The sequence below is a fragment of the Streptomyces sp. NPDC028419 genome, assembly GCF_055565515.1.
Genome location: NZ_JBVHUE010000037.1, coordinates 1 through 56,416, shown reverse-complemented (window position 1 = coordinate 56,416; position 56,416 = coordinate 1). Strand labels below are relative to the sequence as shown.

Annotated in this window: 51 protein-coding genes and 2 pseudogenes (1 of these 53 cut by a window edge); 35 read left to right on the top strand and 18 right to left on the bottom strand. The window is 72.1% G+C overall.

The genetic code is table 11. The annotated features are described in order from the left end of the window. From ACZ4UB_RS33020 to ACZ4UB_RS32980, 9 genes are all read left to right on the top strand, one after another. Positions 1-325: the 3' portion of a 3-hydroxyacyl-ACP dehydratase FabZ family protein gene (locus tag ACZ4UB_RS33020; RefSeq protein ID WP_468075951.1), read on the top strand. It extends 80 nt beyond the left edge of the window; the window shows 325 of its 405 coding nt (coding positions 81-405); its start codon lies off the left edge, out of view; its stop codon occupies positions 323-325. Next, positions 322-879: a 3-hydroxyacyl-ACP dehydratase FabZ family protein gene (locus tag ACZ4UB_RS33015; RefSeq protein WP_468075949.1), complete on the top strand. Its 558-nt coding sequence runs from the start codon at positions 322-324 to the stop codon at positions 877-879. The genes ACZ4UB_RS33020 and ACZ4UB_RS33015 overlap by 4 nt, the downstream gene beginning before the upstream one ends. Continuing rightward, a complete protein-coding gene (gene fabG, locus ACZ4UB_RS33010; protein ID WP_468075947.1) occupies positions 876-1,619 on the top strand; it encodes a 3-oxoacyl-ACP reductase FabG in 744 nt (247 codons plus the stop codon). The genes ACZ4UB_RS33015 and fabG overlap by 4 nt, the downstream gene beginning before the upstream one ends. Beyond that, positions 1,616-2,326, top strand: coding sequence for a DsbA family protein (locus tag ACZ4UB_RS33005; RefSeq protein WP_468075945.1), 711 nt, complete (start codon positions 1,616-1,618; stop codon positions 2,324-2,326). Before fabG ends, ACZ4UB_RS33005 begins: the two co-directional genes overlap by 4 nt. Positions 2,327-2,337: 11 nt before the next feature. After that, a complete protein-coding gene (locus tag ACZ4UB_RS33000; protein ID WP_468075943.1) occupies positions 2,338-5,877 on the top strand; it encodes a non-ribosomal peptide synthetase in 3,540 nt (1,179 codons plus the stop codon). 46 nt (positions 5,878-5,923) lie between these two features. After that, entirely contained in the window at positions 5,924-6,964 is a 1,041-nt protein-coding gene (sbnB, locus tag ACZ4UB_RS32995; RefSeq protein ID WP_468075941.1) for a 2,3-diaminopropionate biosynthesis protein SbnB, read from the top strand. Positions 6,965-6,992: 28 nt separating this feature from the next. Further along, positions 6,993-8,009, top strand: a complete 1,017-nt coding sequence (sbnA, locus tag ACZ4UB_RS32990; protein WP_468075939.1) for a 2,3-diaminopropionate biosynthesis protein SbnA — start codon at positions 6,993-6,995, stop codon at positions 8,007-8,009. Positions 8,010-8,063: 54 nt separating this feature from the next. Then, positions 8,064-9,686, top strand: coding sequence for a phosphoglycerate dehydrogenase (serA, locus tag ACZ4UB_RS32985; protein WP_468075937.1), 1,623 nt, complete (start codon positions 8,064-8,066; stop codon positions 9,684-9,686). 139 nt (positions 9,687-9,825) lie between these two features. Next, the gene (locus tag ACZ4UB_RS32980) at positions 9,826-10,608 is read left to right on the top strand and encodes a thioesterase II family protein (protein ID WP_468075935.1); all 783 of its coding nucleotides are present in this window, start codon (positions 9,826-9,828) and stop codon (positions 10,606-10,608) included. Positions 10,609-10,718: 110 nt separating this feature from the next. Here the strand turns inward: ACZ4UB_RS32980 and ACZ4UB_RS32975 are convergent, their stop codons facing one another. Next, positions 10,719-11,966 carry an MFS transporter gene (locus ACZ4UB_RS32975; protein ID WP_468075933.1) on the bottom strand — a complete coding sequence of 416 codons (1,248 nt, stop codon included), beginning with the start codon at positions 11,964-11,966 and terminating at the stop codon, positions 10,719-10,721. A 56-nt stretch (positions 11,967-12,022) separates the two neighbouring features. Here ACZ4UB_RS32975 and ACZ4UB_RS32970 point away from each other — a divergent pair, with 56 nt between their 5' ends. Continuing rightward, positions 12,023-13,000 (top strand): ArsR/SmtB family transcription factor, encoded by a 978-nt coding sequence (locus ACZ4UB_RS32970; protein WP_468075931.1) that lies wholly within the window; start codon positions 12,023-12,025, stop codon positions 12,998-13,000. Between the two features lie 107 nt (positions 13,001-13,107). Further along, the gene (locus ACZ4UB_RS32965; protein ID WP_468075929.1) at positions 13,108-14,235 is read left to right on the top strand and encodes a hypothetical protein; all 1,128 of its coding nucleotides are present in this window, start codon (positions 13,108-13,110) and stop codon (positions 14,233-14,235) included. Between the two features lie 30 nt (positions 14,236-14,265). Here ACZ4UB_RS32965 and ACZ4UB_RS32960 read toward each other — a convergent pair whose 3' ends face one another. Beyond that, positions 14,266-14,928, bottom strand: a complete 663-nt coding sequence (locus ACZ4UB_RS32960) for a deoxynucleoside kinase (RefSeq protein WP_468075927.1) — start codon at positions 14,926-14,928, stop codon at positions 14,266-14,268. 767 nt (positions 14,929-15,695) lie between these two features. On the opposite strand from ACZ4UB_RS32960, the gene gyrB reads away from it, so the two are divergent. The 3 genes from gyrB to ACZ4UB_RS32945 all read left to right on the top strand — a co-directional run bounded on the left by gyrB (position 15,696) and on the right by ACZ4UB_RS32945 (position 19,830). Further along, positions 15,696-17,774 (top strand): DNA topoisomerase (ATP-hydrolyzing) subunit B, encoded by a 2,079-nt coding sequence (gene gyrB / locus ACZ4UB_RS32955; RefSeq protein ID WP_468075925.1) that lies wholly within the window; start codon positions 15,696-15,698, stop codon positions 17,772-17,774. Positions 17,775-17,926: 152 nt separating this feature from the next. Continuing rightward, the gene (locus tag ACZ4UB_RS32950) at positions 17,927-18,814 is read left to right on the top strand and encodes an ABC transporter ATP-binding protein (RefSeq protein WP_468075923.1); all 888 of its coding nucleotides are present in this window, start codon (positions 17,927-17,929) and stop codon (positions 18,812-18,814) included. Then, positions 18,811-19,830, top strand: coding sequence for an ABC-2 transporter permease (locus ACZ4UB_RS32945; protein ID WP_468075921.1), 1,020 nt, complete (start codon positions 18,811-18,813; stop codon positions 19,828-19,830). The genes ACZ4UB_RS32950 and ACZ4UB_RS32945 overlap by 4 nt, the downstream gene beginning before the upstream one ends. Before the next feature lie 59 nt (positions 19,831-19,889). Here ACZ4UB_RS32945 and ACZ4UB_RS32940 read toward each other — a convergent pair whose 3' ends face one another. After that, entirely contained in the window at positions 19,890-23,813 is a 3,924-nt protein-coding gene (locus ACZ4UB_RS32940; protein WP_468075919.1) for an alpha/beta hydrolase, read from the bottom strand. Between the two features lie 162 nt (positions 23,814-23,975). Next, positions 23,976-24,980 (bottom strand): L,D-transpeptidase, encoded by a 1,005-nt coding sequence (locus tag ACZ4UB_RS32935; RefSeq protein WP_468075917.1) that lies wholly within the window; start codon positions 24,978-24,980, stop codon positions 23,976-23,978. 262 nt (positions 24,981-25,242) lie between these two features. Between ACZ4UB_RS32935 and ACZ4UB_RS32930 the strand changes: the two genes are divergently transcribed. Continuing rightward, entirely contained in the window at positions 25,243-25,635 is a 393-nt protein-coding gene (locus tag ACZ4UB_RS32930; RefSeq protein ID WP_468075915.1) for a hypothetical protein, read from the top strand. Positions 25,636-25,653: 18 nt separating this feature from the next. On the opposite strand, the gene ACZ4UB_RS32925 is transcribed toward ACZ4UB_RS32930, so the two are convergent. From ACZ4UB_RS32925 to ACZ4UB_RS32915, 3 genes are all read right to left on the bottom strand, one after another. Beyond that, complete coding sequence (locus ACZ4UB_RS32925; protein WP_468075913.1) at positions 25,654-25,881, bottom strand: hypothetical protein; 228 nt, start codon at positions 25,879-25,881, stop codon at positions 25,654-25,656. 141 nt (positions 25,882-26,022) lie between these two features. Continuing rightward, entirely contained in the window at positions 26,023-26,529 is a 507-nt protein-coding gene (locus ACZ4UB_RS32920; RefSeq protein WP_468075911.1) for a hypothetical protein, read from the bottom strand. Between the two features lie 189 nt (positions 26,530-26,718). Next, positions 26,719-26,913, bottom strand: a complete 195-nt coding sequence (locus ACZ4UB_RS32915) for a hypothetical protein (RefSeq protein WP_468075909.1) — start codon at positions 26,911-26,913, stop codon at positions 26,719-26,721. A 245-nt stretch (positions 26,914-27,158) separates the two neighbouring features. On the opposite strand from ACZ4UB_RS32915, the gene ACZ4UB_RS32910 reads away from it, so the two are divergent. From ACZ4UB_RS32910 to ACZ4UB_RS32900, 3 genes are all read left to right on the top strand, one after another. Then, positions 27,159-28,121: a LuxR C-terminal-related transcriptional regulator gene (locus ACZ4UB_RS32910; protein ID WP_468075907.1), complete on the top strand. Its 963-nt coding sequence runs from the start codon at positions 27,159-27,161 to the stop codon at positions 28,119-28,121. Between the two features lie 184 nt (positions 28,122-28,305). Continuing rightward, entirely contained in the window at positions 28,306-28,800 is a 495-nt protein-coding gene (locus ACZ4UB_RS32905) for an RICIN domain-containing protein (RefSeq protein ID WP_468075905.1), read from the top strand. A 56-nt stretch (positions 28,801-28,856) separates the two neighbouring features. After that, entirely contained in the window at positions 28,857-29,339 is a 483-nt protein-coding gene (locus tag ACZ4UB_RS32900; protein WP_468075903.1) for an RICIN domain-containing protein, read from the top strand. Positions 29,340-29,402: 63 nt separating this feature from the next. Here ACZ4UB_RS32900 and ACZ4UB_RS32895 read toward each other — a convergent pair whose 3' ends face one another. From ACZ4UB_RS32895 to ACZ4UB_RS32880, 4 genes are all read right to left on the bottom strand, one after another. Next, positions 29,403-30,263 carry a DMT family transporter gene (locus tag ACZ4UB_RS32895; protein WP_468075901.1) on the bottom strand — a complete coding sequence of 287 codons (861 nt, stop codon included), beginning with the start codon at positions 30,261-30,263 and terminating at the stop codon, positions 29,403-29,405. A 93-nt stretch (positions 30,264-30,356) separates the two neighbouring features. Next, positions 30,357-33,002 (bottom strand): caspase, EACC1-associated type, encoded by a 2,646-nt coding sequence (locus ACZ4UB_RS32890; protein WP_468075899.1) that lies wholly within the window; start codon positions 33,000-33,002, stop codon positions 30,357-30,359. A gap of 2 nt (positions 33,003-33,004) precedes the next feature. Next, entirely contained in the window at positions 33,005-33,442 is a 438-nt protein-coding gene (locus ACZ4UB_RS32885) for an effector-associated constant component EACC1 (protein ID WP_468075897.1), read from the bottom strand. Positions 33,443-33,541: 99 nt separating this feature from the next. Beyond that, on the bottom strand, positions 33,542-35,197 hold the full coding sequence (locus ACZ4UB_RS32880) for a serine/threonine-protein kinase (RefSeq protein WP_468075895.1): 1,656 nt from the start codon (positions 35,195-35,197) through the stop codon (positions 33,542-33,544). A gap of 172 nt (positions 35,198-35,369) precedes the next feature. On the opposite strand from ACZ4UB_RS32880, the gene ACZ4UB_RS32875 reads away from it, so the two are divergent. From ACZ4UB_RS32875 to ACZ4UB_RS32855, 5 genes are all read left to right on the top strand, one after another. Then, positions 35,370-36,215 carry a hypothetical protein gene (locus ACZ4UB_RS32875; protein ID WP_468075893.1) on the top strand — a complete coding sequence of 282 codons (846 nt, stop codon included), beginning with the start codon at positions 35,370-35,372 and terminating at the stop codon, positions 36,213-36,215. Between the two features lie 62 nt (positions 36,216-36,277). Further along, positions 36,278-36,871 carry a hypothetical protein gene (locus tag ACZ4UB_RS32870; protein ID WP_468075891.1) on the top strand — a complete coding sequence of 198 codons (594 nt, stop codon included), beginning with the start codon at positions 36,278-36,280 and terminating at the stop codon, positions 36,869-36,871. A 104-nt stretch (positions 36,872-36,975) separates the two neighbouring features. Then, positions 36,976-37,791, top strand: coding sequence for a DUF6042 family protein (locus ACZ4UB_RS32865; protein ID WP_468075889.1), 816 nt, complete (start codon positions 36,976-36,978; stop codon positions 37,789-37,791). Between the two features lie 207 nt (positions 37,792-37,998). Further along, the gene (locus tag ACZ4UB_RS32860) at positions 37,999-38,958 is read left to right on the top strand and encodes a hypothetical protein (RefSeq protein WP_468075887.1); all 960 of its coding nucleotides are present in this window, start codon (positions 37,999-38,001) and stop codon (positions 38,956-38,958) included. 459 nt (positions 38,959-39,417) lie between these two features. Then, entirely contained in the window at positions 39,418-40,146 is a 729-nt protein-coding gene (locus tag ACZ4UB_RS32855; protein ID WP_468075885.1) for a peptidylprolyl isomerase, read from the top strand. Positions 40,147-40,381: 235 nt separating this feature from the next. On the opposite strand, the gene ACZ4UB_RS32850 is transcribed toward ACZ4UB_RS32855, so the two are convergent. Then, complete coding sequence (locus ACZ4UB_RS32850; protein WP_468075883.1) at positions 40,382-43,165, bottom strand: tetratricopeptide repeat protein; 2,784 nt, start codon at positions 43,163-43,165, stop codon at positions 40,382-40,384. Between the two features lie 137 nt (positions 43,166-43,302). Here ACZ4UB_RS32850 and ACZ4UB_RS32845 point away from each other — a divergent pair, with 137 nt between their 5' ends. Beyond that, positions 43,303-43,509, top strand: coding sequence for a hypothetical protein (locus ACZ4UB_RS32845; RefSeq protein ID WP_468075881.1), 207 nt, complete (start codon positions 43,303-43,305; stop codon positions 43,507-43,509). A 110-nt stretch (positions 43,510-43,619) separates the two neighbouring features. Further along, a complete protein-coding gene (locus ACZ4UB_RS32840; protein WP_468075879.1) occupies positions 43,620-43,919 on the top strand; it encodes a hypothetical protein in 300 nt (99 codons plus the stop codon). A gap of 141 nt (positions 43,920-44,060) precedes the next feature. Here the strand turns inward: ACZ4UB_RS32840 and ACZ4UB_RS32835 are convergent, their stop codons facing one another. From ACZ4UB_RS32835 to ACZ4UB_RS32825, 3 genes and pseudogenes are all read right to left on the bottom strand, one after another. Continuing rightward, entirely contained in the window at positions 44,061-44,456 is a 396-nt protein-coding gene (locus tag ACZ4UB_RS32835; protein ID WP_468075989.1) for a PhzF family phenazine biosynthesis protein, read from the bottom strand. Between the two features lie 259 nt (positions 44,457-44,715). After that, positions 44,716-44,931: pseudogene (locus ACZ4UB_RS32830) on the bottom strand (phenazine biosynthesis protein PhzF); the annotation flags it as partial. Between the two features lie 19 nt (positions 44,932-44,950). Continuing rightward, positions 44,951-45,247: a DUF1330 domain-containing protein gene (locus tag ACZ4UB_RS32825; protein ID WP_468075877.1), complete on the bottom strand. Its 297-nt coding sequence runs from the start codon at positions 45,245-45,247 to the stop codon at positions 44,951-44,953. Between the two features lie 108 nt (positions 45,248-45,355). On the opposite strand from ACZ4UB_RS32825, the gene ACZ4UB_RS32820 reads away from it, so the two are divergent. The 3 genes from ACZ4UB_RS32820 (at position 45,356) to ACZ4UB_RS32810 (ending at position 48,113) form a co-directional block, all read left to right on the top strand. Then, positions 45,356-45,874, top strand: a complete 519-nt coding sequence (locus ACZ4UB_RS32820) for a MarR family winged helix-turn-helix transcriptional regulator (RefSeq protein WP_468075874.1) — start codon at positions 45,356-45,358, stop codon at positions 45,872-45,874. Continuing rightward, on the top strand, positions 45,871-47,313 hold the full coding sequence (locus ACZ4UB_RS32815) for an MFS transporter (RefSeq protein ID WP_468075872.1): 1,443 nt from the start codon (positions 45,871-45,873) through the stop codon (positions 47,311-47,313). The genes ACZ4UB_RS32820 and ACZ4UB_RS32815 overlap by 4 nt, the downstream gene beginning before the upstream one ends. A gap of 101 nt (positions 47,314-47,414) precedes the next feature. Next, positions 47,415-48,113, top strand: coding sequence for an alpha/beta fold hydrolase (locus ACZ4UB_RS32810; protein ID WP_468075870.1), 699 nt, complete (start codon positions 47,415-47,417; stop codon positions 48,111-48,113). Here the strand turns inward: ACZ4UB_RS32810 and ACZ4UB_RS32805 are convergent. Next, positions 48,097-48,864: an IS5 family transposase gene (locus tag ACZ4UB_RS32805; protein ID WP_468075987.1), complete on the bottom strand. Its 768-nt coding sequence runs from the start codon at positions 48,862-48,864 to the stop codon at positions 48,097-48,099. The genes ACZ4UB_RS32810 and ACZ4UB_RS32805 overlap by 17 nt on opposite strands. Before the next feature lie 15 nt (positions 48,865-48,879). Beyond that, complete coding sequence (locus tag ACZ4UB_RS32800) at positions 48,880-48,969, bottom strand: transposase (protein ID WP_468075868.1); 90 nt, start codon at positions 48,967-48,969, stop codon at positions 48,880-48,882. A gap of 293 nt (positions 48,970-49,262) precedes the next feature. Between ACZ4UB_RS32800 and ACZ4UB_RS32795 the strand changes: the two genes are divergently transcribed. The 3 genes from ACZ4UB_RS32795 (at position 49,263) to ACZ4UB_RS32785 (ending at position 50,845) form a co-directional block, all read left to right on the top strand. Then, entirely contained in the window at positions 49,263-49,622 is a 360-nt protein-coding gene (locus ACZ4UB_RS32795; RefSeq protein ID WP_468075866.1) for a hypothetical protein, read from the top strand. A 44-nt stretch (positions 49,623-49,666) separates the two neighbouring features. After that, a complete protein-coding gene (locus ACZ4UB_RS32790; protein ID WP_468075864.1) occupies positions 49,667-50,035 on the top strand; it encodes a peptidoglycan-binding domain-containing protein in 369 nt (122 codons plus the stop codon). Positions 50,036-50,344: 309 nt separating this feature from the next. Beyond that, complete coding sequence (locus ACZ4UB_RS32785; protein ID WP_468075862.1) at positions 50,345-50,845, top strand: RICIN domain-containing protein; 501 nt, start codon at positions 50,345-50,347, stop codon at positions 50,843-50,845. A 151-nt stretch (positions 50,846-50,996) separates the two neighbouring features. On the opposite strand, the pseudogene ACZ4UB_RS32780 reads toward ACZ4UB_RS32785, so the two are convergent. Next, positions 50,997-51,914, bottom strand: a pseudogene (locus tag ACZ4UB_RS32780) (helicase associated domain-containing protein); the annotation flags it as partial. A gap of 671 nt (positions 51,915-52,585) precedes the next feature. Here ACZ4UB_RS32780 and ACZ4UB_RS32775 point away from each other — a divergent pair. The 4 genes from ACZ4UB_RS32775 to ACZ4UB_RS32760 all read left to right on the top strand — a co-directional run bounded on the left by ACZ4UB_RS32775 (position 52,586) and on the right by ACZ4UB_RS32760 (position 55,907). Continuing rightward, entirely contained in the window at positions 52,586-53,437 is an 852-nt protein-coding gene (locus tag ACZ4UB_RS32775) for a hypothetical protein (protein ID WP_468075860.1), read from the top strand. Between the two features lie 188 nt (positions 53,438-53,625). Continuing rightward, a complete protein-coding gene (locus tag ACZ4UB_RS32770) occupies positions 53,626-53,985 on the top strand; it encodes a hypothetical protein (protein WP_468075858.1) in 360 nt (119 codons plus the stop codon). A 682-nt stretch (positions 53,986-54,667) separates the two neighbouring features. Then, positions 54,668-55,099, top strand: a complete 432-nt coding sequence (locus ACZ4UB_RS32765; RefSeq protein WP_468075856.1) for a hypothetical protein — start codon at positions 54,668-54,670, stop codon at positions 55,097-55,099. Between the two features lie 448 nt (positions 55,100-55,547). After that, complete coding sequence (locus tag ACZ4UB_RS32760; RefSeq protein WP_468075854.1) at positions 55,548-55,907, top strand: hypothetical protein; 360 nt, start codon at positions 55,548-55,550, stop codon at positions 55,905-55,907. The last annotated feature ends 509 nt before the right edge of the window (positions 55,908-56,416 follow it).

Below are 56,416 nucleotides of genomic sequence, written 5' to 3'. Positions count from 1 at the left end.
CGCCACCGCCCGCGTCGAGATCCGCGCGGACGAGCCGGTCTTCGCCGGCCACTACCCCGACTTCCCGATCTTCCCCGGGGTCTGCGTGCTGGAGTGCGTGCAGCGCGCCGCCACCGACGGGGACGCCGCTCCGGACCCCACCGAACTCGCCGCCGTCGAATCGGCGCGGTTCGCCGGAGCCGTCTACCCCGGGGACACCCTCTCCCTCACCCTCAAGTGGCGCCGCACCGAAGCCGGACTGCGCTGCGACGCCGTCGCCACGACGGAGCGCGGCAAGGCGGCCTCCGTACGGCTGCGCTACGAGAGCACCGGAGGCGGGCGATGACCACCGCACCCGAGCGCGCCCTGCCCGAGGTCACCGCCCTGCTCCCGCACCGCTACCCGATGCTGCTCGTCGACCGGGTGCTGGAGCTCGTACCCGGCGAGTACGTCCGCGCGGTCAAGGCCGTCACCCACAACGAGCCCTGGTACCGGGGGATCTCCCCCGGCACCCCGCTGGACTACCCGCCCGCGCTGCTCGTCGAGTCCTGGGGCCAGGCGGCCGGGCTGCTGGCCTCGGCGATCGCCGACGCACCCGTCGGCCAGGTCATGCTCTTCGGCTCCGTCGCCGACGCGCGGTTCCACCGGCCGGTGCGGCCCGGCGAGTTGATCGAACACCGGGTCCGGATCACCCGGTCCCTCACCGACTCGGTGATCTTCGAGGGGACCAGCCACAGCGGCGACGCCACCGTCATGACCGTGACCCGCATGGTCATGGCCTTCCGCCCCGCCGACCAACTGCGCCCCGCGGAGCCGTCCGCCGCACCGATCGCAGTGCCGTCCCCAGAGCCGTCCGCCGAACCGTCCGCCGGACCCGACCGAGAGGCCACCTCCCGATGACCGACAACAGGCCCGTGGCGCTGATCAGCGGAGGCTCCCGAGGCATCGGCCGCGCCACCGTGCTGCGGCTCGCCGCCGACGGCTACGACGTGAGCTTCTGCTACCACTCCCGCGAGGAGTCGGCGCAGACCCTGGCCAAGGAGGCCGACGAACTGGGCGCCCGCGTCCTGTACCGGCGCGTCGACGTCAGCGACGCGGCCGCGGTGCGCGCCTGGGTGAACGCCACCGAGGACGAGCTGGGGCCGGTCGCGACCGCGATCACCTCGGCCGGCATCACCCGGGACAAGGGCCTCGTGATGATGTCCGACGACGACTGGAAGTCGGTCGTCTCCACCAACCTCGACGGGGTCTTCCACGTGTGCCGCGCGGTGGCCTTCCCCATGATGAAGCGCCGCAAGGGCAGCATCGTCAACATCTCCTCCGTCGCCGGCATCTACGGCAACGCCAGCCAGACCAACTACGCCGCCTCCAAGGCCGGCATCATCGGCTTCTCCCGGTCGCTGGCCAAGGAGGTCGGCCGCTACGGCATCCGGGTCAATGTGGCCGCCCCCGGCTTCGTGGACACCGACATGACCGCCGCCGTGTCCGAGCGCGCCGTCGAAGGAGCCCTCGCGGGCGTGGCCCTGGGCCGCATGGGTTCGGCCGACGAGGTCGCCGACCTGGTCGCCTTCCTCGCCGGCGAGCGCGCGAGCTACATCACCGGATCCGTCTTCCAGATCGACGGGGGGATATCCCTGTGACCACCCGCCGGAAGAAGAACCCCAGGTGGTACTTCTCGCTGCGCAGCCCGTACTCGTGGTTCGCCTACCGCGACCTCACCGAGAAGTACCCCGACGTCCTCGACCAGATCGAGTGGATCCCCTACTGGGAGCCCGACGAGGTGTCCACGCAGCTCCTCGACCAGGCCGGGGTCACCCTGCCCGTGATGCCGATGCACCGCTCCAAGAACTTCTACATCCTGCGCGACGCCCGCCGCTGGGCGCACGCCCGCGGCTGGAGCGTGACCTGGCCCGTCGACCGGGCCCCGCACTGGGAGGTCTCCCACCTGGCCTACCTCGCGGCGGAGGAGCAGGGCATGGGACGGCGGTTCGTCGACCTCGCCTACCGCGCGCGCTGGAACGAGGGCCGGGACCTGGCCGACCGGGACACGATCGTCTCCATCGCCACCGAACTGGGCCTGGACCCCTCGATCGCCGACGCCGTCGAGAACCTGGACCTGCGGATCAAGGGCGTCGAGTGCCTGGTCGCCGCCTACCACGACGACGCCTTCGGGGTGCCGTTCTTCATGCACGGGCGCGAGGCGTTCTGGGGCGCCGAGCGCGTGGGCGCCTTCGTCGCCGCCGTACGCGGCTACGACTGGGACGGCCTCAGCGACGCGCCGTTCGCCGAATTCCCCCTTGCCGAAGTCCCCCTCGCCGTCGCGCCCGACAGCGGCCCGCGGGCCTGACAGGAGAGACGATGACGACCACCGCAGCCCCCCAACGGCTGATCCCGCGCTCGGTGCCCCCGGCCCGGACCCCGCAGGGGGCGCCCGCGCCCACCACCTGGGCGGAGCTGACCGTGCCGGTCCCCGTCCGGCTCGCCGCGCGGGTGCGGTCGCTGGCCCGGCGCGCGGGCACCGACTGGGCCGCCGCGCTCCTCGCCGCGCACACCGTCGTGCTGGCCGCCCTGAGCGGTGAGCGGACCGTCGTCAGCGGCTACGTCCCCCCGCCCGACGCGGGCCGCGCCCCGGCCGCCCCGCACGCCCTGACCCTGACGCCGGGCCACGGGACCCGCCACGAGCTGCTGACCGCCGCGGCGCGGGCGGCCGCGGCACCCGCCGGGGACGCCTTCGAGACCGTACTGGACCTCGGACACACGGCCGGTGACACGGACGGGGACCCCACCGGGCACCCGGCCGGGCACACGCACGGGCACACCGTCCTGGTCGTCGCCGCGCGCCTCGGCCGCGGCGGCCCCGCCCTGCTGCTGCGCCACCGCACCGACGTCCTGGACGCCGCCGCCGCGGACCGGATCGCCGGGTACTACCTCACCGCGCTGGAACAGCTGGTGGCCGCGCCCGACGCCCTCGGCAGCGACCGGGGACTGCTCGGCGAGGCCGAGTACCACCTCCAGATCCACGGACTCTCCGGCCCGGCGCGGGAGCTGCCCGACCGGCGCTTCCACGAGCTGTTCGAGGAGCGGGCCGCCGCCCGACCCGAGCGGACCGCCGCCGTCCACGACGGCCGGAGCTGGACGTACGCGGAGCTCAACACCCGCGCCAACCGGATCGCCCACGCCATCCTCGCCCGGGACCTGGGCGCGGAAGCGGTCGTCGCCGTGGTCACCGAACGCACCCTGGACTGGCTCGCCTGCGTCATCGGCGTCTTCAAGGCCGGCGCCGCCTACCTGCCCGTCGAGCCGCACGCCCCGGCCGACCGGATGGCCCGGACCCTGGCCCGCAGCGGCTGCCGCCTCGCCCTGACCGAGGCGGGCGGCCCCGGGCACCTGGAGCAGGCCGCCCCCGCCGGGCTCGAAGTGCTCGACGTCGCCGCCGCGTACGCCCAGGCCCGCGCCGAGCACGACCCGCGCGTCCCCGTGGCGCCGGACCAGCTCGCCTACCTGTACTTCACCTCGGGCTCCACCGGCGAGCCCAAGGGCGCGATGTGCGAGCACGCCGGATTCGTCAACCACCTCTACGCCAAGATCGACGACCAGGGCATCGACGAGGACACGGTGGTGGCGCAGACCGCCCCGCAGTCCTTCGACATCTCCCTGTGGCAGCTGGTCGCGGCGCTCGTCGTCGGCGGCCGGACGCTGATCGTCGGACAGGACGCGATCCTCGACGTCGACCGCTACCTCGACACCGTCGAGCAGGGCGAGGTCGCCGTCCTGCAGGCCGTCCCCTCCTACCTGGAGGTGGTGCTCACCCGCCTGGACGAGGCCCCCCGCGCCCTGCCCGCCCTGCGCTGCGTGTCGGTCACCGGCGAGGCGCTGAAGAGGGAACTCACCGTCCGCTGGTTCGACCGCTTCCCGCACGTCGCCCTGATGAACGCCTACGGGCTCACCGAGACCTCGGACGACACCAACCACGAGGTCATGACCGAGCCCCCGGCCTGGGACTCCGTACCGCTGGGGCGGGCCGTGGGCAACGTCACCGCCTACGTCGTCGACGAGCACCTGCGGCCCGTCCCCCTCGGCGCACCCGGCGAGATCGTCTTCTCCGGCGTCTGCGTGGGCCGCGGTTACGTCAACGACCCCGAGCGGACCGCGCGGGTCTTCGGCGAGGACCCGCACCGGCCGGGGCAACGCCTCTACCGCTCCGGCGACTTCGGCCGCTGGCTGCCCGGCGGCACCCTGGAGTTCCTCGGCCGCCGCGACGCCCAGGTCAAGATCCGGGGCTTCCGGATCGAGATCGGCGAGATCGAGAACCAGCTGCTGAAGCTGCCGGGGGTCCGCGACGGCGCGGTCGTGGTCGTCGACGCCCCCGACGGCAGCCGCCACCTCGTCGGCTTCCAGACCGGCTCGGACGAGGACGCGGACACCCTGCGCCGGCGCCTGGGAGAGACCCTGCCCGGCTACATGGTGCCCGGCCGGCTGGAGCGCCTGGAGGCCCTGCCGCTCACCCCCAACGGCAAGACCGACAAGCGCGCCCTGGGCGTCCTGGCCGCCGAGCTGGGGGCCGTCGAGGAGGCCGAGCGGGTCCACGAGGAGCCCGTCACCGACACCGAGCGCGCGCTCGCCCTGGCCTGGTCCCAGGTGCTGCGGGTGCCCGTCGAGACGATCGGGCGCGGCGACGCCTTCTTCGAGCGGGGCGGCACCTCGCTCTCGGGCGTGCGCCTCGTCGTCCGCATGGAGCGCGCCTTCACGCTCAAGGACCTGATGCTGCACCCGACCCTCGGCGCGCTCGCCGCACTGATCGACTCCGGCGCCGCCGCAGCCGACGCTCCCCCCGCCGAGGCCCGGACCGCCGAGGCCCGGACCGCCGAGGCCCCCGGCCACGATGCCGCCCCCACGCGTACGGCGCCCACCGCGGCCGCCGACGCGCCGGCGCGCCCCTTCGAGGTGACCCGCACCGACGGCCGGCCCGCCGTGCTCACCCTCGACGGCCCGGCCCCCGCCGACCCGGTCGCCTGGGCCGCCGCGCACCGCGCCCGGCTGCGGGCCACCGTCGCCGAACACGGGGCACTGCTGGTGCGCGGCCTCGGCCTGGCCGACGCCGACACCGTGGGCGCGGTGGGCCGCGAGGTCCTGCACGAGGTCATGACCGAGCGCGAGGGCTTCGCCGCCCGCCGCCGGCTCGCCGACGGCGTCCTGTCCTCCTCGGAGTGGCCCGCCGACCAGCCCATGTGCATGCACCACGAGCTGAGTTACGCGCGGGAGGTCCCCGGCACGCTGCTCTTCGCCTGCCTCACCGCGCCCGACTCCGGCGGCGTCACCGGCGTCGCCGACTCCGCCGACGTCCTGGCGGCCCTCCCCGCCGACCTGGTCGCCCGCTTCGAGGCGGAGGGGTGGCGGCTGGAGCGCAACTACACCGAGACCGTCGGCGTCGGCCTCGCGGACGCCTTCGGCACCGCCGACCGCGCCGCCGTGACGGCGTACTGCGCCCAGCGCGGCATCACGCCCACCTGGCGGCCGGGCGGCGACCTGCGCACCAGCCAGCGGGCCGCGGCCGTGCTGACCCACCCGCTCACCGGGCGCCGCGGCTGGTTCAACCAGATCGCCTTCCTCAACGAGTGGACCCTGGACCCGCTGATCCGGGAGTACCTCCTCTTCGAGTTCGGCGACGACGGACTGCCCTTCAACAGCACCTACGGCTCGGGAGCCCGCCTCGACGAGGACACGGTGCTCGCGATCAACGCCGTCTACGAGAAGCACACCCTGCGCGAGCCGTGGCGCGCCGGCGACCTGCTGATCGTGGACAACCTCCGCATGGCGCACAGCCGCGAGCCCTACGAGGGCGCCCGGGAGATCGCGGTCGTCCTCGGCGACCCGGTCACCCTCCCGCACCACCCGTAGCCCCCTCCCCAGACACGCCCTGCCCCCAACCACCTGGATGGAAGCCATGTCCCGTCAGTCGCTCGTGCCGCCCTTCGCCGTCATCACCGGCACGCAGGTGGCCGAGGTGCTCACCGGCAGCGAGAAGCAGGTCGTGGAGCTGACCGAAGAGGTCTACCGGCTCCACGGCAAGGGCGAGTCGGTCAACCCGCCCTCGTACTTCCTGCGGTTCCCCGACCGGCCCAGCTCCCGCATCATCGCGCTGCCCGCGTCCGTCGGGGGCGACCGGCCGACCGACGGCCTGAAGTGGATCTCCAGCTTCCCGGAGAACGTCGCCGCCGGCATTCCGCGCGCCTCCGCCGTGCTGATCCTCAACGACCACGCCACCGGCTACCCGTTCGCCTGCCTGGAGAGCTCGATCATCAGCGCGTCCAGGACCGCGGCCTCGGCGGCCCTCGCCGCCGACCGGCTCAGCCGGGGCGGGCAGCGCCCCCGGCGCATCGGCTTCGTCGGGACCGGTCTGATCGCCCGCTACATCCACCACTTCCTGGAGGCGACCGGCTGGACCTTCGACGAACTCGGCGTCCACGACCTGTCGGACCAGCACGCCGAGGCCTTCGCCGACTACCTCGGCCGCCGCCCCGGCACCGCGCCCGTCGTCGTGCACCCCACCGCGCAGGAGCTGATCGAGGAGAGCGACCTGGTGGTCTTCGCCACCGTCGCCGCCAGCCCGCACGTCCACGACCCGTCCTGGTTCGCGCACAACCCGCTCGTCCTCAACGTCTCCCTGCGCGACCTGGCCCCGGAGATCCTGCTCTGCGCCACGAACATCGTCGACGACGTCGAGCACTGCCTCAAGGCGGACACCTCGCCCCACCTGGCCGAGCAGCTGACCAACAGCCGCGACTTCCTCGACGGCACCCTCTTCGACGTCCTGGAAGGCCGCGTCGAACTGCCCGCCGACCGCCCGGTGATCTTCTCCCCCTTCGGCCTCGGCGTGCTCGACATCGCCCTCGGCCGCTACGTGCACGACCAGCTGCGGGACGCGGGCCGGCTCGGCGTCGTCGACGGCTTCTTCCACGAGCTCGACCGCTACGGCCGCAACTAGGGCCTGTCCAAAGGAACCCGGTGATGAAGTGACGGTCATATCAGCCCCGTACGAGATCAACGTCGACGACGTCTTCGTGGATCTGCAGTCCGTCTTCGACGTACCCCTCTTCCTCAAGTACGAGGGACTCAACCTCGCCGGCTCGGTCAAGCTGAAGGCCGCCCTGGAGATGGTCCTCGCCGCCGAACGCGACGGGACCCTGACCCCCGGGGACGTGCTCGTCGAATCCTCGTCGGGCAACCTCGGCATCGCCCTGAGCATGATCGCCGCCCATCGCGGCTACGGCTTCGTGTGCGTCACCGACTCCCGATGCAACCCGGCGAGCCGCCGCCTGATGGAGTCCTTCGGCGCCCGCGTCCTGGTCATCTCGCGCCCCGACAAGGAACGCGGCCTGCTGGGCGCCCGGATCGACTACGTGCAGCGGCTGGTCGACTTCGACCCCAACTACGTCTGGCTCAACCAGTACGTGAACCCGAACAACTGGCTCGCCCACTACCGCACCACCGCCCCCACCGTCGCCGCCCAGTTCCCCGAGCTGGACGTGCTCTTCGTCGGAGCCGGCACCACCGGCACCCTGATGGGCTGCGCCCGCTGGTTCCGCGAACAGCGGCGCCGCGTACGGATCGTGGCCGTCGACAGCATCGGCTCGGTGACCTTCGGCGGCCCCGCGCTCCCGCGGCACATCCCGGGACTGGGGGCCGGCGTACGACCGATGCTGCTGAACGAAGACCTCGTCGACGAGGTCGTGATGGTGCCCGAACGGGACACCCTGGAGAGCTGCCACGCCATGGCCCGGCAGGGCTTCCTCTTCGGCGGCTCCACCGGGACCGTCGTCAGCGGCGCCCTGCGCTGGCTCGCCGGCCGGCCGCGCGGCGAACGGCTCACCGCGGTCGCGCTCTCCCCCGACCAGGGGGACCGCTACCTGGACACGCTCTACGACCCCGCCTGGGTGGAGCAGCACTTCGGAGACCCCCGGACGTGGGACGCGGTGGCCCCGGCCGCCCCGGCCGCCGAGCCGCCGCAGCTGGTCACCAGCGCCGGCTGAACCCGGCATCCGCCGCCGCCCATCCCGCGAGAACAGGAAGCGAGCCATGCAGCCATGCACAAGCCAGTCGTACTGATAGCCGAGGAACTCTCTCCCGCCACCGTCGAGGCCCTCGGCCCGGACTTCGAGATCCGGCACTGCGCGGGCGCCGACCGGGCGGAGCTGCTGGCCGCACTGCCCGCGGCCGACGCGGTGCTCGTGCGCAGTGCCACCCGCATGGACGCGCAGGCCATCGCGGCGGGCACCCGGCTCAAGGTGATCGGCCGGGCCGGCGTCGGCCTGGACAACGTGGACGTCGCCGCCGCCTCCCGCGCGGGCGTCATGGTCGTCAACGCGCCCACCTCCAACATCGTCAGCGCCGCCGAGCTGACCGTGGGCCTGCTGCTCGCCGTGGCCAGGAACATCCCGCAGGCCGACGCGGCCCTCAAGGACGGCCACTGGCAGCGCAGCCGGTTCACCGGCGTCGAGCTCTCGGGCAAGACCCTCGGCATCGTCGGCCTCGGCCGGATCGGCACCCTGGTGGCCCGCAGGATGGCGGCCTTCGGGATGCGGCTGCTCGCCCACGACCCCTACGTCCAGCCGGGATACGCCGAAGCGGCCGGGGTGCGCGTCGTCGAACTTGACGAACTCCTCGCCGAATCCGACTTCCTCACGGTCCACCTGCCCAAGACGCCCGAGACCACCGGCCTCATCGGCTTCGAGGCGCTGCACCGGGTCAAGCCGGGGGTCCGGATCGTCAACGCGGCCCGCGGCGGGATCGTCGACGAGGCCGAGCTGTACGCCGCGCTCAAGGAGGGCCGGGTCGCCGGCGCCGCCGTCGACGTCTTCTCGGCCGAACCCTGCACCGACTCCCCGCTGTTCGAACTCGACACCGTGGTCGTCACCCCGCACCTGGGCGCCGGCACCGCCGAGGCCCAGGAACGCGCCGGGGTCGGCGTCGCCGGATCCGTGCGCCAAGCCCTCTCGGGGCGCTTCGTCCCGGAGGCCGTCAACGTCCCGCTCGGCGTGGTCGACGACGACCTCGACCCCTGGCTCACCCTCACCGAACGCCTCAGCCGGCTCTTCACCGCCACCGCCGGCTCGCTGCCCGGCCGGCTCCAGGTCCGGGCGAGCGGGGAGATCTGCCGCCACGACACCACCGCGCTGTCGCTGGCCGCGCTCAAGGGCGCGCTCGGCGCCGTGGTCGAGGGGGGAGTCTCCTACGTCAACGCCCCGCTGATCGCACGGGAGCGGGGCCTGGACGTCGAGTTGAGCACGGACCCCGACGCCCCGCGCCACCGCGGCCTCGTCACCATCGGCGGGACCCTGCCCTCCGGGGAGCGGGTGTCCGTGCGCGGCACCCTCAGCGGCCCGCGCTCCGGCGAACGCCTCGTCGAGGTCAACGGCTTCGCCGTCGACCTCGCGCTGACCGGGGACCTCGCCTTCTTCCGCGCGCCCGACCGGCCCGGCGCCATCGCCGGCGTCGCCGAGGTCCTCGGCCGTGCGGGGATCCCCGTCGAGACCCTCCAACTCGCCCGGGACCCGGCCGGTTCCGGCGAGGTGCTGGTCGCGGTCGGCCAGGGCGCCCCCACCGCGCCCGCCCACCGCCTGGGCGGCCCGGCCGCCCAGCACGTCCTGGCGGACGCCGCCGCCCGGATCGACGCCACCCGCACCTGGTCGACGGAGCACACGCCATGAACCCGGACGGCGAGAAGATAATCTTCAACGCGGCCCGGCTCGACCGGTCGGTCGCCCTGGCCAGGGCCGATGACCCGGTACTGGCCCGACCCCGGGTGGAGACGATCGCGCGACACCCCTTAGCACAGAGGACGACGGGATGACCCTCCGTACCCACCCCACCGCAACCCCCACCCCGGTGGACGGCGACCGGTGGTTCCGGCGGTACGCCGTCCGCACCGCCCCGCGCCGCCGGCTCCTGGTCCTGCCGCACGCGGGCGGCTCCGCGAGCTTCTACCACGCCTGGGGCACCTCCTTCGACGACGCCACGGAGGTCATGGTCGCCCGCTACCCGGGCCGCCACGACCGGCTCATGGAGCCGTGCGTCGAGACCATGGACGAGCTGGCCGACCAGGTCACCGCCGCCCTGCTGCCCCACCTGGACGTCCCCTTGACCCTCTTCGGGCACAGCATGGGCGCCTCCCTGGCCCACGAGGTCGCCCTGCGCCTGGAGCGCGCCCACGGCGTGCGTCCCGCGGCCCTCCACGTCTCCAGCCGCAAGCCCCCGCACCGGCTGGTCCCGCGCACCCTGCACACCGAGGACGACGACGCGCTGATCGCCGAGGTCCGCCGGCTCGGCGGCACCGAGGACGCCCTGTTGGACGACCCGGACCTGCGGGAGATCGTACTGCCGGCCATCCGGGGCGACTTCACGATCGTCGGCACCTACGGCCCCCGCCCCGCGACCCCGGTGGGCTGCCCCGTCCACGCCCACATCGGCGAGGAGGACCCCTCCACCACCGTGGCCGACATGAGCGCCTGGGCCGACGTGGCCCCCGCCGGCTTCGACCTCCAGGTCCTGCCCGGCGCCCACTTCTACCTGACCCAGCAACACGCGACCCTCACCGCCGCCATCGCCCGCCAACTGGCCACCACGGGCTGACCGACTCGACGCCGGCCACACCCCGGCCCGGCGCCCGTCCGCCGACCGCTCCCAGCACGGGGCGACGGCGGGGCGGGCGCCGCGCCGAGCACGCCGAGCCCCGGGGGGTCCTACCCATCCGCACCCCGTATCCCCGCTCCCCTCCCGCGCCGCCGCGCGAGCGACCTCGGCTTCGCACCCGCCAGGTGACGGGCCAGGGCCAGCGCGGCCAGCACCGCGACGAGCCCGCACACGCCGGGCCACCCGGCCCGCCCGTAGAGGCGCACGCCGAACCAGGAACCGGCGCTGCCGCCCAGATAGGCACAGGTCATGTAGGCGGTGCCCAACCGGCTCCGGGCATCGGGGCGCAGGGCGTAGACCCGCGCCTGGTTCGCCACCGCACCGCACTGCATCGCCACATCCAGCAGCAACGTGCCCAGCACCAGCGCGCCCAGCCCCGGTACGCCGCCCAGCGCGCCGGCGGCCAGCACCGCGGCCGAGGCGAGGACCGCCAGCAGGCAGCCGAGGTTCACCGGGTCCGGACCGCGGCGGTCCACCAGCCGCCCGGCCAGCGGGGTGGCGCACATGGTCGCGCCCCCGACCAGCGCGAGCAGCCCCACCACCTGGGCGCCCGCCCCGTAGCGCGGACCGCTCAGCAGCAGCGCCAGGCACGTCCACACCGCCGAGAAGCCGGCGAAGACCATCGCCTGGTAGAAGCAGGAGCGGCGCAGCTCCGGCTCGGTGCGCAGCAGGCGCAGGGCCCCGGCCAGCAGCGTCGGGTACGACCGGCGCGGGGGCGGGGCGACGACGGGCACGGCGCGGGCCGCGACCGCCGCGAGCAGCAGGGTCAGTGCCGCGGCCGCCCCGTAGGGGACGCGCCACCCCAGCCACTCGCCCAGCGCTCCGGCGAAGGCCCGCGCCAGCAGCATGCCGCCGATCGACCCGCTCAGCAGGGTGCCGATCACCGCTCCGCGGCGCTCCGCGCCCACCAGCGCGACCGCCAAGGGGCCGACGACCTGCGCGGCCACGGTGGTGAGACCGACCAGCCCGCTCGCGACGACCAGCACCGGCAGGTTCGGTGCGCAGCCGGCGAGGAGCAGACCCAGGCCCGTCAGCGCGAGCAGCGCGACCAACAGGCTGCGGTGGCGCAGCCGGTCGCCGAGTGGCACCAGCAGGAACATGCCGGCCGTGTAGCCGACCTGGGTGGCGGTCACCGTCAGGGCGGCCGCCCCGGGCGCGACGTGCAGCCCCGCGGCGATCAACGGCACGATCGCCTGCGGGAAGTACACGTTGCCCACGGCCACCGCACAGGTCAGGGCCAGGACCAGCGTGGTGCGGGGGCGAAGGGCGCTGTCCCGCCGCGCCGTCAGGTGCGTCATGCGCCGAAGTCCACGGCAGCGACGGCCCGTTGCCAATCGATGTAGCGTGGGGCTTAATGATCAGCTTCGTGCTCGGCGTCGAGGACCTCGCGGACACCCGTTTCGCCCTGTCGCCCCTGCACGAGAGCGTGGTCAGCCTGCGGGTGCTCCAGGACCCGGGGCTGTCCGCACTGCACCTGCCGTGGCGCCGATCGGTCCTCGGCCGACTGGGCGCCCTGGACACCGACCTGTTGATGTCCCTGGTCTCGCCCCGGCGCACCCTCCCCGACTTCCTGACCCCGCGGCCCACCTCCTTCGCCCCGACCTTCGCGCAGGAGCTGGCCGTCGTCGCCCGGACCTCCCCCGAGACGGTGCGCCGCGATCTGCTCGCCGCGCACGCGCCGGACCCCCTCCCCGCGCCCCTGCGCGCCGCCGCCGCCCCCGACGACGCGTCCGTCACCGCGCTGCGCGACGACCTCTGCGCGCTGTTGCGGCAGTACTGGGAGGTCGCCCTCGAGCCGATCTGGCCGCAGCTGCGGCTGCTCCTGGAAGCCGACATGACCTACCGCGCCCGGCAACTGGCCGTCGGGGGAGCCCGCGCGCTGTTCGCGGACATGCACCCGAACCTGCGGTGGCACGGCGGCGCCCTGCACATCGACCAGATGATCGGCGCGCACCGCGTCACGGCGTCCGGCCAGGGCCTGATGCTCCTGCCGTCCGTCTTCGCCCACAAACCGGCACCCCCGGTCAGCCCGGACGAACCGCCCGTACTGTCCTACCCGAGCCGAGGACTGGCCACCTTGTGGACCGCGGCGCCCGCCCCGGCCCCCGCCGCCCTGGCCGAGCTGCTCGGCGCCCCCAAGGCGCGGCTGCTCGCGCTCCTGGACGAGCCACTGGCGACGGTCGAGATCGCGCGTCGCCTGCGCGTCACCCCGAGCGCCGTGTCCCAGCACCTGCGGGTGCTGCACGCCACGGGCCTCCTCGGCCGGGCCCGCGACGGACGCCGGGTCCTCTACCGCCGGAGCCCACTGGGCGACCGCCTCATCGGCGGGTAGCGGGATCCGGCAGGTCGAAGCCGTTCCCGCGGGCCGGCCGTGGGCAGGATGAAGGCCTCACGGTCCGGCGGCGGCCGGTGGCTCGGGACGACGGAAGGGCGGGCGACGTGGCCGACGGACAGGACTGGGAACGGCGCAACGAGGCGGCGTACGGGACGGTGGCGTGGCGCAGGGCCGTGCTGAACTGCGGCGCGCTCGTGGTGTGGCACACCGGCTTCGACAACCGGACCCCGCCCGGCCCGAGGGGCCCGCGGCCGGGCCGCCCGGACGCGCCGGGCGCCGCCGAGTTCACCTCGCGGTGGATGCCCGTCGTCGCGCTGCTCGCGCTCGCGGCGTGCCGCGCCGCCCGTGAGGCGGACGTCCTGGTCGACGACGTCGAGCTGCTCGCCCTCTTCGGCTGGGTCGACGGCCCGCGCACCGGGAGCCTGTACCAGGGGCCGCTGGAGACCGGTGAGCCGCGCGGGCGCACCGAGGCCGGCTGGCGCGCGCTCGTCGGCGGCGGCGAGCGCGGGCGCCTGGCCCGCGAGGTCCTCGGCGCCCACGTCACGGCGCACCTGGCCGAGGAGCACGCCCAGCAGGACGAGCAGGGCGAACAGGCCCCGCACGACGAGCACGCGCGGCAGGACGAGCGGACCCGGGACCGCCCCGAACCCTTCCCCCTGTTCCTCGGTGACCGGGCCCGCGCGGTGCGCGCGGCGGGGGTCGCGGACCTGGCGCCGCAGTGGGCGGGCGACGTGGCCGGGGCCCGCGCCCGGATCGAGCGGCTCGACGCGGCCCTGCGCGCCGGCCTGTGGACCCCGACCCCCGAGCACCGTGCGTACGCGCTGATCCTGCACCGCACGCTGGTCGCGCCCCCCGACTACCCGGCCCTGCCCGACGGGAGCGCGGGCCCGGCCTGGGTACAGCGCGTGCTGCGGATGCCCCACGTCCACGCGACGGTGGTCACCCTCACCGACCTGCCCGCCTTCGCCCGGTTCGGCCCGGCGGGCCCGGCCGAGGACCCGCTGGCCGAAGCGGTCGGCGCCGTCGCGCACGACGCCGTGCACTCGCTCGTGGGGACGGCCGACGACCTCGAAAGGCTGTGGGCGACCCGCCCGCAGGACCAGCCGGTGGCCCGGTGGGAGCGGGCGCACCTGCCCGCACCGGTCCGCGCGCAGGTCGTGGCCGTCGAACAGGTGACGCACGAGCTGGCCATGATCCTCTTCGACATCGCCCACCCCGACGCCGACCGGTGACGCCGTGGCGCTCACCGGCGGGGGAGGACCTCAGGCGCGCAGCCGCGCCGCCACGAGGGCGTCCTTGACCTCCTGCACCACGCGGGCCGCGTCCGCGGCGTCGTTCACCACGTCGGTGTGGTTCATGTCGACCACGAGGACGTCACTGGCCGAGTAGTGCTCGTGCACCCACGCGTCGTAGCCGGACCACAGGGTCCGGTAGTAGGCGACGAGGCCCTCGTCCTGCTCGAAGTCGCGCCCCCGCAGCCCGATCCGGTGCAGCACCGTCTCGAAGTCCGCCTTCAGGTAGACCATGAGGTCGGGCGCCTTGCGGTAGGGCAGGCCGTCGATCTCGCGCATCATCTCGTGGAGCAGGCCCTCGTACACGCGCATTTCGAGCGAGCTGATCCGGCCGAGGTCGTGGTTGACCTTGGCGAAGTACCAGTCCTCGTAGATCGAGCGGTCGAGGACGTTGTCGCCCTGCTTGTACGCCTCCTTGATCGCGGCGAAGCGCGTCTGCAAGAAGTAGAGCTGGAGCAGGAAGGGGTAGCGCTTGGCCTGGATCTCCTCGGGGCTCGCCGTGTAGAAGAGCGGGAGGATCGGGTTGTCGTCCACGCTCTCGTAGAAGACCTCGCTGCCGAGCTCCTTGGCGAGGAGCTCGGCCACGCTCGTCTTGCCGATCCCGATCATGCCTCCGACGCAGATCACTGCCATACCTCACTTCTCCCTGGGGGGTGTTGCTCGCGGTGGGCGGGCTGGCGGGTTGCCCGGGCCCACGGGGACGCGTGCCGACGGTCGCCGCCCGATCCCCCGTGATCTTCGTGATCAGCCGTCGTGATCAGCGCCGTGCGCCCGCGTCCGGTCGGGCCCCGAAGTGGTCCACCGGAGGGCCACCGCCTCGCGGCCGCCTTGAAGCATAGATGAGGATTCACCCAGGTCGGCCGGGCCCCGACGCCCCCCGTCGACGCCCTCCGCCGGCACCCCGTACGGGCGGCGCGGACCACAAGATCCGTACCGTATGATTGATCTTGAGCTCGTCGCCCTCACCGGCGATCGGCCCGGCGTTGGTGGTCCAAGGAAAGGCACCCCACTTCCTGTGGGGGGATGCAGGTGCAAGGCCTGCCCAGCGCTCGACGAGGTCCCGTTCCCTTCTTGAAAGAAGGGAACGGGACCTTTCTTCGTTCCCCGGCCCTCCGCCCCCACCCGGCCACCGCAGCGCGGGCCACCGCGGCGCGACGGAGCGTGACGAAGAATCCGCGCCTTGATCCCTTTCGCCAAAGAGCCCCAGGAGGCCAGAGAAGGCCCCCCTGGGGCTCTCCGGTGAAATTTGCGTAGGGGGATGAGCCTCTACCCCTGAAATCGCCTCAGGCGAGCATCTGGGGGCCTTCTCGCCCTATCGCCGACGTGCGCGGACGGTACAGTGGAACAGTCCGGTCGCGCGGTACGCGATCGGACTCCACCGGCCCGGAGCGTGCTTCGCCATGCCCCGGAGCGGTCCACCAGCCACCGTCCCCCTTCGCTGCCGAGCGCGTGCGCGGCAGCGGAGTTCGTCGTGTCCGAAAGCGAGCACCGCCTTGACCGAGACCGTCGTTCCGGCCCCCACCACCCCCACCTACGACGCGCAGGCGATCCAGGTCCTCGACGGCCTGGACGCGGTGCGCAAGCGCCCCGGCATGTACATCGGCTCGACGGGGCCGCGGGGCCTGCACCACATGGTTCAGGAGATCGTGGACAACTCCGTGGACGAGGCGTTGGCCGGCGTCGCCGATCGGATCGACGTGGTGCTCCTGGCCGACGGGGGAGTGCGGGTCGTCGACAACGGCCGCGGCATCCCGGTCGGACTGCACCCCGGCACGGGCCGGCCGGCGTTGGAGGTGGTGCTGACGGTCCTGCACGCGGGCGGCAAGTTCGGCGGCGGCGGCTACGCCGTCTCCGGCGGCCTGCACGGGGTGGGCCTGTCCGTGGTCAACGCCCTGTCGGCCCGCCTGACGGCCGAGGTCCGCGCGGACGGGTTCCGTTGGACCCAGTCCTTCGCGCACGGAGAGCCGACCGGGCCGATCGCCCGGCACGAGGAGACGGACCGGACCGGCACCACGATCACCTTCTGGGCCGACGGCGCCGTCTTCGAGACGACGGAGTACTCCTTCGAGACGCTCTCGCGCCGCTTGCAGGAGATGGCCTTCCTCAACAAGGGCCTGACCCTGACCCTCACGGACGAGCGGAGCGCCGCACCTGCGGACGCGGTCGACGCCGAGGGGGCACCGAGGCAGGTGTCCTACCGCTACGAGGGCGGCATCGCGGACTTCGTCCGGCACCTGGGCGCCCGCAAGGGCGAGCCGGTGCACCCGAGCGTGATCGAGGTGGCGGCGCGCGAGCCCGGGCGGCTGCTGTCGGTGGAGATCGCGATGCAGTGGAGCGGCCAGTACAGCGAGAGCGCGTACTCGTACGCGAACGCGATCCACACGCACGAGGGCGGTACGCACGAGGAGGGCTTCCGGACCGCTCTGACCACGGTCGTCAACCGCTACGCGCGCGAGAAGAAGTTCCTGCGGGAGAAGGACGACAACCTGGCGGGCGAGGACATCCGCGAGGGTCTGACGGCGATCATCTCGGTGAAGCTGGGCGAGCCGCAGTTCGAGGGTCAGACGAAGACGAAGCTGGGCAACACGGAGGCGAAGACCTTCGTGCAGAAGGTCGTCCACGAGCACCTGAACGACTGGTTCGACCGGAACCCGAACGAGGCCGCGGACATCATCCGCAAGGCGATCCAGGCCGCCACGGCGCGCGTCGCGGCCCGCAAGGCCCGTGACCTGACCCGCCGCAAGGGCCTGTTGGAGTCGGCGTCGCTGCCGGGCAAGCTGTCGGACTGCCAGTCCAACGACCCGGCGAAGTGCGAGATCTTCATCGTCGAGGGCGACTCGGCCGGTGGCAGCGCGAAGTCGGGCCGCAATCCGATGTACCAGGCGATCCTGCCGATCCGCGGCAAGATCCTGAACGTCGAGAAGGCGCGGATCGACAAGATCCTGCAGAACACCGAGGTCCAGGCGCTGATCAGTGCCTTCGGTACCGGTGTGCACGAGGACTTCGACATCGAGAAGCTCCGCTATCACAAGATCATCTTGATGGCGGACGCCGACGTCGACGGCCAGCACATCAACACCCTGCTGCTGACCTTCCTCTTCCGCTTCATGCGGCCGCTGGTCGAGGCCGGACACGTCTACCTCTCCCGCCCCCCGCTGTACAAGATCAAGTGGGGCCGCGACGACTTCGAGTACGCCTACTCGGACCGCGAGCGCGACGCCCTCGTCCGCCGCGGCACCGGCTCCGGAAAGCGCCTGCGCGACGACACCATCCAGCGCTTCAAGGGCCTGGGCGAGATGAACGCCGAGGAGCTGCGCGTCACCACGATGGACGTGGACCACCGCGTCCTCGGCCAGGTCACGCTGGACGACGCGGCCCTCGCCGACGAGCTGTTCTCGGTGCTCATGGGCGAGGACGTCGAAGCCCGACGCTCCTTCATCCAGCGCAACGCCAAGGACGTCCGCTTCCTCGACATCTGACCCGCCGAGCCGCCCCCCCCGCACGCCGTCTTTGGCCTTTCTTCAGGTGACGCTGCCTACGATCCGCCGGTCGGTGGCCGAGGCCGCGCAGTGGGCCCACCATCCGGTCTCCTCGGTCGCCGCCCACGCCTCGCCGAACGAAGGAGACCGAGATGTCACAGCCCTGGCCCCCGCCGCCCGACCCGGTGTCGGATTCCCCCGCCGCCCGGTCCACCTCCGAGCCCGCCGCCTTGGAGGCCGTCGCCCTGGGACGCCGCTACCGGCGGGCCTGGGCGCTGCGGGAGTGCACGGTCCGCGTCCCCGCGGGCCGGATCTGCGCACTCGTCGGCCCGAACGGCGCCGGCAAGTCCACGTTCCTGTCCCTGGCGGGCGGGTTGCTCCCGCCGACGGCGGGCGAGGTACGCGTCTTCGGCCGCGACGCCGGGTCGCCGGCCGCCCGGGCCACGACCGCCCTGCTCAGCCAGGACAAGCCCCTGTACCGGGGGTTCACCGTCGCCGAGACGTTGCGCACGGGCCGGGAACTGAACCCCACCTGGCGGCAGGAGACCGCCGAACGCATCGTCGGCGAGGGCGACATCCCGCTGCGGGCCAAGATCTCCTCCCTCTCCGGCGGCCAACGCACCCGCGTCGCCCTCGCGGTGGCCTTCGCCAAGCAGCCGGGCCTGTTGATGCTGGACGAGCCGATGGCGGACCTGGACCCGCTGGTCCGGCACGAGGTGAGCGCCCTGCTGCGGGCCGAGGCCGCGGCCCACGGCACCACCGTGATCCTCTCCTCCCACACGATCACCGAACTCGCCGCTCTGTGCGACCACACCGTCGTCATCGCGGCCGGCACCGTCCGACTCGCCGGGGCCGTGGACGAACTCCTCGCCGCCCACCACCTGACGGGCGACGACGGCATCGCCCTGCGCACCGCCGCCACCGCGGCAGCCCCCGCCCCCGCCCTCGACCAACTCCTCCTCGCCTACCTGCGCGGAGACCCGGCCGAGCCCCACCTCGCCGCCGACGCCCGCCCCCACACCCTCCGAGCCGCCGCATGAACAGCGCCACCACCGCCACCCCCCGACCCGCCGGGACCCACCAGGCCCCGGGCACCCCGCCCCGACGCCTCGTCCGCGGCCTGCTCTGGCTCGTACTGCGTCAACAGCGCCTCACCATCGCCCTCACGCTCCTGCTCGCGGCCGGTCTGACCTGGTACGCCGTCCACACCGCCGACGCCGCCCTCGCCTTCCTGGACCGGCGCGACATCGCGCCCTGCCCGCCCGGCGAAGGTTGCCGCCTGCCGACCGAGTTCGCCGATCGGTTCCAAGTACCCCTGCGGGGGCTGACGTTCGGGCTGTCCTTCCTGCCGGTCCTGGCGGGCGTCTTCCTCGGCGCGCCGCTCTTCGCGACCGAGCTGGAGTCGGGCACCCACCGGCTCGTCCTGGCCCAGAGCACCACCCGCACCCGCTGGTTCCTCGCCAAGGCGATCCCCCCGGTCCTGCTCGCCCTCGTCACGACCGTGCCCCTCGCATGGGCCACCGGGCGCTGGCGCGAGGTGGTCCTCGACCACGCGGGCACCCACGCGGTCTGGTACGACTGGGGCTCCTTCAACGCCACCGGCCCGGTTCCGATCGCCCGCACCCTGCTCCTCGTCGCCGTCGGCATCGCCCTCGGGCTGCTGCTGCGCCGCACGATCACCGCCATGGGCGCGAGCCTCCTCGTCGGCGGCGCGGTCTTCGCGGCCTGGGAGCAGGCCCGCCCCTACCTGGGACAGGTCATCACCGTCCAGGGCACCCCCCGGCGCATCGGCGTTCCCGACGACGCCTGGGTCCGCGACAGCTCCTTCCTGACCACCGCCGGCGCGCGCGTCCAGGTCCCCGACGCCTGCTTCCTGCGCGACCAGAGCGCGTACGAGGCGTGCCTGCGCGATCACGACATCACCCGCTACTGGGCCGAGTACCACCCGCCCGGCCACTTCCCGGCCCTGCAACAGGTCGAGTCCGCGACCTGCCTGGCCCTGGCCGCCCTCACCCTCGTCTTCTCCTGGTGGTGGACCCGCACCCGCCTGCACTGACCGCCACCAGGAGGCGCGCCCCCGCGCCCCCGCCCCGCCGCGGCCGACCGGCGCACGGCTCAGGAGCGGCCCGGTATGCGCAGGACCTGTCCGCCCAGAATGAGGTCCGGGTCGTCGCCGATCACCGCGCGGTTCGCCCGGTAGATCTCCGGCCAGCGGCTGCCGTCGCCGAGTTCGGCGGCCGCGATGGACCACAGGCCGTCGCCGGTCTTCACCGTGTACGTGCGCGGCTGCGGGTACACCACGGACACCTTCAGCGGTGCCCCCGCGCGGTGGACGAGGGCCAGGTCCGCCGTGATCGTGTCGGTGCGTCCGTCCGCCTCGACCCGGGCCTCGACCCCGACGGCCGTTCCGTCGGCCCCGCGCGGGAAGGCGAACCGGTACCCGACCTGGCCCCCCGCCTTCACGGGCGCGATGGTCAGGGCCCGTTCCCGGGTGAGCGGGTTGTACAGGCTGAGCGCCCCGGCGTCCCCGCCGCCCTCGGGCAGCACCCCCGTGAGGACGACCGCGTCACCGCTGCGCAGGCCGTGCTTGTGGAGCTTCGGGTGGACGTCCTGGTGCGCGAACCGGCTCGCGGCCCTGCCGTTGACGGACCAGGTGACCTCCTGCGCCGGACCCTCCGCGTTCGGCACCAGCACCTGGGTCTCCTCGATCGCGGTGGTGGACAGCTCGATGGTGACGCGGCGGCCCTCACCCGCCGCTTCCTTCTCGGCGAGGTAGCGCTCGGTGTGTACGGCGTACAGCTCCGCGAACTCGACGAGTCCGTGGTCCACGTACTCCTCCGCGACGACGGCGGGGGTGAGGGACCGCAGGATCTCGTCCACGTCCGCGAGGTCGCTCGCCGAGACGCCCGTCCCGTCCTCGTCCTCCCTGATCTTCCGCGAGAAGTACTGCTTGATCGGCTCCAGGTTCTCGTCGGCCCAGACCCGGGCCGAGGAGTAGCGCAGCGCGTCCTGCACGTTCTTGACGTCGTCCTCACCGATCTCCGCGCCCTCCTGGACGCGGGCGGAGAGGATGTGGCCGTAGAGGTGCGTGTTCCTCGGCACCTTCCAGAGTGACTTCTCCCACTCCGGGCGTTCCTTGGCGTAGCGGCTGTTGGGAATGGCGTCGTACGCCTCGCGCGCCGCGCGGGCGCGGCCCAGGTCGGGCATGAGCGCGTCCTGGACGGTGCGTTGGGCCCGTGACCACTTGTCGTCGATCCAGGAGCTGAGGGGGGCGAACACCTGCCGGAGTTCCGGGAAGATCTCGAAGAGCTTCTCGGCGATGAGGATCGCCCCGCCGGCGGCCTTCGCTCCGGTGCGCACCGATGCCGACGCGGGACGGCGCTGGGCGGCCACGGTGCGCTGCCACACGGCGTACTTGTGCTTGATCCGGCTGGGCAGGCTCTTCGCCATGGACCGCACCCGGGAGGGCTCGACGTCGACGATGGCCTCGGGCGGGACGTAGTACATCGCCGCGACCTCGGCATTGCGCCGCACGGCCCCGTCCGCGGGCCGTCCCGTCAGTCCGCTCGACCCGTAGACGTTGAAGACGACCCCGAGCTTGTTCTTGTCGATCTTGTAGACCCAGCCGGTGGGACCGGCGTAGGTGCGGGCCGTCTCCTTGCTCCAACTCATGGAGATGTAAGCGGAGTTCCGCATGTCACCGCTCAGGTGGGTCCGTTCGGAGACATCGAACCCGCGGGAGGAGAAGCCGTTGACCAGGACTCCGCTCTTCGGCGCCTGCTGGACGCCCCGGTAGAGGAACCGCTGGCCCTGCGGTCCGACGAGGTCGGGCCCGGGGGTGTAGCGCACCAGAGCCCCGGCGGCCGCCTTGGTCCCCGGCGCGGGCTTGCCGTACGGATGGGCGTTCGCCTGCGGGGTGACGCTCGCGTCGAAGCCCCGCAGGGCCGTTCCCGGGACCTTCACGTTCCTCTCCACGGGCCCGGCCACGGGCGCCCCGCGCCCCGTCGCCGGCCGGGACAAGGGGGTCGCGCTCCTGATCCGGTCCGGCGGGATGCGCCCCGTGGACACCCACTCGCCCTGGGCCTGGGCGTGGTCCACGAGACTGGGGTCGACGCCGCCCCTCGCCAACAGGCTGCTGCGCAGGTTGTAGAAGCTCCGGTTGGGCACCATCTCGTACAGGTACACCGTGTGCTGCCCCGCGAGCAGCTGCTCGGCGAACCTGAGCGCGAAGGCACGGTTGGACGTCGTCGAGATGAAGCCGCTGGACCTCGCCTGGCTGGAACGCCCGATGGTCGTGGCGCCGCGCGCGTGCTTCTCCAGGTCCATGTCCTTGCCATAGGCGGAGAAGCCGTCACGGAAGCCCTCGGTCGGGGGCCGGGTGTCCACGCGGTAGAGGACCGTGGGCGGCTTCGGCCCGCCGGCCGCGTCCGCCCGCGGGATCGCGGGAGCCCGCGTGATCGGCCGCTTCACCAGATCGGGCCGGGGCTTCTTCTTGCCCCCCAGCCGCTCCTCGACCACGGGATCCGGGACGCGCGGGTCCTGGTCCCCCAGGTCGCGCTTCTTGCGCCCCTTGCCCTTGCCCTTGCCGGTGTCCGTGCCGTACGTCGCCTCCTCCACGCCCGCCTGCACGGCGTCGTCGTCCCCCGGCCCCACCGGCCCGGATCCGTGGTCCGCCGTGCCGCGGCCGCCGGGCTTCTCCGGCCGGTCGTGGAACGCACGTCCGAGGGGGGTCCGGTAGCCGCCCAGGACCGGCCGGGTGCGCCGTTCCTCCAGGCTGATCTCCTCGGTCCGCCCCACGACGGCCCGGGCTATGTTGGCCAGGGACTCGGATCCGCGGTCGTAATAGCTCAGGTGCGCCTTCTTCAGGTTGCCCACCAGCCCGGCCTGCGCCGTCCAGGCGTAGTCGGCGCGCATCCGGACGACCTTCTCGCCGTGGTTCTCGTGCGACGGGTCGATGCTGAACCAGTCCAGCATGCTGATGAAGTCGGTGTCGGTGGCGGCCACGAAGAGGTCGGCGTCGAGGTACTTGGCCCGCAGCCCGGTCCCCGGGCTGCCGAGCAGGACGAGCTGGTCGATGACGCGCTTGCCCGCGGTGTCCGTCCCGGAACCGATCGCGGCGTGCCCGGCGACGACGCTGCCGTAGCTCAACCCGCTGATGGTCAGCGTGGGGTAGGCGGGCAGGTCGAGCGCCCCGCGGACCGCGCTCTTGCGCCAGTACGAGCGCCAGGTGTCGAGGTCGCTCCGCAGCAGCGCGGCGCCGGCCGCCGCGGGCTCCTCCCGGGCGGCCTCGGCGAAACCGGGCGGGGCCTTGTAGCCGGCCCATGCCACGACGGCGACCTTGGCGCCCGGACGGGTCCGCAGGCACTGCTTGTACAGGTCCCGTGCGTGAGCGGTCAGCTCGCCGAGCGTCTCCAGCGAACTGCCCATGCCGGGCACGAGGACCACGACGTACTCGGCCGTCTCCACCGCGCCCACGGCCACCGCCGCGCGACCGAGCCCGCCCTCGAAGTCCGGTTCGTAGACCAGCAGCGAGGTGTTCCGCGCGCCCGCGAGCGCGGACTCCGTCACCAGGGCGGCGTTGTGCCGCGGCGTGCCGGTGGCCGACTCCAGGTCCTTCATGCAGCGCAGGTAGTTGCGGTCGGAGTCGTTCTTGAAGCGGTCCTCCAAGGAGACCGTGTTCGGGACGGAGGGGTCCAGGGCCAACTTCTCCCGCGCGTCGCTGACGATGCCCTCGTCGATCTCCGCCAACAGCCGGTTCCCGGCGTAGACCAGCGCGGGAACCAGGGGGAGCCGCGCGTCCCTGCGCTCCGACCACTTCTCCAGCGCACGGCGGGACGCGGCCTCGGCCTGCTCGGCGAAGAGCTGGTTCCGCCTCAGCTTCGCCGGATCCAGGGTGACTTCCACGCCCTGGTTCCAGCGGTCCATGTCCGCGAAGTACTTGTCCTTGCCCGCGTCCGCCCGCCGTGGGCCGCCGCCGGATCCCGGCGTCGGACGGCGGGACGGTCCCGCGGGCACGGACACGGGCTGGACGTCGGGCATGCGGATTTCCTCATCGTTCGGTGGGCGGGCGCGCACGTGCGCCTGCCACCGTAGGACCGCGGCGGAGTCGATCATGTACTCGATCGGACAGACCCCGACATCGAAGGTGGACGGATCAGGTTCCGGTTCCGGTTCCGGATCAGGTTCCGCCGCACCGGCGCCCTACTTCACCGCGCTCTTGGTCTTCCACTGGTCGTAGGTGACGCTCCAGTCGGCGTAGCCGTTGCCGACCCCGCCGAGCTCGCCGGTGGCCTCCTCGCCCTTCACCGTGACGAGGTCACCGAGCAGCGAGTTCTCGAAGAGCCACTTGGCGTCCTTGGGCGTCATGCCGACGCAGCCCGCGCTGTGGTTGGTGTTGCCGATGTACTGCTGGCTGTCGTCGGTTCCCTGGTGCAGGTAGCCGCCGGAGTCGCTGAACCGCATGCCCCAGTTCACCCAGACGTCGTACTCCTTGGGGCCGCCGACCGAGGCGGAGGTCATGTGGACCCTCTCCTCCTGCGACTTGATGGCGAAGGTCCCGGCGCGCGAGGCACGGCCGGGCACCGGCTGCCCGCCGGACATGGGGATCGACTTCACCTGCTGGCCGTCGCGCTTGACCACCAGCTTGTGGGTGTCCAGGTCCGCGACGAGCTGCTGGTCACGGCCGATCGTGAAGGTACGGTCCAGGTCCCGCTCGAAATGGGCGCCACCCGGGTCCACGGTGGTGAGGGTTCCCTTGACGGTGACCTGGGTGTTCGCGCGCCAGGGGTCCTTGGGGCGCCAGTCCAAACGGTCCAGTCCGCCCGGGACCGTGGTCACCCACCCCCAGGACCCCTCGGTGGCGTTCGACGCGGTGACCGTCAACGCCTTCTCCACCGCGGCCTTGTTCTTCACCGGCTTGTCGAACTCCAGCGACACGGGCTGCCCCGTGCCCACCGTCTTTCCGGCCCCCGGCGTCAGGTCGAAGTCCAGGAGCGGCCCGTCGGTCACCTTCTTCGGCGCCGGCGGGGCCTCCGCCTGCTTGTTGGCCGCGTCGGCGGACGTCCCCGCTCCGGCGGAGTCGCCTCCGCCGCCGCATGCGGTCAGGAGAAGCAGCCCGGTGAGGACGGCGGCGGATATGCGCGCCGGCTGGAGACGGCGGTGGGCTGCAAGGGCGGTCGATACAGCCGTGGGCTGAACGCGAGACATGGCGCGGCTCTTCTCCGAATGGCGTCGTTACGTTCGATAAGAGGGCCGTGACCTGCGCGGAGGTTCTCGTTCCATCGTGACCGTTCTGCAACAGCCCGCCGGCGGACGCGTTCGGTCGCCGGCGCTGTGAGGCGATCGTTAGGGAAACGTCAGCGGTGTCTGCGAGGGTCACCGGCGTGTCCCGGTCCCTGGCCCGCACGCCGGGCGCGGGGCGGCGCGGAACGTGCCTTGCTCGCGATCTGGTGAAGGTGGGGTCTTGCAGATGAACAAGAGGATTCTCGGAGTCTGTGCCGCGGTGCTGCTGTCGGTCGGCGTGGCCACCCCGGCCAGCGCCGCCTCGGCGGCGGAGCCGCCCTACGACATCCTGACCATGGGTCAGGGGACGAAGCTGCTCGGGATCGTCTACGAGCACGAGAACTTCACCGGGTCGCGGATCGAGTTCCGGGGCGAGTCGTGCACGGGCCGCGCGGACGGACTGCCCGACTACCAGTTCCCCCTGGGGGACAAGTGGCGGTGGCGGATCTCCTCCGTGCAGAACAAGCTCTGCAACCAGATGGGGCTGCGGGACCGCAACGGCGTCAACCTCGCCATCGGCGGTTCGCAGAAGCGACTCGGCGAGTGGAACGACCAGACGGTGACGGTCCAGTTCAGCTGAGCCCGAGCCCGAGCCCGGTCATTCCCCCCGGGTCCACCCGTGGAGCGCCGGCGCGGCCAGCGCCCGGTCGATCGCATGGGTGACGTCGCAGGCCGAGGTGCTCACGCGGAGGCCGAGGACGGCGTACCCGGTTCCGCATTCCAGGATTTCGCTGGTCCAGTGGGACGGGAGCTGGGCGATGATGCGCAGGCACGCCAGCTCGGGGGTGGATTCGGGTGCCCCGGCGAGTCGAATGCGGTGCTCCACGGTGTCGTCTCCTGCGGATCGGGGGCCCGGGGGCGGCCCGGAAGTGGACGCGGCATGGGCCGGTTTCCGAGAGGAGACCGGCCCATTTGCGTGGTTGTCGAGGGTCACGTGAGGAGGAGGCGGTCGATGGGGGAGCCGGGATCAGCCGCGGAAGGTCACGGTGCCGCCGTTGCGGTCGAACCAGCCGCCGAAGCCCCAGTTGAGCCAGCCGCCGTCGCCGCGGTTGACGATCGTGCCCGACTTGAAGGCGAGGACCCGGTAGGTGGCGCTGCCCTGGGTGACGCGGGCATTGGCGACGACGCCCTGGATGTCCAGGGAGTAGTTGAGGTTGTCATTGATGATCATGACGTTGTGGTTCGGGTAGGCCTTCATGGTGTCGTCCAGCTGGCGGTGCACGAAGCCGGGCCGGTCCTTCTCCATCCGGATGTCGTTCAGGACGTTCCCGATGATCCCCGCGATCTGGTTCATCGCGTCGACCACGATCTCCGTCTTCCACCCGGTGCCCATGGTCCCGGCCTGAGCGGCGGCGACCTGACCCGCTGCCGGCGCGGGGGAGGTGGCGGCCTGGGCCGTGGCGGGCAGCAGCAGCCCGGTGGCCGCGACGGCGCCGACGAGCGTGAGGGCGGCGCGCTTGAGGTGCTTCGACATGGTGGTCTCCTTCAAGGGTGGTCCGGGCAAAGGGATGCCCGGGGCATGGTGGTGTGGGCTCGATCGGAAGGTGGTGGGGGACGGGCCGGGGGGACGTTCCTTCGCAGGAACTCGGCGGGCGTCCGGGGGGCGGGGTCCACTCCGGCGGGAGCGGGCGCGCTCACCCGGGTCCGCTCATCCCCGGTCCGCTCATCCCCAGTCGTTGGTGAGCGGGTTGATGGTGACGGGCGTGGTGTCCGCGGTACCCGTGGTCGGGGCGACGGTGACCGCTCCGGTCCGCGAGGACCCCGTGTCGGCGTCGTCGGCCTGGGCGATCCCGGCGCCGCCGAGGACCAGGAGGACGCTGATGACGCCGGACGCGATGCGGGAAGCGGAGCGGTTCACGGGGTACCTCCTGGAGTGCTGACGGGACCGGACCGAGGTGCGTTGCTCGGGCCCTCCCACCGTTTCCGTTCCGGCGGGCCGCCCTCACAAGAAGAATGTTGCCAGCGGGCACCGGCCCCGGACGGGCCGCGACCGTGCAGCAAACGGCCCGGTTCCCGTGCACTTTCCTGCACGCCCGGCGCCGGCGGGAACACCCCGCCGAGGACGCTGTGTTGCCGCTGGGACACCCGTGAGAGGTGGGGCCGATGATGTCCCGCCACGACACGAACGAGCTGGCCTTCCTCGGCGTCCCCCTGGAAGAGGAGCAGTTCTACCGCGCCCTCCTGCGGGACCGCGACGACGCCGGCGAGCACCAACCGGCCGTGGTCTCGCGGACGTTGGAGCTGGGCATCGTGGTGCGCACCCCGGCCGGCGGCCTGCGGCCGCTCTCCCCCAAGCGCGCCGTGGAGCGGTTGATCGAGCACCGGGTGGGCCAGACCCAGGACGACCTCCAGGAGACCGCCCGGCGCATCGGACTGGTCGACTCGCTGAGCACGGAGACGCACGCCCCCCGCGCCACCACGTACGACAATCCGGCGGTCCGGCAGATCGAGGGCCTGGAGGCCGTGCGCGCCGCCATCGACGAGGTGACCTTCTTCGCCCACTCGGAGAACCTGACGACGAACCCCTTCGGCGTGCTCACCGCGGAGTCCATCGAGGTCTCCCGGCCGATCGACCTGAGGATCCTGCGCCGCGGGGTCCGGATGCGGACCCTGATGGCCTCGGCCTGCCTCCAGGACGAGACGACCATGGCCTACCTGAGGGAGCTCGCGGCCCGCGGCGCGCAGATCCGGGTCTCCACCCACCCCCTCGACCGCATGATCATCTGCGACCGGGCCGTGGCCCTCACCCCCATCGACCCCGACAACACCGCCCGCGGCGCGCTGCTGACGCGCGAACCCGGACTGGTGAGCACCGTGGTCTCCCTCTTCGAGCGGATGTGGGCGGCCGCCCAGGAACTCCCCGAGGAGGACCTGCCCTCCCTCACCGAAACCGAGCGGCAGATCCTCAAGACCCTCTACCTCGTCGACAAGGACGAGACGGGAGCCCGCCAGCTGAACATCGCCCTGCGCACCTACCGCAAACACGTCGCCCGGCTCATGGTCCGCCTCGATGCCGACAACCGCTTCCAAGCCGCGCTGCACGCCCGCGAACGCGGCTGGATCTGAATTCCCCGCTCCGGCGCCGCGCGTTAGGAAAGCGTGAGGGAAACGTCAGTCGTATCTGTCAAGGTCACGCGTGCCCCCGGTACGGCGCCCGTTACGCGGGCGCGGCATCCGAGTGGCGGCTCACCAGGAGATACCGCACGGAGTTTTCGTTCCATGGAAATGCGCTGAGAAGGAAGAGGGCCTCATGCACATTCGCAACAAGCTCGCCGGCGCCGCCGCCGTCATGGGGGCGAGCGTCCTACTGGTGGCGGGGACGGCCACCCATGCCAGTGCCGGCACCGCGGAAATCAAGCAGTACCGCAACGCCCAGACCGGCCTCTGCCTCGACTCCGACGCCAAGGGCAACGTCTACACCAAGGGCTGCGGCGCCGACAACCCCTACCAGCAGTGGGAACGCAAGGTCGTCGACGGCCAGATCATGCTCCGCAACGTCGCCACCCGCCGGTGCCTCTCCCAGGAGACGGGCAACCTGACCAACCCCTCGCCCCCCTACACCTCCCGGGTGGCCACCCGCACCTGCGTCGGCTGGGAACTCGACCGCTGGTGGGAATTGACGGTGGACGGCAAGATCCGCCTCATCAACGTGAATGCGGACAACGCGCTGGATTCCAACGCCAAGGGCAACGCCTACCTGAAGAACTACACGGCGGACAACACCTACCAGCAGTGGTACATGTGACCCCCGGCCGCCCCGCGCACAACTGACCCGGTTGACTCGGTAAGGAGCTAGATCCGATGGGCCTTCGCATCAAACTGAGCGGAACCGCAGCCGTCCTCGGGGCGGGCGTCATGCTGGCGACGGGGCTGGCCACGCCCGCGCACGCCGCCGTGGACCTCAGGTGGTACCAGAACGTCCAGACCGGCCGCTGCCTGGACTCCAATCCCAGCGGGAAGGTGTACACCTCCCCCTGCGGGGACCGGTACAACACCTACCAGCAGTGGCAGCGCACGGTCGTGAACGGCAAGATCAGGCTCAAGAACGCGGCGACCAGCCGGTGCCTGACGCTGAACGACTCGTGGGGCGAGATCGTCAAGACCGACCCGTGCGGCATCGACGACAACGAGCTCTGGTGGGAGCTCTACGTCAACGGCACCACCAGGATCGTCAACCCCGACAGCAAGGCCCTGGACTCGGACAAGAAGGGCAACGCGTACGCCAAGAACTACGGCGCGGACAACCCCTACCAGCAGTGGAACGTGCTCGTACCGCGGTCCTGAACCGGCTCCGGCCCGGCCCGCCCGTCCACGGGCGTCCGGGCCGGAGCGGCGTTCCCCGGACGTTCACGGAGCCCCCGCCTCCCCACCGCGCCGGGCCAGGGCGAACACCCCGGCCGCGATCAGGCCGAGTCCCAGGAGCTGGGGCACCAGCCACCACTGGGACCGCAGGTGTTCCTCGTACAGCAGGACGCCCAGCGCGACGCTCACGCCCGCGTCGCCGAGGGTGAGCGCCGGTTGTGAGGCGACCAACGGGCCGCCCTGCATGGCGTGTTCGAGCAGCAGGAGGGCGCAGATGCCGCTCAGCCCGAAGGCGTAGGTCTGCCAGGTGGTGAGGAAGCCGACGACCCCGTCCTCGTCGAGCACCCGCACGGCCGACTTCATCAGGGCGGCCGTGAGCGCGTAACCGACGGCCGTGGCCGCGCCGAGGCAGCCGGCCCGCATCCGGCCGGGAGGCCGGCGCAGCCCGACCGCGGCCGTCGCCGCCATCGCCGCCGCGCACGCCACCAGCGCCAGGACCCAGCGGTCGAAGGGCACCTGCGTACGGTTCCCGGTCGGCGACGCGGCCACCAGGACGACCCCGAGCCCGACCACCACCCCCGCGACGGCGAGCCACAGCGCCCCGGGCAGCCGGCTGCGCCCCACCAGCGAGGCGATCAGCAGCGCGAAGGGCAGCTCCAGCACGAACAAGGGCTGTACGAGGGCCAGCGCCCCCAGGGAGAGCGCCGCGGCCTGCCCCACACCGGCCGCGATCACCGCCAGGATCCCGCCGATCCACAGCGGCCGCCGCAGCAGGTCCAGGACCAGGCCGAAGCGGAAGCCGTCGCTCTGCGGCACGGTGAGCGCCGCCCGCCGCTGGAGCACGGTCGCGAGCGCGTTGCTGAGCGCCGCGAACAGCGCGAAGAGGACCGGCAGTGCGATGCCCATGCCCCGATCCTCACCGCCCCCGCGGCGACGGCGCCCCCACGACATCACCCCGCGCCCACCCACCGCCCCGCGTTCCCCCGTACGGTCCCGCGCTCAGCCCCGGCCGAACCAGTTCCGGCTCTTCGGGCGCTGCGGGGGAGCAGCCGAGGCCGGGACGGGGGCCGGCACGCCCAGGGTCGCCGCCAACTGCCTGCTGAGTGACGGGCCCAGCTTGGCCGCCTTCCCCTCCAGGGCGTACACCGCGTACTCCCGCAGCCCCGCCCTGTGCAACGCGAGCACGAAGTCGCGGTACAGCTCGGGGAACATCCACACCCCGGCGCCCCGTACGACGACGTGGGCCTCCTCGGTCAGCCCGTCGGCGTACAGGGCCCTGAGCAGCGCGACCACCTCGGCGACCGGAAGGTGCCGGGTGAACTGCTCCAACGCCACACCGACCTGGAGGCCCAGCCCGGCCGCGGTGAGGGCGCGGATCGCCACCGCGGGCACGGCCGCGCCCCGCACGAGGGCCAGCACGGCATCGGAGGACAGCTGCGCGACCTCGTCCCGCACCGGGCTGTCGGGCGCGCGCAGCAACCCCCGCAGCACCGCGGCGTCGAGCTTCGAGGTGCCTTCGAGGTGGCGCTGGGCCCCCTGGGGATCGCTGCGCACCAGCTGGGCGAGGACGTGGTGGACCACGTCGTCGGCCCCGGCATCCCGGAGCTTCCCGAGCGCCTCGGCGAAGGACCCGTCCGGCAGGGACGCCAGGGCTCCGCTCACCTCCCCGTGGTCCCGCCCCGCCGCGTCCAGCGCCCGCACCAGCGCGATGGGCCGGGCGCCGAACGCGAAGGCCAGCGGATCACCGGGGTGGACGAAGGGCCCCTCGGGCAGGGCCCCCAGCACCCGGGCCCAGTCCCGGCGGTTCCCGCTGTCCTCCAGCGCGATCAGCAGCTGCGCGATCTGCTCGCCGGGGCGCTGCGCGGCGTCGGCCAGGAGCCGCAGGGCGTCGAGCGGCCGGCCCATCGACCGCAGCGCCTCGACCAGCGTGACGGTCCGGTCCGCCGGGTGCGCCCCGGCCACCTCCCGCACCAGGTGCAGCATCGCCTCGTCGTGACCATCGCCCCGCAGTACGTCGGCCAGCGCGACGGCGGCCTCCACCGACAGGACCGTGGCCGCCTGCCGCAGCACCTCCAGGGCCCACTCCCGCAGCCCGACCTCCCACAACGCGTCGCACAGCCGCGTGACCGCCTCGACCGTCGGGGCATCCTCGACCGCCCGGCGCAGCAGCCGCCGCGCGTCGTCGGGCCGCTGCCGCGCGTCCATCGTCCGTAGCGCGCGCACCAGTTCGGCGGGGCGGCGCACGACGGCGGAGGCGGCCCGGAGGTAGAGGTCGACGGCCTCGTCCTCGCGCCCGATGGCCAACAGCGCCCCGGCCAGCCGGGTGGTCTCCTCCTCCGACGACGAGGTCGCCGACACCTGCAGGACCCGTTCGGCCTCGGCGTCCAGCTCGGCCGACCAGAAGGCCCCGGCCAGCTCCAGGATGGCCTCGGTCGTCCGCGCGCGGCCGATCGCGGCCATCGACAACACCTCCACCGCATGGGGCTGCCCGGCGGCGCGCAGCGCCTTGACGGTCCCCGCGACGTCCTGCGCGGACCGCTCGGCGGCGAGCCGGGCGAGCCGCTGCGGGTCGTCGCCGCTGTCCGCGCTGTCCAGCGCGACGACGCAGGCCGCCAGGTCGTACGGCTCCCGCTCGGCCGCGGCAGCCGCGAGGATGCCCACCGCCTCCTCGTCGCGCCCTGCGACCCGCAACACCCACACCAGTGCGGCCACTTCCTGCGCCGGCCGCAACACCGCCGCCAGGGACAGCAGTTGGCCCGCCCCGTCGGGATCCGTCTCCCGCAACCGGGCCGCGTGCTCGGCGATGGCCCGCGGCTGCGCGCGCAGCACCGGCCGCAGGGCTTCCGGAACGGGATGGACGGGGTCGGGGTGCGGCTGCGCCACCGGTTGCGCGAGGGTCCCGTAGCGGTTGCGGGCGAAGGCGATGCGGGCGGCGTTGCTCACCCGCTGTTGCGGAAGGGGCCGCCCCTTCGAGGTCAGTTCGGCGAACATGTGCTCGTAGATACGCCCGACCTCGATGACCTGACCGCCGCCCGGCAGGCCGTCCTCGAGCAGCCGGACCAGCTCACCGGTGAAGGCCGTGTAGGGCTCGTCCTTCAGCCACAGCGCCTCGCGGGTGGGGGCGGACGCGGTCAGCAGGTACGAACCGGCGATCCGGCTCCGCTCCGCGAGCGTCACGGAGCTGGTGGCGGAGCCGCCCATGCCGCCGACCATGGCCAGGCCGCTGAAGCAGCAGTCCAGGACCACGACCTTGTGGATCTTGTGGCCCGCGTCCAGGACCTCCCGGCGCAGGGCCTCGTAGCCGAGCGAGGAGTAGGGCCGGTCCCGGTCCGAGGTGGGCAGGGTCAGCAGCAGCTCGCCGGAGCCCGGGTCGGTGAGCCCGTGCCCGGAGTAGTACACGAACAGCATGTCGGTGGCCTTGCGGGCGGCCTCCCGGACCGCGTCCAGGACCTCCGTGGCGGAGGCGGGCTGGGGCAGCCGTACGCAATGGCCGGGCGGCAACCCCCAGACGCTCGGATCCTCCAGCAGAGCGCCCAGTCGCTCCAGGTTGTTGGCCACCGGGGGGATGTCTTCGAGCTGCGCGCTGACGTAGGTGGAGGTCCCGACGAGGACGGCGTACGAGCGTTGCGGGTCGGCGAGTTCCACGGTCAGTGTCCGCCCGGTGCCGCCCAGCCCGACGCTCCGCCGCCCGACGCGCCGTCGGGAGCGGGCGTCACGGCCGGCGGCGTCACGGCCGGCGGGGCGGCGGAGGGACCGGCTTCGGACAGCGTCGCGATCAGCCCGCGCACGACCTCGTCCGACCCGTCCTCCACGGTCACCGTCACCCCGTCGGAGGCCCGGGTGATGGTGAACACCGCCCGGCCCCGCCGCGCCCGGCGCCAACCGGCGTAGGCCAGGGCGAGGTTGGCGACGCCCATCGTGTGCGTCAGCACCACGTTGATGACCTCCAGCCCACCCCCCATGGCACCGGGCGCCGGCTGCGCGCAGAGGCGCACCTCGTCCGGCACGTCCTCGTCGGCGCGCAGCCACCGGTACAGGTCCCGCAGCTCCGCCGCCTCGTCGGCGTCCGACACCTCGATCGTCAACCGCACTCCCGCGCCCCCGTTCCGCCGGTTTCAACTCCGGCCGATCGTCCCACAACGCCCCTTCTCCCGAGGGGAGTCGAGCAGGTCGGACACGCCCCGTCAGGAACGTCGGCAGCGGCCGCCGGGGGAGGAGGCCGGCGGGGTGCACTGGTACCCGTGATCACCCGCGTCGTCGCTGAGGTAGCGGCCGATGCACTCGTTGGCGGTGGTCCGGCCCTTGGCCGCGCAGAAGGTGACGGCCGCCCCGCCGTCGGTGAAGGGGCCGGGGGCGTAGACCACCCAATACCCCGGGTTGAGCGAGGCGTAGTCCCGGCTGCGCAGCAACCGGGCCTCGGGGACCGTCACGCGGATCGCCGCCAGCCGCTGGTCGCGTACGGCGATGCCGGTGCTCTCCGGTTCGGAGTAGAGCTGGGCGATCCAACGGCCGGCGCCGGGAGCCGGCCCGTCACCCTCGGGCACGGCGGCCGCCGGGGCGCTCTCGCTCGCCCGCGGCGCGCTCTGCGTCGCACCCGGCGCGCTGGACGTGGCCGCCGCCGAGGTGCCCGGACCCGCGGGCGGGGAGACCGGAGCGGCGGAGCGCCCGGACACCGTCGGCGAGGCCGCGCCCTTGGCGTCCGTACGGTCGCCCGCACCCGGGCCGAACAGGGCGTACCCGCCGAAGCCGAGCAGCGCCAGGGCCACCACGGCGGCCGCCGCGGTGAGCGGGGCGGCCTTGCGCCGGCGGTCCGGTCCGCTCCCGTGCGGCGGGGCACCACCGTCCAGCGGGCCGATGGTCGGCAGCGCACTGTGGGGCGTGGCCGCGTACGGCGGGAAGGGCACGGGCGTGGGCGGCGGGCCGAACCGGTCGACCGACGGGGACCGTCCGGCCACGGGGGAGACGTCGGGAGGGGCGGCGGGCGCCCGATCGAGGCGGGTCGGCTCCGGCACGACGGCACCGCCCGCGCCCCCGGCGACGCCGGCCAACAGCCGGTCCAACCGCTCGGCCGACGGCCGTGCGGCCGGATCGCGGACCAGCAGCTCGGCCAGTACGGGCGCCAGCGGACCGGCCCGGTGCGGCGGGGGTACCGGCTCGTCGAGGACCGCGGCCAGGGTGGCCAAGGTGGTGGCCCGGCGCATCGGACTGACGCCTTCCACGCACACGTACACCATCATGCCCAGCGACCACAGATCGGAGGCGTCCAGGTCGGCGCCGCGGATCCGCTCGGGCGCCAGGTACTCGGGGGTCCCGATGACCTCCCCGGTCACCGTGAGGGAGGCGGCGTCCTGGAGCGCGGCGATGCCGAAGTCGGTGAGCACGGCCGAACCGTCTGCCCGCGCCAGCACGTTGGCGGGCTTCACGTCCCGGTGCCGGATGCCGACCGCGTGCGCGGCCCGCAGCCCGGCGAGCACCTCGCGGCCGGTCCGGGCGGCCTCGGCGGGCGACAACGGCCCCTGCTCCAGCCGCCGATCGAGGGAGTGGCCGGGCAGCAGCTCCATCACCAGCCAGGGGTGCTCGCCCTCGTCGACGATGTGGTGGATGGTGACCACGTTCGGATGGTTGATCCGGGCCTGGGCACGGGCCTCGCGCAGCACCCGCTCCCGCAGCACCCGCCGCAGTTCCGGATCGCCCCGCCCCACCTCCGCCCGCACTTCCTTCACGGCCACCTCGCGATGGAGCGCCCGGTCCAGCGCCCGCCAGACCGTCCCCATCCCCCCGCTGCCCAGCCGATCCACCAGCTCGAACCGACCGCCGATCACGTCCCCTGCCGCGCTCATGGCGCAAGGCTAGGGCAGCGCCGGACGCGGCGCGCCGCTCTTCGCGGCATCCCCGCGCCGGCCGGTCCCACTGCCCGTCCGCGCGCCGACGGGCCCGGCCCGTCCGGGCGGCGCGCACCGCCCAACCGCCCCCGGTGACGACCACAGCGGCGGTGATGTTGCCGAGGACGTCGTGGCGCGCAAGAGGCAGCTGAAGGGGCGCCCGGAAGCGAACAGGCTGGCGGCGTTCGTGTGCCGGATCACGGACCCCCGGACCATCGACCAGGTGCTCGCCCTCGTTCCCGGCACCAGCAAGGGCAACTCCACCTGGGCGAAGTACATGAACGGCACCGAGGTCATCCCCAAGAAGGATCTGGGCGCCCTGCTCCAGGCGCTGTCCACCGGCAAGCCGGCCCAGTTGCGCGCCTACACGGTGGAGGCTAACGAGCTCTGGAAGGCCGCGCACGCGGAGTCCCTGCGCCCGGCCGGACCGGAGCAGGCGACCGCGGAGGGGCGGACGGCGGGGCCGGCGCTCACCCTGGTGCAGGTGCAGGGTGAACTCATCGAGGCCCTGAAGGGACAGCACAAGGCGGTCAAGGCGGCGGACAAGGCCAACGCGATGATCTCCTCGCTGCTGCAGATGGGCGCCCTCCTGGACACCGTCATCGCCGGCCAGGAGATGCGGCTGCGGTCGGTCGCCGTCCGGGAGCGGACCGAGGTGGAACTACAGCTGTCGCAGGCCCGGTTGCGGCTGGAGCGGACCGCCGCGGAGCTGGAGAAGGCGAAGGGACGTCGCTACACCGCCGAACAGGCCCAGCAGGCCCTGGCCCACGAGGTGTGGGAGGCGCGCCAGCAGGCCCACCTGGGGCAGGCCGAGGCCCCGGGTGGGCCGACCCTCATCGAGGGCACCGTCATCACCGGCCCGCGCCCCGCGGAGCACCGGCGCACCGACCGCCCCGGATCGTCCAGGACACCTACGGACAACGCCGTGACCAGCCGAACAACACGACCGGCTTCCAGGCCACCACCTCGTCCCTGACGGCAGGCCTCGCGGAAGTCCAGGACCCGACGGCCTTCGCCCACCACCTGCGCACCCTGCGCTTGCGTTCCGGCGCCCACAATTGGCCGCTGGACAAGATCGCCACGACGGTCCTCGGCGACGCCGGTCCGACGGTCGACATCGCGACCTGGTTCTCCGGCCGGGCCATGACCCCCGACGGACCGGCGACGAGGAGCCTCGTCCTCGCCATGGGCGCCACGGCCGGCGAGGCGGAGGCCTTCGAAGAGGCGCACGGCCGCATCGCCGCGCGCCTGCGCGAGGAGGCGGCGACCGGGCCGGCACCGACCCCCGGCACGCTCCCACCCCACCTCCTCCTGCGGCCCCCGATCCAGCGGCTGGGCGCGATCAACTACGCCTCGATGCTGGTCGCGTCGGCGAGCGCGGCCGTCACGTCATCGGCGATCACCGTCCAGGCCCAGATACAGGGCCCGACGGTGGTGAACTTCTGGCTGGCCCTGCTCCTGGCCGCCGTCCTCGGCACCGTCTGGGTGATCTGGCCCACGACCACGGGCGCCGCGGCCCGCCGCTGGCGGGTCGTCGTCACCGTCGCGCTCCTGGCCGGCATCGTCCTCCCGGTGGCCACGGGCACGGACCTCTTCGGCGCCCGCCTGATCGAGGCCTACACCCAGGGCTGACCCGGTCCGGCGGGCCTCCCGAGACGGCTGGGAGCGGCCACGGCGACCCCCCGCCCGGGCATACGATGCGGGCGTCTGACCGCCTTTCGAGGAGGACCTCACGGATGTCTGAGAACCCGTCGGTGCCCGGACCGCGCCGGGACATCGCGATGCACAACGACTGGTGGGCTTCGGGCTGGGAGCACGTCCTGCCCCGTCAGGGCCTGCCGCTGACGATGCTGGTCGGGACAGCGAGCCAGCCGGGCTTCACCGGTTCCCTGGACGACCTCATGCGCGACACGTTCGACGGCCACTGGCGCATGCTCCCCGGCGGCCTCGACGGCCCGCTCATGTTCTCCTGGCCCGAAGAGGAGGAGCCATGGGACTACGCGGAGGCGCCCGAGGGGCGCGAGGCCTCCGAGGCGAAGCGCTGGGAGCGGTTCGGCGCCCAGCTCACCGACGCCGGCTTCCCCGTGCCCAGGACCGTGCGGGAGCTGTCCGAGCTGTACCTGACGTGGGGCCTGGCGAGCCGCGAGGAGACGCCGGACGGCACCCGATGGTCGATGCCCGCGGTCCTGCCGCTGCCCGGCGACCTGCTGTCCCTGGACGCCGAACTCACCGAGCGGCTCGACTCGATCCGCTGGACGATGGGCACCGGCCCGCTCGTCAACGACTTCATCACGTACCTGATCGACGATTTGGGTGAACCGGAGGAGCTGCTCACCTCCCTGGACCGCCTGGCAGCCGCCACCGGCCAGGACGCCGCCGACGTCCGCCTCGCCATCGTGGAGCTCGTGCTGTCCGACGACGCCCGGGTGCTCCGCGGTCAGGAGCCCGCCGACCCGGAACGACTGGCGCCCCACCAGCGCTTCCGCCTGGTCCTGGACTGGGACCACTTCCACGAGACCAGGATCCAACTGAGCCACGCCGACGACGCCTGACGCAGAACGCCCGGGGCCCCGCGCCCCGGGAGCCGCCCCCCGGGAGCCGCTCCCCCGGCTGGGGGAGGGAGATCGTCCGGACGGCCGACGCCACCTCGCGGCGGTCGGTGCGACGCTCAGGGCATGGCCGGTGCTGAACGGACGACGAACGCGCTCCGCAGGGTGTGGAGGGCATGGAGGGCCTGGTGGCGGCGATGGCCCCGCTGGGTGGCTCGGGCCACGGCCCTGTGGGCGCTGCTGTACGCCGGCTTCGGCCTGGCGTGCGCGCTGAGCGGGACCTCCTTGCTCCCCCGCGGTGGCGGCTCGGCGGCCTCCGTGCTGGGTTGGGCGGTGGTGGCGCTGGGGGTGCTGGGGTCGTCGGTCGGCGTGGCGGTGGTGCGGTACGGGCTGAGGCCCCCGCTCCGGGTGCTGCTCCGGGTCCTGTGCGGGCTGGCGGGGACCATCGCCTTCAGCCTGCTGATGGATGTGATCACCCTGCTGCTAGGTCAGGGAGTGGACAACGGTGCCTCCGCCGTGAACAGGGCCCTGGCGGCGGTCGGGGCGGTTCTGCTCGCGGCCACGGCCCGGTCCGACCGACCTCCCGCCGATACTGCCGTACGAGAGCCCTCCACCGCACCGCGGCCCGTCCAACTCATCGCCCTGGCAGGGACGCTGGCCTTCCTCCCGTACGCGGCGATGAAGCTGGTCTGGGCCTCGGGCGGTACGTTCGCCGGGATCACCGGTGAGGAGATGCTCGCGGTCTCGGAGCGCAACGGCGCCTCGGGGATCTTCCTCACCCTGGAGTCCTGGGGCCTGGACCCCACCGCGCTGCTGGCCGTGCTCGGCGTCTTCCTGCTCTGGGGCCTGGTCCGCCCGTGGGGGCAGGCCTTCCCGCGCTGGACGCCGTTCCTGCGCGGTCGACGTGTCCCGCGCTGGCTCCCGCTCGCCCCGGCCCTGCTCGGCGCCGCCACGCTCGCCCCCTACGGCGTCGTTGGAGTCGGGTACCTGGCCCTGGTCACGGCCGACGTGGTGACGATGCGGCGCGGCGACTTCCACTCCTCGGGCGACGCGCTGCTGGTCGCCTGGATCGGGATCGCCGCCTTCGCCGTCCACGGCATCGCCCTGACGATCGCGGCCCGCTCGTACTGGCTCCGGACCCTTCAGCCGAGATCGTGGGAGGCGAAGTGATGACGACAGGTGGCGCGAGCACGAAGGAGCCCCGGGTGAGGTTGCTTGTAGGAAGGGCAGACGGGATCGAAGCACCTCAAGCAGCGGGTGCCCCCGTCTTCGTTCCCCCGGAGCGCACGAGCCTTGCCGTGCACCTCTCGAAGTCGAGCCTCGGCGTCGTCCAGCTCAGCGAGGACCTCCTCGAAAGCCCCGCCCTGCGGACCGTTCACCTCGGATGCGACAGGCATGGCGTCACGTCCTTCCCGCCAGCCGTCGTGGACCGCGGGCAACGCGGTGATTCGCTCGACGTCAGGGACTCGGAATCACGTACCCGTACCCGCAACCGGCCACCTTCTCTATGTCGTCCAGGAAGCCCGGCAGCCCGCCCGGCGGCAGCCGGTCGCCCCATTCCCGCCGCCCCCATCACGCCCTAGACTGCGACCGCTTCAAGACCTGGCGATCATCAGGAGGGTGCGGAAGATGAACCGAGCACTGATCAGCGGACTCGCGGCCGTGGCGTTAGTCGTGTCCGGGGGAAGTGCCGCCACCGCTTCCGACGGCGGCGCCCCGCCGCGCACCACCCACGGCCCGTGCCAGTACGCACAGACCCCGGACGAACCGCCCGCGCGCCCCGTTCCGCTGCCGCCCGACCCCCGGCGCACCCCCGACCGCGGCGTGGTCGACGTGGCAGTTCCGACCAGCCAGGGCGCCCTCCCACTGCACTTGGACCGGGCCAAGGCGCCGTGCACGGTCCAGAGCTTCCTGCACCTGGCACGGCACGGCTTCTACGACCGCACGGTGTGCCACCGCCTGACGGCGTATCCGACGCTGAAGGTCCTGCAGTGCGGCGACCCGACCGGCACCGGTGAGGGCGGGCCCGGGTACAAGTACAAGGACGAGCTGCCGGTGGACCTGCCGCCCGCACCCACCGACCCGACCGGCGCGCGCCGCCTCTACGGACGCGGCCTGCTGGCGATGGCCAACGCCGGCCCGAACACGAACAGTTCACAGTTCTTCGTCGTCTACGGCGACTCCGCGCTGCGACCGAACTACACGGTGTTCGGCACGGTCGGCCCCGACGGCCTGGCGACACTCGACAAGGTCGCCGCCGGCGGAATCCAGCCGACCACGGAGAACCCCGCACCGGTCGACGGCACCCCCGTGCTGCGCACCGAGCTGCTGTGCGTCCGGCCGTCCCACCAGCACTGACCGATCAGACGGCCCGCCGGTCGCCGTCGGAGCCGCAGGGCAGGTCGGCGGCCGTGTGGTGGGCCAGGAAGTCGCGGGTGGCCTGGCGTTCGATCTCGGCGATGGCGGTGGGGTGGAGGTTGATGACGCCGTTCCTGGGCGCGTACGGCGCGTACGGCGCGGGCGTAGCAGACGGCGGTGGCCCGGATCTGCGCCCGCGGCGACGGCCTGTACCCGCACGCCCCTTCCCCCGGTGCTAAGGAGCCGGCTCGTCCCCGAGGCGGGCAGCATCGTGGTGGCGTCCGAGCTGGTGGTAGGCGGAGGTGAGGTTGCCGCGGGCGCTGATGGTCTGGGGGTGGTCGGGTCCGAGGAGACGTACGAAGTCGGCGTGGACGGCTTCGAGCAGGGTGAGTGCGTCGTGGTGGCGTCCGAGCTGGTGGTAGGTGATGGCGAGGTTGCCGCGGGCGTGGAGGGTGTCGGGGTGATGGGCTCCGAGCATGTGTTCGGAGTCGGTGAGGACGGCTTCGAGGAGGGTGAGTGCGTCGTGGTGGCGTCCGAGCTGGTGGTAGGCGGCGCCGAGGTTGGCGCGGGCGTGGAGGGTGTCGGGGTGATGGGCTCCGAGGATGCGTTCGGAGTCGGCGTGGACGGCTTCGAGGAGGGTGAGTGCGTCGTGGTGGTGCCCGAGTGCGCTGTGGGTGACGGCGAGGTTGGCGCGGGCGCTGATGGTGTGGGGGTGGTCGGGTCCGAGGAGGCGTTCGTAGTCGCTGAGGACGGCTTCTTGAAGGGTGAGCGCGTCGCGGTGGCGCCCGAGTGCGCCGTGGGTGACGGCGAGGTTGGCGCGGGCGTGGACGGTGTCGGGGTGGTCGGGCCCGAGGAGGCGTTCGGAGTCGGCGTGGACGGCTTCTTGAAGGGTGAGTGCGTCGTGGTGGCGCCCGAGCCGGTGGTAGGTGGCGGCCAGGTTGGCGCGGGCGCTGATGTTGATGGGGTCGTCGGGTCCGAGGAGACGTGCGAAGTCGGTGCGGACGGCTTCTTCCAGGGCGAGCGCTTCGTGGTGGCGCCCTAGTTGGCGGTACGTGTCGGCGAGGTTGGCGCGGGCGACGAGCGTGTCGGGGTGGTCGGGTCCGAGCAGGCGTTCGGAGTCGGCGTGGACGGCTTCTTGAAGGGTGAGTGCGTCGTGGTGGCGCCCGAGCCCGTGGTAGGTGACGGCGAGGTTGGCGCGGGCGCCGATGGTGTCCCGGTGGTCGGGTCCGAGCAGGCGTTCACAGTCGGTGCGGAGGGCTTCGAGGAGGGTGAGTGCGTCCTGGTGGCGCCCGAGCCGGTGGTAGGTGGAGGCGAGGTTCGCGCGGGCGACGATCGTTTCGCGATGGTCCGGCCCGAGTGCGCGGGTGGCCGTCTCCGTGACCGAGGCCCAGTAGGCGTGGGCGACGTGGTGCAGGCCGCCCTCGATGAGGCTGCGTCCGTTGAAGAGGATCACCGCGTGCATGCCGTCTCGCCAGAGCAGGTTCTCGGCGTGTTGGAGCAGGGCGGTGGCGTTGGCCCGCAGCGCCTGTGCGAGTTCCCGCGGCTGATGGGTGGGCGGCCAGATCTCGACCAGGGCGTCGGCGGCGGCGGTGGCGAGGTGGGGATCATGGCCCGTGGGGGTCGCTTCGCGGACGGCACGGCTGGTGAGGGCGTGCATGCGGATCTGACGGTGCGGAGTGCGGGGGTCGATGCTGATCAACGCGTACCGGCGCAACACCCGCAACGCGCGCACCACCTCACCTCCTGTGGTCTCCAGCAGGCCCCCCGGCCCGCGGGTGGTGGAGAGGAAGGAGGTGATGGGCGCGGTGACCCAGAGGGATTCTGGGTGGCCGTCCGGATCGAGGAGCGCGAGCAGTCGGACGAGGGGCGTGACGACGCCTCGGGGGCCGGCCTGTTCGGCCGCGTCCAGGGAGAGGAGCAGGGCGGCGGTGACCTGCCGTTGATAGCCCTCGGTGTCCGCCCACTCCGGGAGGAGGTCCTCCAGCCGCAGTGCCTTGTCGGCCAGGCGGATCAGGTACTCGGCGCAGGTGAGTTCCTCGGCGAGGAGGTACGCGGCCGCGTGGCCCAGCGCGAGCGGGAGGTGGCCGAGTACGCGGGCGACCTCGCCTTCCCGCCCGTCCAGAAGGTGTTCGCCACCGTCACCCGTGACCCGCTCCCGGAGGTAGTCGACGGCTTCCCGGGGGGTGTAGACGTCGATGTCGATGCGCGTGCGGCCGCCGCCGGTCAGGCGCGGGTCGTGCAGGCGGGTCGTGGCCATGGTCCATCCGGTGCCGGGCCGCGCCGGCGGCCACCACGGGCCGACGACGCCGGGGTCGCCGACGTCGTCCAGCACCACGAGCCACGACCGCTCGGTGGTGGCCAGCCACTCCAGGAACGCCCGCGCGTCCTGCTCGGGATCCTGCCCGCTCGCGCCGACCGCGCCGACCCGCACGGCGGCCTGCGCGTAGAGGGTGATGACCTGCGCGCTCTCACCGGCCGGGACCCACACCACCAGCCCGGTCCCCTCGGCCACGGCCTGATGGGCGTACTGCGCGGCGAGCTGGGACTTGCCGACCCCGCCCATCCCCGAGAGCACTCCCGCCGACGCCCTCCTGGCCTGCGTCAGCACCACCGAGCCGCCCGCCCGGGCCGCGTCGATGCGCTCGCGGAGTTCCGCCCGCTCCTGGAACGCCGATGCCACCAGCGGCGGCGCCCCCACCAGCAGACCCGGCCGCCCCACCACCTGCCCCGGCCTGGCGGACCCGCGCTCCTGCGCCTCCTCCGCCTGCCGCCGCAGCTCCAGCAGCTCCTCCTCGTCGAGCCGTAGCGCCCGCGCCATCGCGGCCACGGTCCGCGCGCTCGGAACGCACGGCTTGTGGAGGGCATTGCTCACCCCCGTACGCCCCACCTTGGCCCGCCCCGCCAGCCACGTCACCGTCTGGCCCATCGACGCCAACGCGTCCGCGAGCTGCGCCTGTAGCCGGTACAGGGCCTCACCGGGCCCGCCGGCGGGACGTCGTTCCTCATCTGCGGTGCTCATGGTTCCCCCGGCCGGTGCGCACGTCACTGTTCAGCACTGTTCATTTTCGTCCGGCCGAACCCCGTCGCACACCCGATTCGAGATGGTCGACCCATCAACCGATCCATCAACCGATCCGCCCCGCAAAGGAGTTCGACATGTCCGCACTGACCGTGGCGCTGTTCACCATCTGCCTGATCCTGACCCTGATCACCGCCCTCATCGTCGCCGCGGTGGCCGGGAAACTCGCCCGCCTCGACGGCGCCACCTACCCCGCCGCCTGCCTGCGCGCCGCCGCCGCGTTCGCGGCGTTCCTGACCCTGGCCGCCGCCATCACCGCCGCCCTCGCCGCAGCCCTGACATGACGGCTGCCGAGCTGCCCCTGCCCGCAGCGATGCCAGCGGATCTCCGTGCGAAAATGCTCGGCATGACGACGTGAAGAGCACCGGCCGGGCGACAGCATTGGCGAAAGGTCGTGATCTGGGACACCGTCCCCGATGGAGGTCGAGGCGTCTGCGCCGCCTGCGGAACACCCGTCTGCTCGTACGAGTACCGCGTCCATCCGCCCGGGTCCTCGGCGTTCGAGCGGTGCATCGGATTCGCCTGGTGTTCCGATTGCCGGATCTACGTCGGCAACATGGTGTACGTCCCGCGGGAGCGGGTCCTGGTCGACCTCCTCATGTCTCTGTCTCCTGAGGAGCGCGACCGGCTCCTACGTTCGGAGACGCGCCTGATCGAGTTCCTGGACCGCCAGCACCGAGGCGCCCGAGGTTGAGGTTGGCCTGGGCGAGAGCTGCGGGCAGCCCGTCGCATGCCCGGGAATGCCACGGGCGTGCGCATGTGGGAATGGTTCGTGCGGGTGAAAGACCGGCGGAGCCACGTCACCCGCCATGAAGCGGACGCTCCGGTCGTCGTCTCAGCGTCCGTCGCGGACCACCGCCAACCCGCCGACCCGGGTCGTGATGCCGGCCGGCCCGCGTCGGGCCGACGCGAGCACGCTGGCCGGTCGACCGAGGGCGTCACCCTGCTCCACCTCGATCGCGACCGTCCGCGCCCCCGTGGTGTCGAGCAGGTGGGCGGCCAGGCAGCCGGTGCTGTTGGCGTTGGCGACGTCCTCGTCGACACCGATCGCCGGCGCGAACATCCGTGCGACACCCGGTCGGTCGCCCACCGGCGGTACGTACACGAAACAGCCGAGGAGCCCGTACCGCAGGCACGCCGCTGTCAGCCAACCCAGGTGTGGGCGGACGCGGAGCAGCGCCGACCGGTTCCGGACCGGCACCAGCATGCGCGGTGCGCCGGGCGCGGCGATCCGTGGCGCGTCGGTCGGATGCGGATCGTCCCCGGTGAGCCCGAGCGCGCCGACGATCGCGTCGCGCTCGTCCGGCGCCGGGTCGACGCAGCGCGACGAGGCCCTGGTCGAACCACACCTCGATGCCGGCGGAGCGGCGGACCGCGGCGGTCTCGAAGGTGCGCCCGGCGGTGTGTTGACGGTCGTTCAGCTCGCCCCGCGCCGTGCGGGTCAACCGGACGGCCTGCGCGGCCACGGTGCCGTGGCCGCAGCCGGACAGTTCGCCGGTGGCGGTGAAGAAGCGGACCGGCCAGCCACCGTCCGGCGTCCGCCCCCGGCCGAGGAACGCCGTGTGCGAGGTGCCGGCCGCGGCGGCGACCGCACGCCGGTCCGCGTCCGTCGCCGCCGGGTCGTCGTCGGTCACGGCCGTGGGGCTACCGCCCCGGCCGTCGCGCCGCACGCACGCGTCAACCACCGTGACGTCCGGCCAGAACATCAGTGGCTGGGCCCTTCGGTCAGCCAATGCCTTCGATGATGCGGAAGTCGCGCTCGGCGCCGTCGGCGAGGACCACCAGCGCCTTCTGGTAGGCCTCGCTCTCGTAGGCCGCGACGGCCTGCTCGAAGCTGTCGAACTCGATCAGGATGACGCGCTCCGTGTTTCCGGCCTCATGGGCGACGACTCGACTGTCACGGTTGGCCAGGAGCCGCCCGCCCCCGGCTCGGACGGCCGGACCGGCCAGCTCGTCGTACGCAGCCAGCCTCTCGGGGTCGGAAACGACGCGGTAGACACTGACCCAGTAGCCCTTGGCCATGGAAACCTCCTGTGTTCGGCCCCGGTCGGCGGGGTCGGTCATGACGTGCGTGCAGTCGATCCGCAAGTAATACATAAACCATTCATATAAATCTTGTATGCTTCACGCATGATCCGTCAAGATCCCACGCCTGGCGCATCCCGTGCGATCGGGTCGGCCCTCTACGAGCTGGCCACCAGGGCGGTGAGACGCCTCCCCCGCGACATGAGCATCACCTCCGCCGCCACCTTGGCCACCCTCCACAGGACCGGCCCGCGACGCATCACCGATCTGGCGGTGAACGAGGGCGTCACCCAGCCCGCGATGACCGTGCTGGTCCGGGTGATGGAGGAGTCCGGACTCGTCGAGCGCAGGGGCGACGCGTCCGACAAGCGGGTCACGCTCGTGTGCCTGACCGAGGCCGGCGCGTCGTACGTGCGGACCCGACGCCAGGCGGGCGCCGACGCGTTCGCGCGGCTCATCGACGAACTCGCCGACGACGAGGTCGAGGCCCTGATGGCGGCGCTTCCGGCGCTGGCACACCTGGCAGAGCTCGAAAGCCAGGACCGCGATAGCCAGGACCGCGATAGCCAGGACCGCGATGGCCAGGACCGCGACAACCAGGACCGCGAAGGGCCGAAGCGGTGACGGGGCGGCGCACCCCGGAGCACTCCGAGCCGCGACGACTGGCCCCCGCCCTGCTGTTCATCGCCCTGGTCGTGGCGGCGGTCGCCAGCCTCGGGACGCCGCTGATCACCAGTGTGGCGACCACGTTCCACGTCCCGCTCGACAGCGCGCAGTGGACGCTCACCGTCGCCCTGCTGAGCGGCGCCGTCGCCACACCCGTCCTCGGCCGGCTCGGAGCCGGCCCGCACCGACGGGCCACGATCCTCACCACACTGGCGATCGTCGTCGTCGGCAGTGCGCTGACCGTGCTGCCGCTGCCGTTCGCCGGGCTGCTCATCGGCAGGGCGGCCCAAGGCGTCGGCCTCGGCCTCACGGCGCTGATGATGGGCGTGGCCCGGGACCATCTTCCCGAGGAGCGCGGCACGGCGACGATCGCCCTGATCTCGGTGGTCTCGATCATCGGCGCCGGCGTCGGCTACCCGCTCACCGCACTCCTCGCCGAGGTCGGCGGCGTACGGGCCGCCTACGGCTTCGGCCTGTTCGTCACCGCTGTCGCCCTCTTGACCGCGTGGCGCTCCCTACCCGCGGCTCCCGAAGGCCGCTCCGCCCACGTGAACGTGCCGAGCGCGCTCCTCCTCGCGGGTGGACTGTTCCTCGTCCTGTTCCTGGCCGGCCAGCGGAGCCTGTGGAGCCGGCACCTCGCCCTGGCGGTGGTCCTCGCCGTCGCCGCCGTGCTCCTGCTCTGCCTCTGGACCGCTTCCGAACTGCGCGGCAAGACCCCCCTGGTCGATGTCCGGGCGGTACGGCACCCGGCGGTCGCCGGCGCGAACCTGGCCATGTTCGTCGGCGGGATCGGCATGTACCTCCTGCTCACGCTCATCACGCGGTACGCGCAGACGCCGCCCAGCGCCGGCTACGGCTTCGGGCTGACCACCTTCGTCGCCGGGCTGGTCCTCGTCCCGTTCTCCGTGCTGGGGTTCGTCGCCGGCAAGCTCACGCCGCGGGTCCGGACGCGGATCGCCGACCCCCTGCTCCTGGCGGGCAGCGCCGTCGTCGTCGGCGGCGGGTTCGTCCTCTTCGCCGCGGCCCGGTCGAACCTGGCCGAACTGCTCCTCGCGATGGCCGTGTTGGGCTTCGGCGTCGGCGGCTTCTCCGCCGCCATGCCCGGCGTCATCCTGGCCGTCACCCCCAAGAGCGAGACGTCGAGCGCGATGAGCTTCAACTACGTCGTCCGCAGCGTCGGGTACTCCCTGGGCAGCGCGATGGGCGGCCTCGTCCTGGCCACCGGCACCGCCCCCGGCCACCTCTTCCCGACCGACCACGCCTACACCACCGCAGCCCTGATCGGCATCGCCGCGATGGCGGCCACCACCCTGACCGCCACCACCCTCACCCGCCACCGCCCACCCAAGCCCCACCCCACCCCCACCACGACCAGCGCACCGAGCCAGGGCCCTTAACTTAAGCTAGGCCGTGTATCGAAAGTGGATCAAGGTGATGGGGTGGCCGTCGTTCGGGGCTAGGCTCACCGGTCTGTTGTCGATCTGAGGAGTCGGACGAGTTGGCTGCTGTGGTGCTTATTCACGGCCTGTATCACCGTCCCGAGCACTTTGCGGTGTTGGCGGAACGGTTGCGGACCGACGGAACCAAGGTTGTTGTGCCTGAGCTTCACCGCGGCTCATTGGCTGCTGACACCGCTGCCGTCCAGGCCGTCATCGACGCGTTGCCCGAGCCCCCGCTCGTCCTCGGCCACTCCTACGGAGGGTCGGTGATCACAGGCGTCCGCGGAGTGGCATACCTGGTCTACCTGGCAGCGTTCGTGCTGGACGCCGGTGAGAGCGCGGCCAGTTTGGGCGGTGCGTCCCAGCAGCTCAAGGACGCGATCGTCGCCGAGCCGGACGGCTCGACCACCCTGCACCCCGGCCTTGCCATCGACACCCTCTACGGCGACTGTCCCGGGCCCCTCGCCGCGCGTGCGGCCGGTCTACTGCGTGCGCAAGCCCCGGGCTGCGGACGAGGAGTCCCCCAGCACCACAGTTGGAAGGAAACTCCCTCCACCTACGTCATCTGCGCACAGGACCGGGCCATCGACCCCGCCCTCCAGCGGACGATGGCCTCGCGGTGCACCGACGTGCGCGAATGGCAGACAGGCCACTCCCCGTTCGTGGGGCAGCCTGATCTCATTGGGGAACTCCTGCGAGAACTGCTCACCACTCGCATCGCGCCCAGGCGAAACCAGGAAGTCACAACCACTCGTTGATCACTGCTATCAGGACGGTCGCCTCGTATCGGACCGCGAGCTTGTCGTACCTGGTCGCGACGGCACGGTGCCTCTTGAGGCGGTTGATCGCGCACTCGACCGCGTGGCGCTCGCGGTAGTCGACGGGGTCAAAGCGGGGCGGCCGGCCGCCACGGGATCCGAGTCTCTGGCGGTTGCGCGCCTGGTCGGCCTTCTCGGGGATGGTGCAGCGGATTCCGCGGCGGCGCAGGTAGGCGCGATTCTTGCGGGAGGCGTACGCCTTGTCAGCGCGCACTCGGTTGGGACGGACCCGCGGCCGACCCGCTCCGACGCGGGGCACGCGGACCTTTTCCAGAACGGGTTCGAACTGTGGCGAGTCACCACGCTGCCCGGCGGTGACCACGATCGACATGGGTTTCTGACCTTGCTCGACGGCCAGGTGCAGCTTCGTGGTGAACCCGCCGCGTGATCGGCCCAGCCCGTGATCGCGAGGCTCGGAGGCGACACCGCCTGGTGGTTCTTTCTGCAGGTCACCATGCTTCCGGGCCCGGCTGCATGCTGATGGGCGCGGCACCGTGGAATCGACGCTCAGCTCCCACGTGATGGCACCCGTCGCATCGGCCAGGGACTGGAGCCGGGTGAGGACCCGGTGCCACGTGCCGTCCCGGTGCCATCGACGAAGCAGGTCGTAGATCCGGCCCCACGGCCCGTACTCGACGGGCACGTCCCGCCACGGAACGCCTGTCCGCACCCGGAACCGTATGCCGTCGATCAGCTGACGCCGGGGTCAGGTGGGCGGTCGCCCTGCCTTGGCCCGCTTCGGCAACAACGGCTCCAGCAACGCCCACTGCTCGTCCGTGAGATCTCCCCGCTCCATGAACACGATCATTCAGCGCGCAAGATCCATTTTCGATACACGGCCTAGAGACGTCCCGTGCGTCGACCACCCGTATGGGGCCCCGAGTCGACGGGCCTTGGTGCGGACCGTACCGATCGATCAGCTCGCGCGCGACGGACTGTGGCTCTCGACCGACGGGCGGTCAATGAATATGCCACCACAAGATCATCAGTGGTAACTTCTGCCTGCGAACAACCCAACGGGCCTGGTCGCGACGCCTTGTTCGGCGCCGCCGTGGTCCATTCAGCCTTCGATGTCCCTGGGGGGAAACCATGAAGTTGGCACGCCGCACGGTAGGACTGGCCTCCGCGCTCGGGGCCGTGCTCGCTCTGAGCGGGTTGACCGCTCCGGCAGCACAGGCGGACAGCAACTGGGGGTGCCCGTACCCGTACGTCTGCGTGTACGACGGCCACTACTGGGACGGGAAGATCTCCGGCATGTTCAAGGACGTGACCTCCTACTACCAGAACACGACCCCGCGGTCGCCCTGGAGCGTCGTGAACACGCGCAACGACGACGTCGTGTGGCTCCGCTCGAGCTCGGGCTCCGAGTGGTGCCTGCGTGCCAATGGCGTGGGCGGCGGCGGAGACACCATCACCGGTATCCGCATCAGCACCGCAGCCACCTGCTGAAAAACCGAGGCATCCGGTCTCGATCTTGAGGTTATCGTGACCCCATGATGATCAAGAAGATGGTTACCAAGGCCGGACTGACCACCGCTGTGGCAGCTCTCATCGTAGGCGCCTGGGCGGGTACGGCCCACGCCGTCCCCGGTGCCCCCTGGATCGGCTACGGCCAGAGCAACACCTACAACGGGGTCAAGTGCTTCCAGAACCTGGCGAACTCCCTGCACTGGCAGACGGGTTATCACGAGGTCGCGGAGGACGGCGCGTTCGGCTCCGACACGTACGGGGCGATCAAGGCCTACCAGAAGTGGGCCGGCCTGCCCCAGGACGGCGTTGTCGGCCCGCAGACCGGCGCGTCCATCCTCATCGCGACCAAGGACGGCGACGGCAACGGCTGCTACTACCACCTTCCGAGCTGAACACCCTCCTCGTCGGTTAGCCGCTCGGCGGGGGCCGGGCCGGCGGGCGACAGCCGTGCTCGGCATCGGTAGCTCGCGGCCCGACCGCACCTCACGTGAACGACGGAGGTGGTCCTGGTCCCGTCCGACCCTGGACCACCTCCCGCGCGGGCCCGTTGGACTCCGTATCTGCCGATGACGCGAGTTCTGAGACTCGCCGCGGCACGGACCGCTCCGTCCGCGGCCGCTCGCGCGCACGTCGCGACCCCGGCGGGTTCGCCGATCGCCACTCACACCATTCACACCACTTACTCCACGGGGGAGACACCCATGCGCAAGCGCGTAGCCGCCGCCCTGTCCGGCGCGGCCCTCATCGCCACCGGCCTGACCGCCACTCCGGCCAGTGCCGAGACCGGCTACTACCCCATCGAGATGTACAACCACCTGTGCTGGGACGTGCCGAACTCCAACGCCTACTCGGGCGCGCAGGTCCAGCAGTGGGGGTGCAACGGGACCGACGCACAGAGGTGGCTCGTGCACAAGGTGGACGCCACCCACTACGAGATCCGCAACTACCTGAACCAGAACCTGTGCCTGAACAACTGGGAGGGCGGGGACACCATCGGCAACCACATCAAGCTGTACCCCTGCGGCTCGTCCAACCCCGATCGTGTCTTCAATGAGGTCCACACCGGCAGCCACACCCAGCTCCAGCCCAAGAGCGCCTGGAAGACCTGTGTCAGCGGCTGGGGCGGCGACGCGTGGGGCAACGAGCTGCGCCTCTTCACCTGCAAGGACGTGGCGGACCAGAACATCGGCAGCTGGGACTGACCGCCCCGGCGGTGGGCCGGGGCGGCTGCGAACCGCTCGCATGCGCCGGTCCCCCTCCGGCCGGCCCGGGCCCCGGGCCGTCAGCGGCCCAGCAGGCATTCCACCAGGGGGGCACGACCACGTTTCGCCAGCCGGCCCGTCCACGCCGGACCTACGCCCAGTCGATGCCGAGTTCCCGTAGCGCGGCGAGCTGGTCGGTGTCGAGTTTGTCGCGCCGGCTTTTGGTGTTGGAGATCCATGCCGAGCCGGACAGGCACCGGGTCGCTCTCGCCATCGACCGTGGTCGGTTCGGTGTGGCCGCGGGGGACCGGCCGCTGGCCTTCGCGCTTGGCCCACTGTGCGAGGGCGGTCAGGCCGCGTTGGAACGCCTGCTCGGCCTTGGACATCCCGGTGCCCGCACGGGCGGTGGCCGCAGCGCGGGACGGTGTCTGGGCGGGCTGGGTGCCGAGCTCGGCCAGCCGGTCCTGTTGCTCGGATGACAGCTGCGTCCAGGTGCCGGGGTGCTGTTGGCGCCAGCGCCAGCGCCATGCGCCGATGCCGTTGCCGTCCATGAGTACGCCGGGTGCGATGTAGGGCAGGGCACCGCCGGCCTCGGTGTCGACGAGGTCTGCGAGGACGCGGTAGTGGCGTTGCCAGTCGAGCGGCCAGGGACAGTGCCAGTCCTCGTCGATCGTGGCGAGCTGCGCCGCGCGTTCCGCGGCGCGGTCGGGGTCTTTGCCCCGCCCGTTCTTTACGCCCTTCCGGCGGAGGTTGGCCATGAACTGCCCGATGGCGACATGTCCGTTCTGGCCGTGGTCCTGTTCACGACCTGCCTGATCTTGATCGGCGCCCTCGCCGTCGCCGCGGTGGCCGGGAAACTCGCCCGCCTCGACGGCGCCACCTCCCCGGCCGCATGCCTGCGCGCCGCCACCGCGTTCGCGGCGTTCGTGACCCTGGCCGCTGCCATCATCGGCGCCCTGGCCGCGGTCCTGACCTGACGGCAGTGGTCCGCGCCCGGGTGTCCGGTGGCGCGCCGACAGGAGCGCAACGCTGCGAGCCTGGCTTCCTCGCCCGGCTCCCACACCATTCCGTTCACCCGCCGAAGTGCATGCACTCCCACCCGGGAGCTGCCTTCGGGAGCGTCCCGTGGCGGGAGTAGTCACCCAGCCGCCTGGTGTGCGTTCTCATTCATGTTGCGGTATGGCCGTGTCTTGGCATCTCTTTGACCTGTGGTGCTGCACACCATTGAGGTACTCGGTGATGGGTTGCTTCCGGTGCCACAGAGGGCCTTGACCTGCGGGGCCGCAAGTTGGATGAGAGTCCCGCAGATGTATTGAGAACTGTCGGGAGTGTCTGCGGCTGTCTGTGGGCGAGTGGGAAGGGGTGTGTCTGGCAGCAGTGTCAGGCCTGTCGCCCTGGTCTTCGGGCGTGTTCTTCAGGTTTGTTCTGCCTGGGGTAGGTCGAGGTGGCGGGCGGCGTCGTTGAGGACTACGAGGGTGAGTGCTTCTGTGCCGTCGAGGATGCCGAGCTGGGCGGCCATGTCAGCAGCTCGGAGTGAAACGCGGTGGGAAGCCTGCGAGCTGAAGCTGAGGGGGCAGCTGGCGCCGGTGCGTCGTCCGTCCGGGGGTGATGGGCGCGAATGCTTCCTGCCCGCTCACGGGCCTTGGTGTACTGGAGTACCGGGGCAGGGTGAGGCGGAGGGGGCGGGGCGTTGGCTGGGAACAGCAGGGGCCGCACCATCGGGCGTGAGGGCGGGTGCTCGTGACGGACTGGCAGGATTTCGAGTGGGTGGTGTGGCGGCTGGAGGTCCGGGACCCTCGGCGGCTCGCGGGCGCCGAGCCGGATCTGGACGAGCGCACTCGGGAGCCGATGGAGGAGTTGGCCGCGTCGCTGGGCTGCGTGTACGAGCTCTGCGTCGACTACGACTCCTACGACGACGACACCCCGTACTACGCCTGGTGGGTCCGCCTGCCCGCCACCGAGCACACCCGCCTCGGCGAGGACGGCCTCCCGCAGGTGATCGGCCCGCTGCGCGAGTACCTGACCCGCCAGCTCCCCGACGGTCTGAAGTGGGAGATCGCGCCGGACCGCGAGCTGACGTACGACCACGCCGGCAGCATCGCCCTGCGAGCCGCCTACACCGACCTGATCACCCCCTTCGAGCACGCCCTGATGCCCCTGCGCCGCGACGGTGCTGACAAACTCGATCCGCGGGCGAAGGTCTGGAGGTGGGAGAAGGACGAGCTGGCTGGCACGTTCGACCTGTGGCTGTGCGACGACCCGGACCGCCCGCACACGTGGCTGGTGGTCACCGTCGGACTGTGGACCGAACCGCAGTTCCTGGACGAAGAACCCGCCGCCCGTCTGGGCCACTTCGACTTCACCCCGCACCACCCGCTGCTCTTCCTGCCCCGCCCGCCGGCCCTGGCGACGTTCACCGCCCGCGTCACCTCCGGCTCCTTCCCCAGCACAAGCAGCTCCAGGGCGAAGGCCGACGATTCCCTGGGATCGGCTCATCAGTGGAGCGCCAACGATCCCGTCGTCCTGGCGGAGCGGGTCGCCCGCGACCTGAGGCTGCTGTGGCCGCACCTCACCGCCCAGGGAGACGGCTGACGAGGGCCCTTTACCCGGTCCGGGGATCGGCTGACTGGTAACGGTCGCAGGCACTGGCGGCGGGGTCGTTGGGGACCCCGGGCCCGCTCGGTGCTGAAGGTGCCGCCGAGGGGCCCTTGGATCATCCCGCCGCCCGGTTCGTGGACGAGGACCCCGCCCGAGTCCGACCTTCCGTGGACTGGCGGGCGGTGCGCACTGTCTCGGCGGGCCGCCGCTCCCCGCTCGCCGGCCTTCACCCGATCGCCCCGGACGAGGACCGGGCGTTCCTGGCGGAGGTGGCGAGGGTCGCCAGGGTGGGCCGGGCCGCGGTGGTGAACTGGCGCCGTGGGCACCCCGACTTCCCCGATCCGGTGGGTGGCACGGATGCGCACCCGCAGTTCGACCGCCGCGCGGTCGTCGCCTGGCTCCTGGCCCACGACAAGATCGGGGTCCTCACGGGTCCGACGGTCGCCTCGCTGGTGCTGGCCGGTGCCGGGGGCGCCACGCACCGGTTCCGCCTCGACGACCCGTGGCTGCCCCTGGCCGAGGACGCTGGGGCCGAGTACTAGGTGTCCGGCTGGTCCACCGACGCGGACGCCGACGCGCTGGCCGGGCTGGCGGTCGGGGAGTTCGGGGCGTCTCTCCGTCGGCTTGCCGCGCCGGGCGCGGGTCCGTTGGCGGTGCTGGGCGAGGTGCGGGTGATCGACCGGTTTCGGTCGGGGTCGGGCGGCCTGCGGGTGACACTGGCATGGCCGACTGGCCTGTGGGGTGCCGTCGCGGAGGGGGCGACGGCTGGGGTGGTCCGCCACGGGGTGGCGTACGCCGACCTGGGGGAAAAGTGCGTGTGCAAGCGGTACGACTGCGGGGGAGTCCTCCCTGTTTCTTGGTGCCCGGAACACTGGGACGCGGTTGGCCCGGTGACGGAGTGGCACGCCGGCGGCGGGATCCGCTGCGCGGAACTGGCCCGGGAGGACTCTGTGCCCGTTTCTGATCCCGTCTGTGCAGGTCAGTTGTGAGATGTCTCGGACCGGGATCAGAACAGCCGCTGAGGCGTACGGCTTCAGCCCCATTGAGTTCCGTGCGCTGAAGGTCAAGGAAGTCTGCTCCAGTTGTGCACGGCGGTGATCCGCTTCTTCCTAGGCTCGGTGGCGTCCGATACGGGGAGCGGCTCGTGCTCCTTCACAACCAGGGCGCATCGCGTGGCGACGAGCAAGAACCAGATCGCGCGGATCGCAGCGGGGAGTAGTACGCATGTCACGTTTCACTGCATTCGCACAGCGCGGGCTTGGCCGGCTGGCCGTCGCCGCGGGGGCCGTTCCGCTCGTGCTCCTCGGCCTGTCTTCACCCGCCAGTGCTGACTCCGGCGGGGGCTGCTCGGGATACTCGTCGTACGGCTGGTCCTACGACGTCTGCGTCAGCACCGGCGGGGGAAAGGTGCACGCCGACGCCTTCCGCAAGAGCGCGGGTTCGATGGGCTCCAGCTGTACGGTCCACGTGGCGATCTACGAACTCTGGGCGGGCACCCGTCATGCTGTGGCGAGTGGCGAGTACTCCTGCTCCAGTGGTTACGTGGGCAAGATCAGCGCGTATAAGCGCTCAGGGACCGCGTACGAGACCTCGGTGATGGTGGTAGTCGACGGCGGCTCCCCGTTCCTCCACACGTCCCCTGTCCAGTACACCTGAACGGCTCCTCCGGGCCTGGACGGTCGCCTCCATGCCGAGTACGACGCGGTGGGGAATGTTGGCCAGACGGGACATTCCGGAGGTCGCGTCACTTGTTGTCAGTAGTCGGCGTCATTGAAGTCTCCGGTAAAGTCCGCAGGTCACGGGGCTCCTGACGGTGGTTTAGGCCAGGGTAGGTGAGTACTGGGCAGCTTCGTTGGTTCGTGACGGCATGGGAGCCGTCCATCCAGGTAGCGGTGGACGGGATGTTTTCCCATCTCTATCTTGGATCTGAAATGAAGCAGCCTGGGTGGGCCCGGTCGAACACCCTCCGAGATGGGGGATCCGTTCATGATCGCCTACTGGTAGGTTTCGGCCTCGAAGCGGTGCTTGCCGTGGACGCTTGTCGGGGGAACGGCGCGGAGGGTCCCGACATGTGTAACTTCTCCGTTCCTCTTGGGGGTTGTTGATGAAATCCATGTTGCGACGTGTCACCGGTACCGCTGTTGCGCTTTCCTCTTTGTTGGCAGTAAGTGCTGTCACGGCCTCTGAGGCTCAGGCTGATAGCCAATGGGGATGCCCCTATCCGTACGTGTGCGTGTACGACGGCTACCAGTGGGATGGAAAGATCGTCGCCATGTTCAAGGACGTCACTCCAGACTTCCAGTACACCACTCCTCGGAGTTTCTGGAGTGTTGTGAACACGCGGAATGACGACACGGTGTATGTGCGCAGCTCCGGCCAGACCATGTGCCTGGCACCCAATCAAGTTGGCGGCGGCGCAACCACCATCACAGGGATCAAGATCAGCTGGGCAGCGTCCTGCTGACTGGTGGCTAAAAGTGACTAGAGAGCCCGTACGAGTCCGGTTCTGGTGAAGCGCAGCGGAACCGGACCAGTCCGAAGCGAAGCGTAGGACACGGGTCTGAAGGGCCGCCTCTGAGCCACGAAGTGGCTTAGAGGCTCGCCTGCCCGAGCACAGCGAGGACGGTTGATCCCAGGCGCGCAGCGCCTGGGATCTTCCTTCGTTCAAAGGGCCGGAGCGACGCCGGCCCCCGTGAAAAGGCGTCACCTCCCGTGCTGAGCACGGAATCTCGAGCCCGCAGAGCGGGCCGTGCAGGGTGGAGCGCAGCGGAACCCGAAGCAGTCCGAAGCGAAGCGCAGGACCACCGAAACCCGAAGGGCCGACCCTCTCGGCGAAGCCGAGCCCGCCGAGCGAAGCGAGGCGGTCAACTGCTCCGGAGCGAAGCGGAGGAGCAGGCGCCGAAGGCGCCCGGCCGAGCGCAGCGAGGCCTGTTCTCTCCTGAGCGCGCAGCGCTCAGGTACCCGCTCCGCGGG

Coding starts and splice junctions, on each gene's coding strand:
- ACZ4UB_RS33015 (WP_468075949.1), top strand. CDS start 322: ATGACCACCGCACCCGAGCGCGCCCTGCCCGAGGTCACCGCCCTGCTC.
- fabG (WP_468075947.1), top strand. CDS start 876: ATGACCGACAACAGGCCCGTGGCGCTGATCAGCGGAGGCTCCCGAGGC.
- ACZ4UB_RS33000 (WP_468075943.1), top strand. CDS start 2,338: ATGACGACCACCGCAGCCCCCCAACGGCTGATCCCGCGCTCGGTGCCC.
- sbnB (WP_468075941.1), top strand. CDS start 5,924: ATGTCCCGTCAGTCGCTCGTGCCGCCCTTCGCCGTCATCACCGGCACG.
- serA (WP_468075937.1), top strand. CDS start 8,064: ATGCACAAGCCAGTCGTACTGATAGCCGAGGAACTCTCTCCCGCCACC.
- ACZ4UB_RS32980 (WP_468075935.1), top strand. CDS start 9,826: ATGACCCTCCGTACCCACCCCACCGCAACCCCCACCCCGGTGGACGGC.
- ACZ4UB_RS32975 (WP_468075933.1), bottom strand. CDS start 11,966: ATGACGCACCTGACGGCGCGGCGGGACAGCGCCCTTCGCCCCCGCACC.
- ACZ4UB_RS32970 (WP_468075931.1), top strand. CDS start 12,023: ATGATCAGCTTCGTGCTCGGCGTCGAGGACCTCGCGGACACCCGTTTC.
- ACZ4UB_RS32960 (WP_468075927.1), bottom strand. CDS start 14,928: ATGGCAGTGATCTGCGTCGGAGGCATGATCGGGATCGGCAAGACGAGC.
- gyrB (WP_468075925.1), top strand. CDS start 15,696: ATGCCCCGGAGCGGTCCACCAGCCACCGTCCCCCTTCGCTGCCGAGCG.
- ACZ4UB_RS32950 (WP_468075923.1), top strand. CDS start 17,927: ATGTCACAGCCCTGGCCCCCGCCGCCCGACCCGGTGTCGGATTCCCCC.
- ACZ4UB_RS32945 (WP_468075921.1), top strand. CDS start 18,811: ATGAACAGCGCCACCACCGCCACCCCCCGACCCGCCGGGACCCACCAG.
- ACZ4UB_RS32940 (WP_468075919.1), bottom strand. CDS start 23,813: ATGCCCGACGTCCAGCCCGTGTCCGTGCCCGCGGGACCGTCCCGCCGT.
- ACZ4UB_RS32935 (WP_468075917.1), bottom strand. CDS start 24,980: ATGTCTCGCGTTCAGCCCACGGCTGTATCGACCGCCCTTGCAGCCCAC.
- ACZ4UB_RS32930 (WP_468075915.1), top strand. CDS start 25,243: ATGAACAAGAGGATTCTCGGAGTCTGTGCCGCGGTGCTGCTGTCGGTC.
- ACZ4UB_RS32920 (WP_468075911.1), bottom strand. CDS start 26,529: ATGTCGAAGCACCTCAAGCGCGCCGCCCTCACGCTCGTCGGCGCCGTC.
- ACZ4UB_RS32910 (WP_468075907.1), top strand. CDS start 27,159: ATGATGTCCCGCCACGACACGAACGAGCTGGCCTTCCTCGGCGTCCCC.
- ACZ4UB_RS32905 (WP_468075905.1), top strand. CDS start 28,306: ATGCACATTCGCAACAAGCTCGCCGGCGCCGCCGCCGTCATGGGGGCG.
- ACZ4UB_RS32900 (WP_468075903.1), top strand. CDS start 28,857: ATGGGCCTTCGCATCAAACTGAGCGGAACCGCAGCCGTCCTCGGGGCG.
- ACZ4UB_RS32895 (WP_468075901.1), bottom strand. CDS start 30,263: ATGGGCATCGCACTGCCGGTCCTCTTCGCGCTGTTCGCGGCGCTCAGC.
- ACZ4UB_RS32880 (WP_468075895.1), bottom strand. CDS start 35,197: ATGAGCGCGGCAGGGGACGTGATCGGCGGTCGGTTCGAGCTGGTGGAT.
- ACZ4UB_RS32865 (WP_468075889.1), top strand. CDS start 36,976: ATGTCTGAGAACCCGTCGGTGCCCGGACCGCGCCGGGACATCGCGATG.
- ACZ4UB_RS32855 (WP_468075885.1), top strand. CDS start 39,418: ATGAACCGAGCACTGATCAGCGGACTCGCGGCCGTGGCGTTAGTCGTG.
- ACZ4UB_RS32850 (WP_468075883.1), bottom strand. CDS start 43,165: ATGAGCACCGCAGATGAGGAACGACGTCCCGCCGGCGGGCCCGGTGAG.
- ACZ4UB_RS32845 (WP_468075881.1), top strand. CDS start 43,303: ATGTCCGCACTGACCGTGGCGCTGTTCACCATCTGCCTGATCCTGACC.
- ACZ4UB_RS32825 (WP_468075877.1), bottom strand. CDS start 45,247: ATGGCCAAGGGCTACTGGGTCAGTGTCTACCGCGTCGTTTCCGACCCC.
- ACZ4UB_RS32820 (WP_468075874.1), top strand. CDS start 45,356: ATGATCCGTCAAGATCCCACGCCTGGCGCATCCCGTGCGATCGGGTCG.
- ACZ4UB_RS32800 (WP_468075868.1), bottom strand. CDS start 48,969: ATGGAGCGGGGAGATCTCACGGACGAGCAGTGGGCGTTGCTGGAGCCG.
- ACZ4UB_RS32795 (WP_468075866.1), top strand. CDS start 49,263: ATGAAGTTGGCACGCCGCACGGTAGGACTGGCCTCCGCGCTCGGGGCC.
- ACZ4UB_RS32790 (WP_468075864.1), top strand. CDS start 49,667: ATGATGATCAAGAAGATGGTTACCAAGGCCGGACTGACCACCGCTGTG.
- ACZ4UB_RS32785 (WP_468075862.1), top strand. CDS start 50,345: ATGCGCAAGCGCGTAGCCGCCGCCCTGTCCGGCGCGGCCCTCATCGCC.
- ACZ4UB_RS32765 (WP_468075856.1), top strand. CDS start 54,668: ATGTCACGTTTCACTGCATTCGCACAGCGCGGGCTTGGCCGGCTGGCC.
- ACZ4UB_RS32760 (WP_468075854.1), top strand. CDS start 55,548: ATGAAATCCATGTTGCGACGTGTCACCGGTACCGCTGTTGCGCTTTCC.